At 59.9% G+C, this 57,671-nt stretch carries 51 protein-coding genes (2 of these 51 cut by a window edge); 14 read left to right on the forward strand and 37 right to left on the reverse strand.

What is annotated here, in order from left to right:
* Positions 1-1,110, forward strand: the 3' end of a protein-coding gene (locus ACR0LW_RS06185) for a GcvT family protein (protein ID WP_480881933.1). It extends 1,359 nt beyond the left edge of the window; the window shows 1,110 of its 2,469 coding nt (coding positions 1,360-2,469); the start codon falls outside the window, past its left edge; its stop codon occupies positions 1,108-1,110.
* A gap of 105 nt (positions 1,111-1,215) precedes the next feature.
* On the opposite strand, the gene ACR0LW_RS06190 is transcribed toward ACR0LW_RS06185, so the two are convergent.
* Positions 1,216-1,968 (reverse strand): sulfotransferase-like domain-containing protein, encoded by a 753-nt coding sequence (locus ACR0LW_RS06190; RefSeq protein ID WP_480881934.1) that lies wholly within the window; start codon positions 1,966-1,968, stop codon positions 1,216-1,218.
* 2 nt (positions 1,969-1,970) lie between these two features.
* On the reverse strand, positions 1,971-2,897 hold the full coding sequence (locus ACR0LW_RS06195) for a hypothetical protein (protein ID WP_480881935.1): 927 nt from the start codon (positions 2,895-2,897) through the stop codon (positions 1,971-1,973).
* Between the two features lie 17 nt (positions 2,898-2,914).
* Between ACR0LW_RS06195 and ACR0LW_RS06200 the strand changes: the two genes are divergently transcribed.
* The gene (locus ACR0LW_RS06200; RefSeq protein ID WP_480881936.1) at positions 2,915-3,814 is read left to right on the forward strand and encodes a LysR family transcriptional regulator; all 900 of its coding nucleotides are present in this window, start codon (positions 2,915-2,917) and stop codon (positions 3,812-3,814) included.
* 18 nt (positions 3,815-3,832) lie between these two features.
* On the opposite strand, the gene ACR0LW_RS06205 is transcribed toward ACR0LW_RS06200, so the two are convergent.
* The 3 genes from ACR0LW_RS06205 to ACR0LW_RS06215 all read right to left on the reverse strand — a co-directional run bounded on the left by ACR0LW_RS06205 (position 3,833) and on the right by ACR0LW_RS06215 (position 8,366).
* Positions 3,833-4,666: an HTD2 family dehydratase gene (locus ACR0LW_RS06205; RefSeq protein ID WP_480881937.1), complete on the reverse strand. Its 834-nt coding sequence runs from the start codon at positions 4,664-4,666 to the stop codon at positions 3,833-3,835.
* 108 nt (positions 4,667-4,774) lie between these two features.
* A complete protein-coding gene (locus ACR0LW_RS06210) occupies positions 4,775-5,878 on the reverse strand; it encodes a mandelate racemase/muconate lactonizing enzyme family protein (RefSeq protein WP_480881938.1) in 1,104 nt (367 codons plus the stop codon).
* Position 5,879: 1 nt separating this feature from the next.
* Positions 5,880-8,366: an FAD-dependent oxidoreductase gene (locus ACR0LW_RS06215; protein WP_480881939.1), complete on the reverse strand. Its 2,487-nt coding sequence runs from the start codon at positions 8,364-8,366 to the stop codon at positions 5,880-5,882.
* A 272-nt stretch (positions 8,367-8,638) separates the two neighbouring features.
* On the opposite strand from ACR0LW_RS06215, the gene ACR0LW_RS06220 reads away from it, so the two are divergent.
* The 4 genes from ACR0LW_RS06220 (at position 8,639) to ACR0LW_RS06235 (ending at position 12,859) form a co-directional block, all read left to right on the forward strand.
* On the forward strand, positions 8,639-9,727 hold the full coding sequence (locus tag ACR0LW_RS06220) for an aromatic ring-hydroxylating oxygenase subunit alpha (RefSeq protein ID WP_170622604.1): 1,089 nt from the start codon (positions 8,639-8,641) through the stop codon (positions 9,725-9,727).
* 73 nt (positions 9,728-9,800) lie between these two features.
* The gene (locus ACR0LW_RS06225) at positions 9,801-11,255 is read left to right on the forward strand and encodes an aldehyde dehydrogenase family protein (protein ID WP_480881940.1); all 1,455 of its coding nucleotides are present in this window, start codon (positions 9,801-9,803) and stop codon (positions 11,253-11,255) included.
* A gap of 3 nt (positions 11,256-11,258) precedes the next feature.
* A complete protein-coding gene (locus tag ACR0LW_RS06230) occupies positions 11,259-12,479 on the forward strand; it encodes a Coenzyme F420 hydrogenase/dehydrogenase, beta subunit C-terminal domain (protein ID WP_480881941.1) in 1,221 nt (406 codons plus the stop codon).
* The gene (locus ACR0LW_RS06235) at positions 12,479-12,859 is read left to right on the forward strand and encodes a carboxymuconolactone decarboxylase family protein (RefSeq protein WP_170622607.1); all 381 of its coding nucleotides are present in this window, start codon (positions 12,479-12,481) and stop codon (positions 12,857-12,859) included. Before ACR0LW_RS06230 ends, ACR0LW_RS06235 begins: the two co-directional genes overlap by 1 nt.
* A gap of 81 nt (positions 12,860-12,940) precedes the next feature.
* Here the strand turns inward: ACR0LW_RS06235 and ACR0LW_RS06240 are convergent, their stop codons facing one another.
* The 3 genes from ACR0LW_RS06240 to ACR0LW_RS06250 all read right to left on the reverse strand — a co-directional run bounded on the left by ACR0LW_RS06240 (position 12,941) and on the right by ACR0LW_RS06250 (position 17,217).
* Positions 12,941-13,993: a quaternary amine ABC transporter ATP-binding protein gene (locus ACR0LW_RS06240; protein WP_480881942.1), complete on the reverse strand. Its 1,053-nt coding sequence runs from the start codon at positions 13,991-13,993 to the stop codon at positions 12,941-12,943.
* An 11-nt stretch (positions 13,994-14,004) separates the two neighbouring features.
* A complete protein-coding gene (locus tag ACR0LW_RS06245) occupies positions 14,005-15,039 on the reverse strand; it encodes an ABC transporter permease subunit (protein WP_170630519.1) in 1,035 nt (344 codons plus the stop codon).
* 159 nt (positions 15,040-15,198) lie between these two features.
* Positions 15,199-17,217, reverse strand: coding sequence for a CocE/NonD family hydrolase (locus ACR0LW_RS06250; RefSeq protein WP_480881943.1), 2,019 nt, complete (start codon positions 17,215-17,217; stop codon positions 15,199-15,201).
* Between the two features lie 341 nt (positions 17,218-17,558).
* On the opposite strand from ACR0LW_RS06250, the gene ACR0LW_RS06255 reads away from it, so the two are divergent.
* Entirely contained in the window at positions 17,559-18,527 is a 969-nt protein-coding gene (locus ACR0LW_RS06255) for an ABC transporter substrate-binding protein (RefSeq protein WP_480881944.1), read from the forward strand.
* Positions 18,528-18,614: 87 nt separating this feature from the next.
* On the opposite strand, the gene ACR0LW_RS06260 is transcribed toward ACR0LW_RS06255, so the two are convergent.
* The 23 genes from ACR0LW_RS06260 to ACR0LW_RS06370 all read right to left on the reverse strand — a co-directional run bounded on the left by ACR0LW_RS06260 (position 18,615) and on the right by ACR0LW_RS06370 (position 44,208).
* The gene (locus ACR0LW_RS06260; RefSeq protein WP_170630517.1) at positions 18,615-19,550 is read right to left on the reverse strand and encodes a 3-hydroxyacyl-CoA dehydrogenase NAD-binding domain-containing protein; all 936 of its coding nucleotides are present in this window, start codon (positions 19,548-19,550) and stop codon (positions 18,615-18,617) included.
* Positions 19,550-20,290, reverse strand: a complete 741-nt coding sequence (locus ACR0LW_RS06265; RefSeq protein WP_170630516.1) for an SDR family oxidoreductase — start codon at positions 20,288-20,290, stop codon at positions 19,550-19,552. Before ACR0LW_RS06265 ends, ACR0LW_RS06260 begins: the two co-directional genes overlap by 1 nt.
* Positions 20,290-21,708 carry an aminobutyraldehyde dehydrogenase gene (locus tag ACR0LW_RS06270; protein ID WP_480881945.1) on the reverse strand — a complete coding sequence of 473 codons (1,419 nt, stop codon included), beginning with the start codon at positions 21,706-21,708 and terminating at the stop codon, positions 20,290-20,292. The genes ACR0LW_RS06265 and ACR0LW_RS06270 overlap by 1 nt, the downstream gene beginning before the upstream one ends.
* 12 nt (positions 21,709-21,720) lie before the next feature.
* Positions 21,721-22,656: a 3,5-dioxohexanoate:acetyl-CoA acetone transferase gene (gene kce / locus ACR0LW_RS06275; protein WP_480881946.1), complete on the reverse strand. Its 936-nt coding sequence runs from the start codon at positions 22,654-22,656 to the stop codon at positions 21,721-21,723.
* A 3-nt stretch (positions 22,657-22,659) separates the two neighbouring features.
* Entirely contained in the window at positions 22,660-23,454 is a 795-nt protein-coding gene (locus ACR0LW_RS06280; protein ID WP_170630514.1) for an SDR family oxidoreductase, read from the reverse strand.
* Positions 23,444-24,991, reverse strand: coding sequence for a choline-sulfatase (gene betC / locus ACR0LW_RS06285; RefSeq protein WP_480881947.1), 1,548 nt, complete (start codon positions 24,989-24,991; stop codon positions 23,444-23,446). The genes ACR0LW_RS06280 and betC overlap by 11 nt, the downstream gene beginning before the upstream one ends.
* 106 nt (positions 24,992-25,097) lie before the next feature.
* Positions 25,098-26,237, reverse strand: coding sequence for an aromatic ring-hydroxylating oxygenase subunit alpha (locus ACR0LW_RS06290; protein WP_480584043.1), 1,140 nt, complete (start codon positions 26,235-26,237; stop codon positions 25,098-25,100).
* Between the two features lie 109 nt (positions 26,238-26,346).
* Complete coding sequence (locus tag ACR0LW_RS06295) at positions 26,347-27,366, reverse strand: GlxA family transcriptional regulator (protein WP_480881948.1); 1,020 nt, start codon at positions 27,364-27,366, stop codon at positions 26,347-26,349.
* A gap of 80 nt (positions 27,367-27,446) precedes the next feature.
* Positions 27,447-28,457, reverse strand: a complete 1,011-nt coding sequence (locus ACR0LW_RS06300) for a LacI family DNA-binding transcriptional regulator (RefSeq protein WP_480584037.1) — start codon at positions 28,455-28,457, stop codon at positions 27,447-27,449.
* A 5-nt stretch (positions 28,458-28,462) separates the two neighbouring features.
* The gene (locus tag ACR0LW_RS06305) at positions 28,463-29,632 is read right to left on the reverse strand and encodes a dihydrodipicolinate synthase family protein (protein ID WP_480881949.1); all 1,170 of its coding nucleotides are present in this window, start codon (positions 29,630-29,632) and stop codon (positions 28,463-28,465) included.
* A 4-nt stretch (positions 29,633-29,636) separates the two neighbouring features.
* Positions 29,637-29,945, reverse strand: coding sequence for a Dabb family protein (locus ACR0LW_RS06310; RefSeq protein WP_170622621.1), 309 nt, complete (start codon positions 29,943-29,945; stop codon positions 29,637-29,639).
* A complete protein-coding gene (locus ACR0LW_RS06315; RefSeq protein ID WP_480881950.1) occupies positions 29,942-31,534 on the reverse strand; it encodes a GMC family oxidoreductase in 1,593 nt (530 codons plus the stop codon). The genes ACR0LW_RS06310 and ACR0LW_RS06315 overlap by 4 nt, the downstream gene beginning before the upstream one ends.
* A 17-nt stretch (positions 31,535-31,551) precedes the next feature.
* Positions 31,552-32,310 (reverse strand): 3-ketoacyl-ACP reductase, encoded by a 759-nt coding sequence (locus tag ACR0LW_RS06320; protein WP_480881951.1) that lies wholly within the window; start codon positions 32,308-32,310, stop codon positions 31,552-31,554.
* Positions 32,307-33,797, reverse strand: coding sequence for a GMC oxidoreductase (locus ACR0LW_RS06325; RefSeq protein ID WP_480881952.1), 1,491 nt, complete (start codon positions 33,795-33,797; stop codon positions 32,307-32,309). Before ACR0LW_RS06325 ends, ACR0LW_RS06320 begins: the two co-directional genes overlap by 4 nt.
* Complete coding sequence (locus ACR0LW_RS06330) at positions 33,794-34,906, reverse strand: ABC transporter ATP-binding protein (protein WP_480881953.1); 1,113 nt, start codon at positions 34,904-34,906, stop codon at positions 33,794-33,796. The genes ACR0LW_RS06325 and ACR0LW_RS06330 overlap by 4 nt, the downstream gene beginning before the upstream one ends.
* Positions 34,907-34,912: 6 nt before the next feature.
* Complete coding sequence (locus tag ACR0LW_RS06335) at positions 34,913-35,794, reverse strand: carbohydrate ABC transporter permease (protein ID WP_170622626.1); 882 nt, start codon at positions 35,792-35,794, stop codon at positions 34,913-34,915.
* Positions 35,794-36,687, reverse strand: a complete 894-nt coding sequence (locus tag ACR0LW_RS06340) for a carbohydrate ABC transporter permease (protein ID WP_170622627.1) — start codon at positions 36,685-36,687, stop codon at positions 35,794-35,796. Before ACR0LW_RS06340 ends, ACR0LW_RS06335 begins: the two co-directional genes overlap by 1 nt.
* Positions 36,688-36,784: 97 nt before the next feature.
* Positions 36,785-38,035, reverse strand: a complete 1,251-nt coding sequence (locus tag ACR0LW_RS06345; RefSeq protein WP_480881954.1) for an ABC transporter substrate-binding protein — start codon at positions 38,033-38,035, stop codon at positions 36,785-36,787.
* A 52-nt stretch (positions 38,036-38,087) separates the two neighbouring features.
* A complete protein-coding gene (locus ACR0LW_RS06350) occupies positions 38,088-39,611 on the reverse strand; it encodes an aldehyde dehydrogenase family protein (RefSeq protein ID WP_480881955.1) in 1,524 nt (507 codons plus the stop codon).
* 5 nt (positions 39,612-39,616) lie between these two features.
* Positions 39,617-40,384 carry an enoyl-CoA hydratase/isomerase family protein gene (locus ACR0LW_RS06355; protein ID WP_480881956.1) on the reverse strand — a complete coding sequence of 256 codons (768 nt, stop codon included), beginning with the start codon at positions 40,382-40,384 and terminating at the stop codon, positions 39,617-39,619.
* The gene (locus ACR0LW_RS06360; protein ID WP_480881957.1) at positions 40,381-41,952 is read right to left on the reverse strand and encodes an acyl CoA:acetate/3-ketoacid CoA transferase; all 1,572 of its coding nucleotides are present in this window, start codon (positions 41,950-41,952) and stop codon (positions 40,381-40,383) included. Before ACR0LW_RS06360 ends, ACR0LW_RS06355 begins: the two co-directional genes overlap by 4 nt.
* On the reverse strand, positions 41,952-42,953 hold the full coding sequence (locus ACR0LW_RS06365) for a Gfo/Idh/MocA family protein (protein ID WP_480584003.1): 1,002 nt from the start codon (positions 42,951-42,953) through the stop codon (positions 41,952-41,954). Before ACR0LW_RS06365 ends, ACR0LW_RS06360 begins: the two co-directional genes overlap by 1 nt.
* 139 nt (positions 42,954-43,092) lie before the next feature.
* Complete coding sequence (locus ACR0LW_RS06370; protein ID WP_480881985.1) at positions 43,093-44,208, reverse strand: ROK family transcriptional regulator; 1,116 nt, start codon at positions 44,206-44,208, stop codon at positions 43,093-43,095.
* Between the two features lie 256 nt (positions 44,209-44,464).
* On the opposite strand from ACR0LW_RS06370, the gene ACR0LW_RS06375 reads away from it, so the two are divergent.
* The 4 genes from ACR0LW_RS06375 (at position 44,465) to ACR0LW_RS06390 (ending at position 48,078) form a co-directional block, all read left to right on the forward strand.
* Positions 44,465-45,481 (forward strand): sugar ABC transporter substrate-binding protein, encoded by a 1,017-nt coding sequence (locus ACR0LW_RS06375; RefSeq protein WP_170622633.1) that lies wholly within the window; start codon positions 44,465-44,467, stop codon positions 45,479-45,481.
* 112 nt (positions 45,482-45,593) lie between these two features.
* Entirely contained in the window at positions 45,594-46,667 is a 1,074-nt protein-coding gene (locus tag ACR0LW_RS06380) for an ABC transporter permease (RefSeq protein WP_480881958.1), read from the forward strand.
* Positions 46,667-47,443 (forward strand): ATP-binding cassette domain-containing protein, encoded by a 777-nt coding sequence (locus ACR0LW_RS06385; protein WP_480881986.1) that lies wholly within the window; start codon positions 46,667-46,669, stop codon positions 47,441-47,443. Before ACR0LW_RS06380 ends, ACR0LW_RS06385 begins: the two co-directional genes overlap by 1 nt.
* Positions 47,440-48,078, forward strand: a complete 639-nt coding sequence (locus ACR0LW_RS06390; RefSeq protein WP_480881959.1) for a nucleoside/nucleotide kinase family protein — start codon at positions 47,440-47,442, stop codon at positions 48,076-48,078. The genes ACR0LW_RS06385 and ACR0LW_RS06390 overlap by 4 nt, the downstream gene beginning before the upstream one ends.
* Positions 48,079-48,090: 12 nt before the next feature.
* On the opposite strand, the gene ACR0LW_RS06395 is transcribed toward ACR0LW_RS06390, so the two are convergent.
* Positions 48,091-48,876: an ABC transporter permease subunit gene (locus ACR0LW_RS06395; protein WP_480881960.1), complete on the reverse strand. Its 786-nt coding sequence runs from the start codon at positions 48,874-48,876 to the stop codon at positions 48,091-48,093.
* Between the two features lie 156 nt (positions 48,877-49,032).
* Here ACR0LW_RS06395 and ACR0LW_RS06400 point away from each other — a divergent pair, with 156 nt between their 5' ends.
* The 3 genes from ACR0LW_RS06400 to ACR0LW_RS06410 all read left to right on the forward strand — a co-directional run bounded on the left by ACR0LW_RS06400 (position 49,033) and on the right by ACR0LW_RS06410 (position 50,796).
* Positions 49,033-49,542 carry an MbcA/ParS/Xre antitoxin family protein gene (locus ACR0LW_RS06400; protein WP_170630501.1) on the forward strand — a complete coding sequence of 170 codons (510 nt, stop codon included), beginning with the start codon at positions 49,033-49,035 and terminating at the stop codon, positions 49,540-49,542.
* Positions 49,539-50,228 (forward strand): RES family NAD+ phosphorylase, encoded by a 690-nt coding sequence (locus tag ACR0LW_RS06405; protein ID WP_480881961.1) that lies wholly within the window; start codon positions 49,539-49,541, stop codon positions 50,226-50,228. The genes ACR0LW_RS06400 and ACR0LW_RS06405 overlap by 4 nt, the downstream gene beginning before the upstream one ends.
* A gap of 130 nt (positions 50,229-50,358) precedes the next feature.
* Positions 50,359-50,796: a hypothetical protein gene (locus ACR0LW_RS06410; protein WP_480881962.1), complete on the forward strand. Its 438-nt coding sequence runs from the start codon at positions 50,359-50,361 to the stop codon at positions 50,794-50,796.
* On the opposite strand, the gene ACR0LW_RS06415 is transcribed toward ACR0LW_RS06410, so the two are convergent.
* The 5 genes in view from ACR0LW_RS06415 to ACR0LW_RS06435 are tightly spaced (at most 25 nt apart) and all read right to left on the reverse strand, a layout consistent with a single transcriptional unit that may run on beyond the window.
* The gene (locus ACR0LW_RS06415; RefSeq protein ID WP_480881963.1) at positions 50,787-51,857 is read right to left on the reverse strand and encodes a polyprenyl synthetase family protein; all 1,071 of its coding nucleotides are present in this window, start codon (positions 51,855-51,857) and stop codon (positions 50,787-50,789) included. The two genes, ACR0LW_RS06410 and ACR0LW_RS06415, sit on opposite strands and share 10 nt — an antisense overlap.
* 4 nt (positions 51,858-51,861) lie before the next feature.
* On the reverse strand, positions 51,862-53,976 hold the full coding sequence (locus tag ACR0LW_RS06420) for a hydroxysqualene dehydroxylase (protein ID WP_480881964.1): 2,115 nt from the start codon (positions 53,974-53,976) through the stop codon (positions 51,862-51,864).
* Positions 53,969-54,796, reverse strand: a complete 828-nt coding sequence (locus tag ACR0LW_RS06425; RefSeq protein WP_480881965.1) for a DUF3237 domain-containing protein — start codon at positions 54,794-54,796, stop codon at positions 53,969-53,971. The genes ACR0LW_RS06420 and ACR0LW_RS06425 overlap by 8 nt, the downstream gene beginning before the upstream one ends.
* Positions 54,797-54,810: 14 nt before the next feature.
* Positions 54,811-55,689 carry an encapsulin gene (locus ACR0LW_RS06430; RefSeq protein ID WP_480881966.1) on the reverse strand — a complete coding sequence of 293 codons (879 nt, stop codon included), beginning with the start codon at positions 55,687-55,689 and terminating at the stop codon, positions 54,811-54,813.
* A 25-nt stretch (positions 55,690-55,714) separates the two neighbouring features.
* Positions 55,715-57,671, reverse strand: the 3' portion of a protein-coding gene (locus ACR0LW_RS06435; RefSeq protein ID WP_480881967.1) for an adenylate/guanylate cyclase domain-containing protein. It continues 1,274 nt past the right edge of the window; 1,957 of the gene's 3,231 nt are visible here — the last part of the coding sequence; its start codon lies off the right edge, out of view — the gene reads right to left on this strand; its stop codon occupies positions 55,715-55,717.

Here is a 57,671-nt window from a genome sequence, read left to right on the forward strand (position 1 = left end):
ATGGGGCAGGGGTTCGGTCTGGAAAACGCGCTTTGGTTCGCAGATGGCCCCGACGACGCACACGAAGACCCGACATTCGAGCGCAATCGCAGCCACGACTATGTCGCGCGCGAGGTCAAGGCGGTGCAAGAGGCCGTGGGCGGGATTGAGATTGCCAACTTTGCCAAGCATGAATTCAAGGGTGAAGGCGCGCGTGCATATCTGGATCACGTACTGGCCGGATATGTGCCCAAACCGGGTCGCCTGACACTGACGCCGATGCTGACACCCAAGGGCAAACTGTACGGAGATCTGACTGTCGCCTGTCTGGCCGAAGACCACTTTGTCCTGTTCGGCTCGGGTGCGATGCAAGAGGCGCACCGCCGCTGGTTCGAAAAGGACCTGCCCGAGGGTGTGACCTATGCCAATGTCTCGGACGACTGGCATGGCATCGCGCTGTCTGGTCCAAAATCCCGCGACTTGCTGGCGCGGCTGACGCGTGAGGATGTCTCGGCCGACGCGTTCAAATTCCGTGACCTGCGTCAGACCTTTGTGGCCGGGGTTCCGGTAATTCTGAACCGCATCTCGTTCAGCGGCGAGTTGGGCTATGAAATCTACTGCAAACCGCAATATCTGCTGCGTCTGGCTGAGGCCATAGAAGAGGCCGGGGCCGATCTGGGTTATCGCTGGTACGGCGCGCGGGCGCTGATGTCGATGCGGTTGGAAAAGGGCTGGGGCGTCTGGACCCTGGAATTCCGTCCCGATTTCAATGCGGTCGAAAGCGGAATGGACGCGTTTATCAACTGGAAGAAAGATTTCGTCGGTAAAGATGCGACTGAGGCGTCGCGTGCACAGGGCGTGAAGCAGAAACTGGTGACAATGACGATCGACGTGGACGGGATTGACGTTTCAAATGACGAGGCGATCCTGAAAGACGGCGCCGCTGTTGGATATGTCTCATCCGGCGGCTTTGCCCACCGGGTCGGGCGATCCATGGCGATGGGATATGTCGCGACCGAGCATGCCGCTCCAGGCACGGCGCTTCAGGTGGAAATTCTGGGTGAATTCTATGATGCCGAAGTTCTGGGCGGACCCATCTATGATGCAAACGGGGCCAACATGCGGGCGTAAAAACCGATGTGCATAAAAACCCTATAAGCAAGGTTATGTTAAGTGTGTACTCGACCTTCTTCAAGGTCGAAAACCCACCTTCAGCCTAACCGGTTGCTTCATCCCTCAGACAGTTTCCGACACCCGGATCCGGTTGCGGAACAGATGGTCGTAATGCGGCTTCATGCGGCGGTGAACGCGGCGGACGCGGTCCGGGGTGTTGGACAGATCGACGTATTTGCGTTCCTGCCGCACAAGGCCGGTCGATTTGGCGAGGTTTGCGTGGAAGGATCCTCCGTCCCACCAGCTATGCGCTGAAGGATCGCCGCCCGCCTCCCAGCTCAGCGCCTCTTCGATGAACGGGATTCCGACGGCGTCGCAGAAGGCCTGGGTCATTTCATACGGGTTCTCCAGCACATCATCGCTGTCGATCACCGGCGGTGGTGTGCCGTGCAAGGCAGTCAGAAGATCGTAAAGCGCGCGCTGTTCGGGAAAGCCGACCTCTAACTCGTCGAAATCGGGCCATTTGTTATACATCGATGTGATCGTCTTGGCCGGATCGCGGATCAGGAAAGCGTGGGTGAAATGAGACAGGAACTCGGCATCCCACATGTGATTGATATAATGTGGGAAATCCTTGATGAAGACGGGGCCTTTCTCGGCGCGGGCCCTGACGTCCTTCCAAACGCTTTCAAGGGTCAGGCCGGGTGTTGTTTTCTCACCCTCCTTGAACCGGGGCCACATGGGATCCTCGCCCTGATACCAGGCTTCGCCGAAAGGTTCATGGAGACAGTCCAGATCGCCACGCTGACGCATCATCCATTCAAACGCTGTCGAGGTTGAGCGTGGGATGGCCCAAAGGGCGACGATCTTGTGCATGTTCAGCCTTTCAGTGATGAGAGCAATCGGCCCTGCTGCGTTTCCGGGGCAATGCCGAGTGTCTTGAAAATCCGCCAGTAAAGCGCCGTGTCATGGCCGATGATCGGTTTGCCCAAACGGCCTTCCAGCGCGACCTCATAATGCACGGGGCGTTGTGCGATCCCGTCTGATTGGCGGCGATAGTTGCTCATCCCGTTGATCAGATAGGCGTCCACATTCGGGGCCTGCTCTGCTGTGTAGTCGAAGGACTTCCACAACAGGTCTTCGTCAAAGCACCAGATGCAGTCGTCAACCGCCTCCTGACTTTCAAACCAACCCTGATCGAAGAAATTGCCCGCCCAGACCACATCAAACCCAGCTTCGCGCAGGAAGCCAACCGTGCCGGTGTACCAGCTGTCGGGGTGGTAGCAAGCGTTCAGCGCGACTTTTTCAACATTCAACTCGCGCAGCGCTTCGACCATGGCATAACCCGCCATGTGAAAGGGGGTCTGGTATGTGTCGCTGAGTTGCTCGCAATGTTGCCGGATGCCCTCGACACCCAGACCGCTGGCATGGACCCAGTTCGATCCGACCTGACCGCAGACATCCGCTCCGTTATTGGCCATGCATTCGACGAATTCTTCCAGAAGGCCAAAGTTCTTTTGCCGCTGATCCAGACGGTGCGCGTAATCCGGCACGTGCAGCATCCGGCCATGCACGCCCACGCTGCGCGGGGCCATGCGCAGAAAGTCCGAAGGTGCTGCGTCAAAGTCATGCGGCGGGGCGGTAAACCCCACCTGATGCGGGAACAGCTTGACCTTGGGGTTCTGCCATTTTGGGGGTTTTACATAGCTTTCCATGCGCCAGCCTTGTGCCGTTCCGAACCTGTGGTGGGTTTTCGGACCTTGCTGCCGCGCAGCCCGAAATGCCATTGCTTTGACGTGCAGCATTTAATATCAAAACTGATATGGGTCAGCGCAAATATAACCTGCCGTCGATCAACGCGATGATTGCGTTTGAGGCGGTGGCACGATTACAGGGTTTTGCGCGGGCCGCAGAAGAGCTAAGGACATCGCAGCCCGCGATCAGCCGACATATCCGAAATCTGGAAATCCGGTTCGGAACCACCTTGTTCGAGCGGCAAGGCGCGCGCGTTTCACTGACCAGAAAAGGCAGGGATTTCTATCATTCTGTCGCGCAGACGCTGGATAACATGCAATCCGCCGTGAACAGCCTGGCGCGTCCGCAAAGCGAGGTGACAGTTGTGTGTTCCCATTCGGTATCGCATCTTTTGCTGATGCCCCGCTATGGCGCGTTGCGCAGGGCGTTGGGAAGCGGGTCCGAGCTGCGATTGCTGACAGCGGAATACAACCTATTAACCGCCGCTATTGATACCGGGGCCGATATCGTCTTTGAATACGCTTCGGCCACTCCGGACGCGCCGCATGTGGTTTTATGCAAGGAAGAGATCAAGCCGGTCGGCTCGCCCGCCATCGTTGAACAGGCCGTTGCCGCCCTTGCGGGCAAGGCCAAGCCCCCTCCTCTGCTCAGGCTGCAGAAAGAGAATTTCGGATGGATGGACTGGCCCGACTGGGTGAATGTGCATCCCGCCTATGCCGGGTGGCCGATTACCGAAGAGTTTGACAGCTATGTCTACCTGCTGGAAGCCGCTGCCGCAGGGCAAGGTTTGGGCCTTGGCTGGCGCAGCTTTGTGGATTCGTACCTGACCCGGGGCGCCTTGGTCGAGATGCCGGTCGACTGGCATTCAAACAAAACCAAGTTCTTCGCGCGCCTGACCCGGTTCGGCCAACAGAACCCGGTTGCGCATAAGTGCCTGTCCTTGCTGGAGCATCTGGATCAGCGCTGACAGGGTTTGGGCAACGGATCAGAATGTCGCCTTGGCGTCCATCGCTTTGACACCGTCCTGACGCCGCGCCCAAAGCTGGATATCTTCGCCGGATCTGTTGCCCTCGATATGAAACGGGCCCATGCCCGCAATCGGCGACAGCCCACGAAACGCGAAGGTTTCTGGCGACTTGCCTGTTGTCCGGCAGGCCAGATCGACAAGAAGCGTGGCGGTCAGTGGGCCGTGGAAAACCAACCCGTCGTAGCCTTCGACCGACCTTGCATAATCAACGTCATAGTGAATGCGGTGGCCGTTGAAGGTTAACGCCGAGTAGCGAAATAGTGTGACTTGCGACGGTTTCACCTGCTCAGAGATTTGCGCATCCGTGGGCGCAACTGGCGGGATCGGCTGTGGCGCATCGGGATGTGGGTCTTCGCGATAGACGATATCATGTTCTTCGGTCAGGGCGAGGCTTCCATCCTCAAGCATCAGTTCGTGCAGAATGGTTACAAAGCAAAGCGGGCCGCTGCGACCGGTCTTTTCCACGACGCTTTTGATGGTCGAGCGTTTTTTGACACGCGCGCCCAGAGGCAACGGCGCATGAAAGACAAATCGCCCTCCGGCCCACATGCGTCGGGGCAGCGACACGGGGGGCAGAAAACCACCCTTCTTCGGGTGGCCATCGCGTCCCAGGCCATCCATCGGCTGCGCCTCAAGGAAATAAAGCCAGTGCCACAGCGGCGGCAGCGGGTCGCCGTTCTGAAGGCTGGGGGCCCGCCCCAGAGTCGCCTGCATGAAGCGCGCAGGCTCGGGCCGCAGAACGTCCCTGTGGGTCTCGGTCCGTCCGATCCAATTGTCGAGGGGCTTGGACATGGTGAGTTCGCCTGCAATTGCCAGGGCACTTGTGCCGCTGGCGCAGCGTAGGATCGACCGGTGCCAGGGGCAAGGCGGCAGCCCGGTGAATTGGGGCTGCCACTGAGGTCAGTCTATGATCGTGACCGGCTGGCCAAGCGCGTCCGCATCAGGTGTGACGCCAAGCCCCGGCCCTTCGGGCGGGGCGATGCGGCCGTTTTCACGCACCGGGCCATCCGGTGCCAGACGCGGGCCGACATAGTGGCTCAGGTCGCAGGTGTTCATGATGCCGCGCGCCGGTGTCGATGCTGCCAGATGCAGCAGCGCCGCCGTGGTGATGTCACTGCCCCATGTATCCTCGATGCACATCCGGGTGCCCAGGGTCAGGCACAGATCGCGGATTTGCCGCATCGCCGACAGGCCCCCCATCTTGGACAGTTTCAACGCTGCGGCCTGCATACACCCGGCCTGATGCGCCTCGATCACCGAGGCGATGTCATGGGCGTTCTCGTCAATCTTCATCGGCAGACCGGTGGTGCGCTGGACATGGGCGCATTCCTGCAAGGTGGTACAGGGCTGTTCCAGCATCACGTCCAGATGCGCAGCGGCGCGTCCCACGCGGATCGCCGACAGCGCATCGCTGCCGCAGTTCCAGTCGCCATAGACCAGGGGCCCTGCCCCAACGGCCTCGCGCACCTTGGCCAGACGTTCGACATCCATCTGCCAGTCATTGTCGGCACCCAGCTTGACCTGAAACTGACGCATACCCTTGTCATAGGCATCCCGCGCCATGCGGGCCATTTCGTCCGGCGCGACGCAGGTGATCGAGTGATAAAGGGGCATGTCCTTGACCTGCCGCCCACCCAACAGGCGATGCAGCGGCAAGCCCGCCGCCTGCGCCGTCAAATCCCAAAGGGCCGTATCAAGAGCGGATTTGGCATAACCGTGGCCCTGAAGATACGCGTTCAGTTTCTCCATCAGTGTTTCAGGGCCAACCGGGTCGGCCCCGATCAGAACCGGGGCCAGTTCCATTACCGCAGGCACCACGCCCTTGGCGTAGGCAGGCAGGTAATGGGGAATGGGGCAGACCTCACCCCATCCTTGCAGCCCGGTATCGGTGTCGATCCGCACCACCACCGAGGTGGTGGTGTCGCAGGTTTTTCCGTCTGCCATGTAGTAGGTCTCATGGCTGGTCAGGGGGACTTCCCACAGCGCGATGCGCGTGATCTTCACGTCAGGCTTCCTCTACTTGCTCAAGCTGTGGGGCGTCGGTGCGCGGCAGCAGGCTGGCCGGGTCATAGGCTGGCTCACTCAGAATACGCCCTTTGCGCGGCTTGCCCGCTATGATGACTTCGATCTCGGTGCCGGGCACATGCGCGTGCGGTTTGATATAGGCAAAGGCCAGAATTTTACCGACTGTATGGCCATAAGCGACCGAGGCCGTTGCGCCGACGATTTCGCCATTTACAATAACGGCTTCGCCGCCATGACCATCCTCGACCCCGTCCGGTTCGATCTCCAGATAGGCGCAGATCCACGGCATTTCGCCTGTCTCGGCCTGCTGCGCGCTGACACGGGTGGCCTCAACGCCCAGATAGTCTTTGTCCAGCTTCATGAAACGGCCCACATTGGCCTCGGGCAGCGTGACCTCATTGGTCAATTCGCCCGCACCGGGGAAGGCTTTCTCCATCCGCATCGCGTTCATCGCGAAGGACCCGTAATTGACGATGCCAAAGGGCGCACCTGCGGCCCAGAGCGCGGAATAGACGTCAACGCAGGCCGCGTCCGGCATGTGCAGTTCCCAACCCAGTTCGCCCGCATAGGACATCCGGAACGCCCAGACCTTGTGGCCTGCAACGGTGATTTCCTGCGCCGACAGCCAGCGGAAACCGGCATTCGACAGATCCGCATCGGTGCATTGCGCCAGAACATCCCGCGATTTCGGGCCGTTCAGCGACAGGGCCGACCATCCGGCGGACAGCGCCGTGATGGTTACATCCTCATCGGCGCGGTTGTGGTTTAGGTGGTCCAGCAGACGCTGTTCGAAGAAGGCGGCGCAGACCAGATAGAACCGATCATCCGCCATGCGCACCAGCGTGGTCTCCAACTCGACCCGGCCCCGGCGGTTCAGCATATGGGTCAGCGTGATCGAGCCGGTTTTCTGCGGCATCTTGTTGGCGGTCAGACGGTCCAACAATGCGTAAGCGTCCGGGCCCGAAACCTCGACCTTGGTAAAGGCGGTGACATCCATGATGCCGACGCCTTGGCGCACGGCTTTGACCTCGGCGCCTACCACATCATGCACCACATTGCGGCGGAAGCTGTAGTGGTCGCGCTGCTCGACGCCGTCCGTCGCAAACCAGCGGGGGCGCTCGAACCCGTAAACCTCTTCATACACCGCGCCTTTGTCTTTGAGGATCTCATAGAGCGGTGACGGCTTGATCGGGCGACCTTCCAGTCGGTTGAAATGCGGGAAGGGAATCTCGTGGCGCAGTTTGTAATCCTCATGCGCTTTGATGACCTGCCAGTCCTTTTTGGCATAGCTGCCAAAGCGGCGGGGGTCGTAATCGCGCATCGAGATATCGGCGGCACCCCGCACCATCCACTTGGCCAGTTCGCGTGTCAGGCCGGGACCCCAGCCGATCCCGATCTGAGTGCCGCAACAACACCAATAGTTCTTGACGCCCGGAGCAGGCCCAACCATCGGGTTGCCATCCGGCGGGTGGCTGATGGCGCCGTGAACCTCACGGGTGATGCCCAGTTCCGCAAAGATCGGCATGCGTTCCAGAGAATTCTCCAGCCATGGCATGACACGGTCATAATCGGCCTCGAACAGCCAGTTCTCGTATTCCCATGGGCATTCGTCATGCCAGACCGAGTTTGAGTTCTCTTTCTCGTAAATCCCGATCAGGCCCTTTTTCTGCTCCATCCGGATATAGCCCGAGACCATCTTGTCGTCGCGGATCACGGGCAGCTCGGTGTCCAGATCCCGAAACTCGGGCACATTCTCGGTCACGAAGTAATGGTGCGTCATCGAGGTCATCGGCAGTTGCAGGCCCGACCATTCGCCCATCTGGCGCGCGTAGGTGCCACCGGCATTGACCACATGCTCGCAAATGATTGTGCCCTTTTCGGTTTCAACCACCCATTCGCCCGCGTCGTCTTGGGTGATGTTGGTGGCGCGGCAATGGCGAAAGATCTTCACTCCTTTCTGACGCGCGCCGGTGGCCATTGCCATGGTCACGTTCGACGGGTCCACATGGCCATCATCCGGGGTGTAAAGCGCGCCCAGAACGCCATTCAGATTATAGAACGGGTGCTTTTCTGCGATGAAGTCCGGCCCGACCAGTTCAATATTGAAGCCCAGCGAACGGCCGACGGACAGGGTGTGGCGCAGCCAGTCCATCTCATCCTCGGTATAGGCCAGCCGGAACGAGCCGCAACCGTGCCAGGTAACCGCCTGCCCTGTCTCTTCCTCAAGCGTCTTGGAATAAAGGCCGATGTTGTAATCGACCATCCGCCCCAGCCCGTAAGAGCTGGTGGAATGGGTGATCTGCCCGGCTGCGTGCCATGTCGACCCGCTGGTCAGTTCGGCCTTTTCCAGCAGGACGGTGTCGTCCCCCCAGCCTTCATGCCCCAGATGATAGGCCAGGCCGCAACCCATGACGCCGCCGCCAACAATGACGACCTTTGCACGCTGCGGCAGTTCTTTTTTGGACATCGCAAAATTCCTGTTCGAGAGTCGCAGATTTCTGTGGATTTGATATTCAAACAAATGTACCACGGTCAATGATAAATGATACAAATGATCGAGAAACGGATCGGAATGGAACAAATGCGTGAAACGGCCCGCGACGAGAACGGTTTGTCGCTGGTATTGGATTCGCTGTCGCCCAAGGCACGCAAGGCCGTTGTGTTTTGTGCTGACACTGGGATTGTTCGGACCTTTTGCGAACACCCCCAGCACCCTGGCTTCTAGGATGAGGAACCCAAATGAATAAGCCGCTCACCCATTCGCTGGACGCCAGCTACTATACGGATTCCGCCGTCTTCGAGAATGAGATGAACGGCCTTCTGGCGCGGACCTGGCAATTTGCGGGGCATTCGGCGGATATCCCGAATGTCGGCGACTATTTTGCGTTTCAGATCGCCGGGCAGAACCTGTTTGCCATTCGCGGGCGGGATGAGGTGATCCGCACCTTCTATAACGTGTGCCAGCATCGCGCCCATGAGATGGTGACCGGCACCGGGAACACGCGCGTTGTTGTGTGCCCCTACCACCAATGGACCTATGAGCTGACCGGCGGCCTGCGCGCCGGGCCGAATATCAAGAAAGTGCCCGGATTTGATCGCGAAAAGATTTGCCTGACCGAGGTTCGGACCGAGATCTTTCTGGGCTTCATCTTCGTCAATCTCGACAGGGACGCCGCGCCTATGGACGAATGGTATCCCGGCGTGCGGGAAGAGATCGCCGAATTTGTCCCACAGATCAATGACCTTGCGCCGTTGGAATGGGTGGAAATCCCCGAAAGCTGCAACTGGAAGGTTTCGGTCGAGAATTACTCGGAATGCTATCACTGCCCGACCAACCACCCGACCTTCGCGGAAGGCGTGGTTAAACCTGAAACCTATGACATTCAGCCGGATTCAGATGGCGGCTATGTTCTGCGCCACACGACCGAGTGTCAGGCCCTTGAAAAGATGACTTACCCCATCGACATGACGGTGCCGCATGCGGGTGATTACCAATCGTGGTTTCTGTGGCCGATGTTCTCGTTCCAGTGCTATCCGGGCAATGTGCTGAACACCTATCACTGGCGTGCTGAAACCGTCGATAGCTGCACGGTCTGGCGTGGCTGGTATACCGAAGGCGGCCATGAAAGCGATGTGATCCGCGGGCTTGCCGTGCAGGACCGGGAAACTACTGTGGCCGAGGATATTCGTCTGGTCGAATCCGTCTATCGTGGTTTGAAATCAAAAGGCTACGTGCCTGGCCCACTGGTGCTGGACCCCGAGGGCGGCGTGATGAGCGAGCATTCGATTGCCAAGTTGCAGCAATGGATGCGCGACGCGGTCGACTGAAACTCGGAATAGCGAAAGACAAGTTGTTCTAGGAATGCCAAGCGCGTTCCCTGAATACTCGGAGGCGCGAGATATGCATGACGTGAAACCCTATTGGCAGAACTATATCGACGGGCAATGGGTCGATGGCGGCGCGGGCCGCATTGATGTTGTCGATCCGGCCACGGGTGAGAAACTGGCCGAACACGCTTTGGCCGATGCCGCCGACGTGGACCGCGCCGTTCAGGCCGCGCGCCGGGTGCATCTGTCAGGCGCGCTCAGCGCGCTGCGCCCGGTCGAACGTGGGCGGATGGTTCAGGCCATTGGTCGCTATCTGCTGGATCATATCGATGAGATCGCGCCCGTTCTGACGCTGGAACAGGGCAAACCCCTTTGGGAAGCGCGGATCGAGGTCGAGGGCGCAGCGCGGTATTTTGAATATTACGGCAATCAGGCCGAAACGGTCGAGGGGCGCTCGATCCCGCTGGGGGCGAACTACTTCGACTTCACCACCTACGAACCTTACGGCGTTTCGGCGCAGATTATCCCGTGGAATTACCCTGTCGAGATGACGGCGCGGTCTTTGTCCGCCGCGCTGGCCACGGGCAACACCTGCGTGATCAAGACACCTGAACTGACCCCGCTGACCAACGCCTGGTTCGCCCACGCGGCCGAAGCGGTTGGCCTGCCCGCAGGCGCGGTGAATATCCTGTGCGGCTTGGGGCACGAGGCCGGGGCAGCCCTGTCCGCTCACCCGCAGGTCAACCAGATCGTCTTCACCGGTTCGGTTCCGACAGGCGTCGCTATCGCCACCGCAGCTGCGCAAAACGTTGTACCATGTGTGTTGGAGCTGGGCGGAAAATCGGCAGCCATCGTTCATAGCGACGCCGATATCGACGCCTTCACCAATGATGTCCGCTGGGGCATTTTCTTCAACGCCGGTCAGGTATGTTCCGCCATGAGCCGCGTGATCGTGCATGAGGATGTGCATGACACGCTTGTCGGCAAACTGGTGGACATGGCCGAAGGGCTGTCGGTCGGTGCAGGGATCGAGCGTGCCGAATTCGGTGCCAACATGGGTGCCATGGTCAGTCAGGCCCAACGGGACCGCGCCTTTGGCATGGTATCGCAAGCCGTGTCGGACGGGGCCAAGGCGGCAACCGGCGGGCGCAAGCTGAACCGGCCCGGCGCGTTTCTGGAACCGACCATCCTGTGCGATGTTTCACCCGATATGACCATCGCCAATGAAGAGGCCTTTGCCCCGGTTCTGTCGGTCCTGAAATTCAAATCCGACGCCGAGGCGATCGAGATTGCCAACGGCACCCCTTATGGTCTGGTCGGGGGCGTCTTTACCCGCGATATTGACCGCGCCACGCAGGCGGCCCGGCAAATCCGCGCCGGTCAGGTCTTTGTGAATGAATGGTTTGCAGGCGGCGTCGAAACCCCGTTTGGTGGCTATGGAAAATCCGGATATGGGCGCGAAAAGGGCCGCGAGGCGCTTTGGAATTATGTGCAAACCAAGAATGTCGCGATCCGGTTGAGGGCATAAGGTATGCGACACCCGCATTCCGTGAAAGATGTGGTCAATGCCGGTCTGTGCATCGGGTGCGGGTTGTGCGAGGCTTTGGCCCCCGCGCGTTGGAAAATGGCCTATACGGCCGAAGGTCGGCTGCGCCCTGCGAAAATCGGGCCCGGCTCGGATGCTGAAATTCTGCGCGCCTGTCCCGGCGCGGTTGCGCGCCCGAATGCCGAACTTTCGGCACATACGGATCAGATCTGGGGCGGCTATCACAGCATGCAGGAAGCCTGGGCCGCGGACCCGGACATTCGCTATCGCGCGGCAACTGGCGGAGTTTTGACGGCGCTTGGTGTTCACCTGCTGCGATCCGGGCAGGCCAAATTCATCCTGCATTGCGCCGCCTTGCCGGATGACCCGATGCGCACCGGTTGGTGCATCAGCGAAACGCCAGAGCAGGTCGTGGCGCGGGCGGGGTCACGATATGGGCCCAGCGACACTCTGGCCGGTCTGAGCGCTGCGCTGGACCGGGACGCGCCCTTTGCCATCATAGCCAAACCCTGCGACGCAGGGGCCGTGCGGGCGCGGGCAGAGGAAGATGATCGGTTGCGCCGAAATCTGGTTGCCCTGCTGGTGATGGTGTGTGGCGGGGCGTCGGACCTTGGCAAATCGCAGGCGGTTCTGGATGAATATGACCTGTCGGAACGGGACGTGACCCTGTTTCGCTATCGTGGGTACGGAAACCCCGGTGCCACGCGGATCGAAACCGGCGACGGGCAGGTGTTTGAAAAGACCTATCTGGATATGTGGGCGGACGAATCCGGCTGGCGCATCCAAAGTCGCTGCAAGCTCTGCCCGGATGCCTTGGGTGAGGCTGCCGATATTGCAGCCGCTGATATCTGGCCCGGTGGCGCACCGGTGGGTGAGGATGAGGGGTTCAACGGTGTGATCACCCGCACGACCGCCGGAGAGGATCTGTATCGCGCGGCCTGCGCCGCAGGCGATCTGCACTTTGGCCAGACCATCACCCCGCGCATGTTCGACGATTTCCAACCCCATCAGGTCCGCAAGAAACACGCTTTGGCAGCCCGGTTGAGGGGTATGACAGACGCTGGCGCCCCGGTCTACGCCCATGACGGTTTGCGACTGGATGCTCTGGACGCCCATGACCCCGACGAAGAGGCCGGAACCGCCAGACGCGTGCGCGAGGGCCGCTTTTATGAAAGCCTTCCGAATATTGAAACAGGAGACACGTAATGGACAATGATCTGTTCGAAAAAGGGCTGGAACAGCGCAAGGCGACGCTGGGGGCCGAGTATGTTGAAAAAAACCTGGCCGCAGCCGATGATTTCACGCGTCCCTTTCAAGAGGCGATGACCGCCTGGTGCTGGGGCTTTGGCTGGGGCGATGACACGATTGACGCCAAGACACGGTCGATGATGAACCTGTCCATGATCGGCGCGCTTGGGAAGATGCATGAATGGGAAATTCACTGCAAAGGCGCGCTGAACAATGGGGTATCCAAAGAAGAGATTCAGGCGATCATTCACGTGATCGGCATCTATTGCGGCGTGCCGCAGTCACTGGAATGCTTCCGCGTCGCGCGCAAGGTTCTGGAGGAGCGCGGGCTGCTCTGACGTCTGTCTGCAATGCAAACATGCCATCTGAGTGATCATCCGTGGCCGGGGAAACGGCCACGGATTTCGGGGATTGTGCCTCTAAATGCGGCGTGATGCGCTTTCGGATGCGGCGGAAGGCACCAGTGCCCGCACCAGATCCTTCATGTCCAAAACGCCCACATCCTGTCCGTTGGATTGTACCTTGTAGGTCTTGTAGGTGTCGCCGCCGGACAGGCCGATCAGGTGCTCAAGGTTGTCGTCCACATCGACCACCCCGGCGAAATCGGTCTCGCCATTCATCGGGTGCATGACGGACCGGACGCGCAGAACGCGGGCACGGTTAATGTCGCTGACGAAATCCTCGATATACGGATCGTTCGGGTTCAGCAGAATATGCTGCGGTTCACCCTGTTGGACCACGTAGCCGTCTTTCAGGATCACCAGGTGATCGGCCAGTTTCAGCGCTTCGTCCAGATCATGAGTGATGAACACGATGGTCTTGTGCAGGTCCTTTTGCAGCTCCAGCAACAGGTCCTGCATGTCGGTCCGGATCAACGGATCGAGCGCCGAGAACGCCTCGTCCATCAACATGATCGGGCTGTCCGAGGCCAGGGCGCGGGCGATCCCCACCCGCTGCTGCATACCGCCCGACAATTGGTGCGGATAGCGCTTTTCGAACCCGGCCAGACCGACGCGGGCCAGCCACTTTCGGGCCTCTGCCAGACGTTCGTCATGGCTTTCGCCGCGCACTTCGCGGGCCATGGCGGCGTTTTCCTCGACCGTGCGATGCGGCAACAGGGCGAATTTCTGGAACACCATCGACATCACGTTGCGCCGCAGATTGCGCAGGCGCTGTTCGCCATAGCTCAGCACATCTTCGCCGCGCACATCGATACTGCCTGCCGTGGGTTCGATCAGGCGGTTCAGGTGCCGGATCAGGGTCGATTTCCCCGACCCGGACAGGCCCATGATCACGGTGATCTCACCTTCCTGCATGTCGACATTGATGTCACGCAGGCCCAGCACGTGCTGGTGTTTCTCAAGCAGTTCGGCCTTGTCCATGCCTTGCAGAACCTGAGGCATCACCGATTTCGGGTTTGCGCCGAAGATCTTGTACAGTCCTTTGATGGAGACAATCGGGGTCTTGGTCATATCATGCCTCCTTAGTGATGCGTGGATTCGTCGACGCGCGACAGGGCGGCCTTGGACACACGGTCCAGCAGGATCGCCAGCAAAACGATGCAGAAGCCCGATACCAGACCAACCCCAAGTTCGAGGTTACGAATGCCGCGCAGGACCAGAACACCCAGACCGGGGGCCGAGACCAGCGAGGCAATCACGACCATCGCCAGGCTCATCATGATCGTCTGGTTCAGGCCGGCCATGATGTTGGGCAGGGCCAGCGGGATTTCGACCTTGAACAGCTTCTGGCGCGCGGTCATGCCAAATGCATCTGCCGCCTCGATCACGTCCTTGTTGACCAGACGGATACCCAGATCGGTCAGGCGGATGATCGGCACAATTGCATAAAGGATGATGGCAATACCGTAGAGTTTGGATTCCGTGACGCTGAACAGGAAGATAAGCGGGATCAGATAGACAAAGCTGGGCAGGGTTTGCAGCATATCCAGGATCGGGATGACCGATTTCTGTGTCTTGTCCGATTTAGACATAAGGATTCCGATCGGAACGCCAAAAAGGACGCACAGGAAGGTGCAGACAAAGATGATCGACAAGGTCTGGACGGCGAATGTGTAGTGGTCGATGAAGGCCATGAACAGGAAGGTCACGGCAACCAGTATGGTGACCGAAGCCTTGCGCACCGCCAGATGCGTGCCGATCAGGATCAGCGGGATCAGGATGAACCACGGGATTGCCAGAAACAGCCACAGCGACCCGTCCAGCATCCAGCTGAGCGGTTGCGTGAGCGGATCGAGAATGAATTTCAGACCATCCTTGATTGCCAGAAAACCATTCTCGACCCCCGATGTCATGTCCCGTGTCTGGGCGATGGCCGGGCAGGCATCGTGCAGCGCATCAAGCGACGGAAACGGCGTTTCATACCAGGGGGTCTTGGCTTCGCTGCCTTTGACCTGCGCCATGAGATCTGTGAGTGAAAGCTGTTCGCCGCCGGTCTTCCCGGCATTGCACCATTCCGTAAGGCCAAGCGTGCTGAATAGCCAATCGTAAGTTGCCATTGTACCCCTCTGCGTTCCGGGTCAGGCCAGCGAGGACGCCGCCCGGTGTTGGACTAGTTTTATTGTTGTATTTGTGCGCAAACCTTAGCCCGAGCAGCAGCGTTTCACCAGCGATGCGAGGCGTCTTTGCAAATCAATCTCAAATGTGCTGCATCTGCGTCAGTTCAGGTGTCTGGGCACGGTTTCGTCCCAATGGTCTTCGTGCACAAGCTCGTCACCTTCAAAGGCGCGCAGGTTTGCCTTAATCTGCCAGTCCGTCAGGCGGGCAGTCATACTGACCTCGGTTTCCGTGCGAATGAACCAGTCGCCGCGCGACATCTCATAGACCCACGTCGTTTGGCCCACAGCGCCTTCGGGGTCATGGTCCGATGCGCTGAAGGATTCCCGGCCCTGTACGCTCAGTTCAAGGTTGTTTTCGACGATCCGGTACCGGCCTGTTGCGTGTTGTAAAACCACGGTTGTGACGCCGTTGACCACATCATGGGTCACCCAACGCCCGCCTTCGGCCGCTTCCAGCATTTCGGTTTTCAGAGCCGGGGCCTGCGCGGCTGGCGGATACTCATGCAGCGTTTCGTCGATTGGGTTTGGCTGCCTGTCCGGCAGCGTCAGGCGGCAGTTTTCAAGCTTCAATTCCAGTGTCGCGGCTTCCGGCGCGGGCCAGATCAGGGGGAAATACTGTGTCGAAAGCGCGATCCTGATGCGGCTGCCTGCCCCGAACCGATGCGCGATGGCGCGCAAAGGGATTTCGATCTCATAGTCCTGCCCCGGTACCAGAGGTTCAGGGCTTTTGTGACTATTGCGATGGGTCAGGTTCAAAACGGCATAGGTCACACGAGAGGATGTTCCATCCGGCAACACCTCATTCAGACGCGCTGCGATCTGGGCCACGGGCTTGTCCGAAGTGAAAGCCAGACGCAGAACCGGTTGGCCGACGATTTCAAACGGTTCGGTCAGGCGATTGCTGTCGAAACAGACCGACACGGCGTCGTCGCGCCGTTGATCGCCGGGTAAATCGCCGTCGCTGGCAAAGGCGCACCAGAAACCGGCATTGCCGCCAACCATGACCGGCGAATTGACAGGCACCCTGCCCGCGCTGCGCGGGGTCGCTGAAAGCCCCCCATTTTCATCGAAATACCAATTGCTCGCCCCGATTGATGGCGATGGCCAAGTTTCCTCGGCCACCCAATGGCCTTCACGACGTTCCATTGCCGCTGCCGGGTCCGCGCTGTGCTGCAGAAATAGCCGCAGCATCGGTTCCGCCATGATGCCGGTGTCGCGGCCTTTCAGCCAATGATCCCACCAGCGCAGAACCTCTTGCAGGAACCCGATTTGCGGCCCCGGATTGCCAGCGTTTGGCATCACATGCGCCCATGGTCCGATCAGCCCTTTGCGCGGCACTTGCAGATGTTCCATCATCCGAAAGACCGCCGGATAATAGCCGTCGGCCCAGCCCGAGACTGCAAAGACCGGAATGCGGATGCGCGAGAAATCCTCGCACACCGAGCCATGTTTCCAATAGTCATCGCGGGTTTGGTGCTGCATCCATGTCTTCAGCCAAAGGCCCGAGCCGCGCAGCCGGTCCAGCCACATGTCGCGCCAGCGATCACCGACATTTGCCGGGTCCGGCGGCATGGTGTTCTTGCCGAACATCGTCGAGGACCAGGTCAGTTGCTCACCCAGCACGCAGCCGCCGGAATAGTGGATGTCGTCGGCATAGCGGTCATCGGTCGAACACAGCGTCATCACCGCCTTCAAGGCCGGGGGTTGCAACGCAGCGATTTGCAGACCGTTGAACCCGGACCAAGACTTGCCGGTGATGCCGACCTTGCCGTCGCACCAGGACTGCGCAGCGATCCATGCAATCACCTCGCACCCGTCCTGAAGTTCCTGCGGTGTGTATTCATCGGTCAACACGCCCTCGGAATCCCCGCTGCCGCGCAGGTCAACCCGCACCACGGCGTATCCGTGACCCGCGAGGTACGGGTACAGCGTCACGTCCCTTTCGGCCATGATGTCGTTCTTGCGATAGGGTTGAAATTCAAAGATCGCAGGGACCGGTTGCGCCTCGGCGTTTTCGGGCATCCAGATTCGTGCACCCAATCTGCATCCATCGGACATGGCGATTTCAGTGTGATAGATTTCGCGGACGGGATTGGGAAAATCAGAAACGATGTTCATGCGGGCACCGGCCTTCCTGCTGCGGGTTGAGACTCCAGTGGCTTCCAGCCCACGGACAGGTTTCGGTGCACCATCATGATTCCTCCTGTCGGTCAGCATTTTTGGCTTGGGCACTTATGTCAATTTTGAATTCCTCCGCCCTCGTGCAGGACCCGCCACGGGGAAACCAACCGGGTCGGCGGTTTGATCAGCGACCAGCGATATGACTGACTATGTTAATTCGACGACTGTCTGAGAAAAATGACAGAACGGCAATTGATGCAATCTAGCGGTTCAATTGCCAGAAGCGCTCGATAATAATGGCGCATGATAAAAACGAATCTTGCTACAGGGAGAAAGCAATGAAACTCAAGACACTACTGGCTGCATCGGCTTTTGCGACCGGGTTCAGCGCAACCACGGCACTGGCCGATTGCGGTGAGGTTTCGATCACTGAAATGGACTGGGCCTCGTCCGCGGTTGTGACTGCGGTGGCCAAGTTCCTGCTTGAGAACGGATATGGCTGTACGGTTGCCGCTGTTCCGTCCTCGACCACACCTGCGATGGCGTCGATTGCGGAAACCGGCGAGCCTGACATCCTGACCGAATTGTGGACCAACTCGTCACCGGTTTATGAAGAGCTGCGCGCCGACGGCAAACTTGTCGAACTGGCGAATGTTCTGGCTGATGGCGGGGTCGAGGCATGGTGGATTCCGGCCTATCTGGCCGAAGAGCACCCCGAACTGACTACGGTCGAAGGCATTCTGGCCAATCCTGAACTGGTCGGTGGCCGGTTCCATGACTGCCCGTCGGGTTGGGCCTGTGATGTGGTGAACAACAACAACCTCAAAGCGCTCAACATGACCGAGAACGGGATTGAGCGGTTCCAGCACGGGTCTGGCGAAACGCTGGCTACCGCAATCGCGGCGGCCTATGCGGCGAAAGAGCCCTGGTTTGGTTACTACTGGGCGCCCACTTCGGTTCTTGGCAAGTATCCGATGGTTCAGGTCGAAACCGCACCCTTCGATCAGGATGCGCATACTTGCAACGGTGACCCGGAATGCGCAAACCCGGTGCTGTCCGCCTATCCGACCGCCAAGGTTGTGACCGCCGTGGCCCCGTCCCTGCTCGAGCGTGAGCCGGACGTGGTTGAATTCCTCAAGAAGATGTCTTTCTCGAACGATCAGATGGGCACGGTTTTGGCCTGGCAGGATGACAATGGCGCATCTTATGACGAGGCTGCCGTTTACTTCCTGACCAACTATCAGGACACATGGTCGGAATGGCTGAATGACGATGCGCGCGGCAACCTGTCGGCGCTGCTTCAGTAAGTCTGAATGTTAGGTTCCTTCGGCCTTTAGAAGGGCCAGAAGGCCAGGAGAGTAAAGAAAGCGCCGCGTATAGAGCGGCGCTTTTTCTTAGCTTGTATCACGCAATCCCGTTGTGGCTTTTTGCATCGCAAGGATCAAGGCGTCCCGCTTGGCGGACAACTCCGCCGGGCTTTGGCCTTTCGCGGCCTCGCCGACGCCCGCGATCAGGTGTTGGGCGACGGTTTCGTCCAGATGGATCTGGCCCAGATCGTCCCACCAGCCATTGAACGTGTCTGAGAAATGATCGCAAAACGCGCGCAGACCGCCCTCGCCCGCGCCGAGGTTGAACAGCATGGTTGGTCCCATCGCCGCCCATCGCAGCCCCGGCCCGGCCCAAACGGCCTTATCCACATCCTCGACCGAGGCGACCCCGTCCATCACAAGGCTGATCGCTTCGCGCCAGATCGCTGCCTGCAGGCGATTGGCCACATGGCCCGGTCGTTCCTTGTTCACCCGGATTGTGACCTTGCCGACAGCTTCATAGAACCGCTCGGCCCCGTCCACGGCGCTGGCTTCGGTTCTGTCATTGCCCATCACCTCGACCAGCGGGATCAGATGCGGGGGGTTGAACGGGTGGCCCAGCACAAAACGGGCGGGATTGCCCCAGCCGCCCTGCATCTGGCCCAGCGTCAGGCCCGAGGCTGAACTGGCCACGATGGCGTTCGGGTTCAGCACCGGTTCGATCTCGGCAAAGGTTGCGTGCTTGATGTTGATACGCTCGGGCACGTTCTCCTGCACGAAGCCCGCGCCTTCAACTGCGGCGGCGGCGCTTGGGTGAAACCGGATCGCATCCGGGTTGCCGTTTTTGGTCAGGCCCAGCTCGGTAAGGGTGGGCCAGGCCATCTCGATGTACCCGCGCACGGATGTCTCGACCGTCGGGGCCGGGTCAAACAGCGCTACCGAACGCCCCGAGGCCAGAAACAGCGCGGCCCAACTGGCACCGATGACGCCGCCACCCAGACAGGCAGTGTGTTGAAATTCCATCAGAACAATCCCGGATTGAGGGGTGAGGCAGCCGTCATGCCGCCATCCACTGTGAACATTTGACCGGTTGCGAAAGCAGCCTCATCTGAGGCCAGCCAAACAGCCATAGCTGCTATATCAGCAGGTTGCCCAAAGCGGTTGACAGGATGCCTAGCAATGGCATCGGCGCGAGCAGCTTCGGAATCCGATGCCAGATCGAACCCGGCGTCCAACATGCCCGTGTTGATCCAGCCCGGGCAAATCGCATTACACCGGATGTCAGGCCCATGATCCACAGCAATCGACCGCGTCAGTCCATGCACAAACGCTTTCGAGGCGTTATAAAGGGCCATCGAAGGATCAGCGTGGCGACCTGAAATCGATCCGATATTGATGATCGACCCGCCCTTTGTCATCACCGGGATATACGCACGGCACATGTTGAACACACCTCGGCAATTGGTGCCAATCACAGCCTCCCAATCAGAGTCGGTGCTTTCAGTTACGGTCTTTTCAACCTGAATCCCGGCGTTATTGACAAGAATATCTGTTCCATCCGTTACAAACGCCATATCCGCAACGGCCTCCGGATCGGTCACATCCAGTTCGTACCAAATGACGTTGTCATCCAGCCCGCTTGGACGTTCTCCTCTGCCACAGGTCGTGACCGCAGCTCCTTCGGCTTGAAATGCCTCGACAATTCCGCGTCCGATGCCCTGCCGACCCCCGGTGACAAATGCGCGTTTCCCAGCCAACCGCATCAGTGCGCCACCATCACATGTCTGACGGCGGTATAGGCGTCCAGCGCAAAGACACTCATATCGCAGCCTGTGCCCGAGGATTTCATTGCGGCCCACGGCATCTCGGGCGTCGCGACGCCGTGGGTGTTTACCCAAGTGAACCCATAGCGCAGCTTCGCACTCATCCGCATCGCTCGGCCCGTATTGTTGGTCCAGACCGACGAGGCCAGCCCAAACGGGCCGGTATTGGCGACCTTCAGGGCCTCTTCTTCGGTACTGAACCGCGAGATGGTCACGACCGGGCCGAAGATTTCGGTACAAAACACCTCGGCATCATGCGGAACGTTGGCCAAAACGGTTGGTTCGTAGAAGAAACCCGGACCGTCAATCATGTTGCCGCCCGTCACAACCTCACAGGTGCCACGGGCGCGGTCTACGAAGCCAGCCACAGTGTTGCGTTGCGCGGCTGAGATGATCGGGCCCATCTCGGTCCCTTCGGCCTTTTGCGCGCCGACCTTGACCTGTCCGACCTGATCGACCACGGCAGCGACCACCTTGTCATAGACCTCATCCGCGACCAGCAACCGGCAGGGCTGTGCGCAATCCTGCCCGGCGTTGAAGAACGAACCATAGCGCACCGTTTCGGCCACCGCATCGATATCGGCATCCTCGAACACGATGACCGGGGCTTTGCCGCCCAGTTCCAGATGCACATGGCGGATCTTGCGCGACGCGGCTTTCATCGCCTCGTACCCGGTTGCGGTTGAGCCGGTGATCGAGATCGCCTCGGTCCGTGGATCATTGATCATCCGATCGCCGATTTCGCGGCCTGATCCGTGCAGTACGTTCACCACGCCTTTGGGCGCAACATCGGCAATCAACTGCGCTGCGCGCAGGGTCGAAAGCGGTGTCAATTGCGAGGGTTTCAGGGTCACAGGACACCCCGCCGCCAAAGGCGCAGCGAGTTTCCACGAGGCCATCATCAGCGGATAGTTCCATGGCGCGATTGCTGCGACCGGACCTACCGGGTCCTTGCGGATCATACTGGTATGGCCCGCCACATATTCGCCCGCCGTCACGCCGGTCATGGTGCGCGCGGCCCCGGCGAAGAACCTGAACGTGTCCAAGGTCAGCGGCATTTCATCGTCTAAGGCCGAGGGCCACGGTTTGCCTGCGTCTAGGCTTTCCAACTCGGCCAGTTCTTCGGCGTGATCCTGTAGCACAGTCGCTATATTGGTCAGCAATTCCGACCGTTCCGCCGGGCTGGTCTGACCGTAAGTGTCGAACGCTTCATGCGCGGCAGCGGCGGCTGCATCTGCCTGCTCGGGCGTGGCGGCGTTGATGGCACAAATCTCTTCGCCGGTTGCCGGGTTCAGAACCGGGATCGCAGCGCCCTGCCCTTCGACCAGTTCGCCGTTGATCAGCATTTTAGTCTGCATTGTAACCTCTCCTCAGAACGCCACCTGATCGCCGCCCTTCAGGCCCAGTCGCGAACGCGCCTCAGCCGGGGTAGCGACCGAAAGGCCGAGATTTTCTATGATGCTGCGGATTTTGTTGACCTGCTGCGCGCTGGACACTGCCTTTTCGCCGGGGCCGATATAAAGGCTGTCCTCCATCCCGACCCTTACATTGCCGCCCAGCAAAGCGCTTTGCGTGGTGAAGGGTATCTGGTGCCGTCCGGCGGCCAGAACCGACCATTCATAGTCATCCCCGAACAGCTTGTTGGCGATGGTGTGCATATGCATCAGGTTGTCCAGATCAGCACCGACGCCGCCCAGAATGCCAAACACCATCTGCACAAAGATCGGCCCGTCGATCCAGCCCTGATCCCGGATCCAGGCCAGGTTGTAGAGGTGGCCCAGATCGTAGCATTCGAACTCGAACCGTGTGCCGTGGCCCTGCCCCAGCACTTTCAGGCAGTATTCGATATCTGCGAAGGTGTTGCGAAAGATGAAATCGCGGGTCATGTCCAGAAACTCGGGCTCCCACGCGTGTTTCCAGTTCGAGTATTTGTCTTTCATCGGGAAGATGCCGAAATTCATCGAGCCGATATTCATGCTGGCCATCTCGGGCGAGGCGCGGGTGGCGGCGCGCAGACGTTCCTCGCGCGTCATGCCCAGGCCGCCGCCGGTCGAGATGTTCATCACCGCGTCCGTGGCCTGTTTGATGCGGGGCAGAAACTCCATGAACAGATCGGGGTTCGGGTCGGGCTTGCCGGTGTCGGGGTCACGCGCATGCAGGTGGATGATCGAGGCTCCGGCCTCAGCCGCTTCGATACTGGCCGTTGCAATCTGGGTCGGGGTGATCGGCAGGTGTTCCGACATGGTGGGCGTGTGGATGCCACCGGTCGGGGCGCAGGTGATGATGACGGATTTCTGCTTTGCCATGGATTACAACCTCATCTGCTGCACTTGCGCGGACAGACCGCCATCCAAAACCCATAGCTGCCCCGAGGCATAGCGTGCCTCATCACTGGCCAGCCAGTTCACCAGATTGGCGATGTCTTCGGGGGTGCCATAGGTGCGCATCGGGTGCACATCGCGCACCGCCTGTTGCAACTGGTCGATGGTCTTGCCACCGCCGCCCGAGCCGTCACCGGTGAAGAAACTCTGCAACATCGGCGTGTCGATATAGCCGGGGCAGATCGCGTTTACGCGGATGCCTTCGGGGCCGTGATCGCAGGCCATGGCGCGGGTCAGGGCGTGCACCGCGCCCTTGGTGGCGCAATAGGCGGCGAGGCCGGGATCGGCGATGAACCCGTCATAGGAGCCGAAATTGATGATCGAGGCGCTGGTCCCGGATCTGGCCGCCGCCCGCAGCAACGGCAGAGCGTGTTTTGAGGTCAGGAACGTGCCGGTGCAATTGACCGCGAAGGATTGGTTCCACTCTTCCAGCGTGGTGTCTTCGATGGTCTTTTCGATCTCGATCCCGGCAGCGTTGACCAGAATGTCCAGCTTTCCGCATTCGGCCTGAACCTGCGCCATTGCGGCCTTTACGGCATCTTCATCGGCCACGTTCATTGGCACGAACCGGCTGCCGTCATCGTCATGGGCGTCCAGCGATCCCTGCGCCGTCAGATCAGCGGCATAGACCGTGGCCCCTTCGCGCAGGAACCGCGCGACAATGGCGCGCCCGATGCCGCCGCGCCCGCCTGTGACAAGTGCGACCTTACTGTCAAGTTTCATCCATCTTGCCCTTTTTTAGCGGAGGAAAGCGGTAGCGGTCGGCGGCCACCGTCCAATCCATGTGATTGCGTACATATTGCTGGCTGGCATCCGAGGGCGGGTTGTAATCCCAGTGCTCACCGGCCCCGGCCTCCATCGCGGCATGCAGCGCGCGGCGGGACTTTTGCGTCGCGATCACGTCAGCCCGCAATTGCGCGCTATCCCATCGCGCGGCAACCTCGGCGGCGAAGGCCTGAGCCTGCGCCTGATAGGCCGGGTCGGCCGCAAGGTTGGTCTTTTCCAACGGGTCTTTCGCCAGATCATACAGCTGCGGCGGATCGGGGTCGCAATGAATGTATTTCAAAGGCCCCCGTCGGATCATGAAGACCGGAGAGGGCGTCATCTCGGCGCAGTATTCGCCAATGGCCTCGTCCACCGGATCGGCCTCGCCCCGCGCCAAAGGCATCAGGCTGCGGCCATCGACCGGTTCGCCAAACATGGTGTCATCTCCACCGGCGATCTCGACCAATGTGGGTAGCATATCGACCAGCGAGCAGGCATTGGCCGCAACCCCCTGTGCCACGCCGGGGCCTGCCATGATCAGCGGCACTCGCGCCGAGGGTTCAAAGAAGTTCATCTTGTACCACAGCCCGCGTTCGCCCAGCATATCGCCGTGATCCGCGGTCACGATGATGATCGTGTTGTCGAGCTCACCCATGTCCTCCAGCGTTTTGACCATCTCGCCGATCTTGCTGTCAAAATAGCTGACATTGGCCAGATAGGCGCGGCGGGCGCGGCGGATTTCTTCCTCGGTCAGGGGGACATAGCTGGCCTCGATCCCGTCCATAACCCGGCGCGAGAACGGGTCCTGTTCCTCGGGCGACAGCACGAAGTCAGGCATGTCGATCTGATCGTCGGAATAGAGGTCCCAGAATTCGGGCTTGGCGACGTAAGGGTCATGCGGATGGATGAAGCTGGCCACCATGGCAAAGGGCGCATCATCGCCGGCCGCGCGATCCCGGCCCCGGTCGATCAGCCAACGGCGGGCGGCAAAGCCAACCTCATCATCATAGTCGGTCTGAAAGGTTGCGACGGCGAAGCCGCTTTCCTTGACCGTCTGCATGTTGTGATACCATTTGTCGATCCGCTCATCCGGCGCTTCCCAATCGGGCGTCCATGCGAAATCCGAGGGGTAGATATCTGTGGTCACGCGATCCTCGAACCCATGTTTCTGGTCCGGTCCGACAAAGTGCATCTTGCCCGACAGACAGGTGCGATAGCCCAGCGATTTCAGGTAATGCGCAAAGGTCGGCACTGTCGCCTTGAACTCGGATGCGTTGTCATAGGCGGCGATCCGGCTGATCAACTGCCCCGACATGAACGCAAAGCGCGAAGGCGCGCAAAGCGGCGAGTTGCAATAGGCCGCATCAAACCGCATACCCCGTGCCGCAAGTGCGTCCATATGCGGAGTTTTTGCAATCTTGTGACCGTAGGCACCACAGTAATGCGGTGCCAGCTGGTCTGCCATGATGATCACGATGTTTGGCTGATTTGGCACGATGCCCCTCCCGTAAAAGCCGCTGATCCCTTGTGTCAGGCGGGGGTTGGGGGCGGTTCGTATCGCATCGGCTTAGCGCCCGGTCGGGTTGAAGACGGAATACCTGTCATCGGGCCGCCGCTTTGTACGCATCCAGAACCAGACCGTGGAAATGATGCACGGCATGTTCCGATTGCCCCGAGCCATTGGCGTCATCCACGATACGGCCCTGCGTGAAAGCGGGCGTATTCATCCCACGCTGAACGCTTTCGACAAGGTTGATATCCTCGACCTGCAGAACCTCATCCAGATAGCGGATGGTGTCGAGTTCCGCCTCGTTCGGCGTCGTCTCTTCGAGGAAAAAGTCATAGGTTTCCAGCGTGCGATTCGGTCCGGCGGGGATGACGTTCATGATGATCATCGACGACCGCCCCGGATAGCGCATGATGCAGGTGTTGGGCCACAGCCACCAAACCGCGTGCGTTCTAACCGTCGCATTCGAGACATCATAGGCACTGTTGGCCGTATTCCCCGCATCCGCCATATGACTGGAATAAATGCCATGGGTGGTCACCTTGTAGGTATCCATATCCACCAAATCGCAAAAGTCCTTATGCGCAGTCGGGCAGTGATAGCATTCAAGGAAATTATCGACCACGTTCTTCCAGTTCGACTTGATGTCATAGGTCAGACGGTGCGCGAAGGTCAGATCTTCGATATCCGGGGCCCAGTGCTTGATCTCGGTCGCCAGATCGCCGGTTGTTTCGGCCAGAGACTGCGCTGTCGGGTCCAGATTCACATAGACAAAACCGCAGAACTCTTCGACCTGAACCTGATCCAGGCAGATGTCCTTTGGGTTGAAGTCCTGCAATTGCTCGGTATGCGGTGCGCGTACCAGATTGCCGTCCAGCTTGTAGACCCAGGCGTGATATGGGCACATGATGCGCGTGGTGTTGCCATCGCCTGAAAGCAGCTCATGCGCGCGGTGTTTGCAGACATTGTAAAACGCGCGCAGCACGCCGTCCTTGTCGCGCACGACGGCGATGGGCTTGCCCGCGACCTCGACGGTCGTATACGCGCCCGGTTTCCTGACCTTTTCGACATGGCACACCCATTGCCACGTCTTCGCAATGATCGCTTCCAGATCGGCATTGTGCCAAATCTGCTCGACATAGGCTTCCTTGCGCAATGACAGCGAGCGGGACGGGCTTTGATCATAGCCTCTGCCGATTTCCGCAAACTCTTTGGCCGATGGCAATTCAGTCATGGTGATCCTCATCCAAAGCGCACGCAGGCGCGCGTGCAATTCCGCTGGGTAGAGTGATTTAGCCGAGAAAAATCGACCGGTACTTTACATGGTTCGCCAACATTTGGCCTTAACTGGACGCGTCGTGTTTACGATGCATGGGCCAGGCGCGGAATTCGAAGGGGATACGGCCTTCGATTCTGTCCCGCATCGGGGGCAGACTAAACCGGTCCTTATAGGCGCGGCTGAAATGGACCTGACTGGAAAAACCGCAGGCGAACGCGATCTCGGACATGGCAAGGGTTGTTTGTGTCACCAGCCCACGGGCCCGGTCCAGCCGAATGTCACGATAATACAGCACCGGCGTTTTCTTCAGATGCTGGGCAAAAAGGCGGTTGAGCTGCCGCTGCGAAATTTGCGCCGCCTTGCAAATCTCGCCAATAGTCAGCGGCTCTTCCAGGTTGTCTTCCATTGCCCGGATGGCGTTGCGCACGGTATCGGGGATCTTGGCCCCCAATGGTTCCATGAATTGCGGGTTCTGCGGGGTGCCGCGTTCGCGCAGGCTGGGGTGAAACACATATCGCGCGGCAGCGTTTGCCAGCGCGTTGCCATGTATGCCCTGCAGTATTTGCAACGCGAAATCGAACGAGGCGGATCCGCCGCAACAGGTGATGCGGTCGCCATCGAATTCGAACAGCGCCTCGGTGCAATCGACATCCGGATAAAGCTCGCGAAAGGCGTCGATATGTTCGTAGTGCACGGTCGCCCGGCGATGGCGCAAAAGCCCGGCCTCGGCCATGATGAATGCACCTGTATCAATCCCGCCGAGTGTCGCCTGCTGCCGGGCGGCGCGGCGCAGGGCGGCCTGAATTTGGTCCGAGCCATGCTCCTCCGGGGTCCAGCTTGAAGAGACGATCAGAAAATCCACCGGCTGGGCAGAGGCGGTTTTCAGGCTTTGAGTCTCGATGCTGATGCCGTTGCTGGCCACGCATGGACCGCCGGTTTCCGACACAAGTTCCCAGCTGTAATGGGCCGCGCCCTCCAGATAATTCGCAGCCCGAAACGGATCGATGAACCCCATGGTCGCAGCCATATTGAAGCTGGGGGTCACGATGACCCGAATTCGAATCTGATCGGATGGCTGTGACATTCAGATGGCCAATTTCGCGAAAATAACGGCGATAAAGCGTAAAACACATCCGCCATTCCCGCAAGTTTTGGCGAAATTGGTTACTTGCTCAGATCCTTTGTGGTCTGACGGTAAACCAAACGCACCGGGGTTTGGGTCAGCGCCGCTGGTACGTCATCGTCCTGAAGCCAACGCAAGATTGTGTCCGCCACCTGTTTCCCAAAATCACCAACCCCGCACTGCACCGTCGACAAGGCGGGCCAGCATTCCGAGGCTTCCTGAATGTCGTCAAAGCCGATGATCTGAAAAGTTGCACCAATCGCGACCCTCGCCTCGTGGCAGGCGTTGATCATGCCAAACGCGACCAGATCGTTGAAACACAAGGCGGCGTCGCAATCCGGGTGATCCCTGAACAGGTCCGCCGCCGCCGCGTGACCAAAAGCGCGGGTGGATTTTCCTGTTACGACAACCGGTTGCAGCCCATTCTCCTGCACGATCTCAAGATAGCCCGAGATCCGTTCCTGCGTGACTTGCCTGCCTTCCAGCCCGCCAACAAAGGCAATCTTGCGCGCGCCGGTCTCCAGCAAATGACGGGTCGCAACCCGTCCACCGGCGCGGTAATCGGGTGCGATGAATGGGTATTTGCCGTTATCGCCTTCCACCTGACGCAGAACTTGCATCATCGGGATGCCGGCACGCTCAACCGCCTCAAGCGTTTTCGAGACATCCCCGTAAGCAGGCGACAGGATCAGGGCCGAGACCCCGTGTTCCAACATGGCCGTGACCACCTGATCCTGAATCGCGGGGTCTTCATTGGTGTTTGCGACCACCACCGCATAGCCGCGCGACCCCAATGCCATTTGCAGCGAGGTGGCGAATTCGGTGAAAAACGGGTTGGTCAGGTCGTTGATCACCAACCCGATCAGGGCGTTCCCGGTTGACCTCAGATTGGCTGCGGATCGGTTATATACATAACCGATCTCTTTCATCGCTGCGTGAACCAGCGTTCGGGTTTCCTCTTTGACCTGCGCGCTGCCCTGCAACACAAGACTGACCGTGGATTTCGACACCCCCGCCTTGTTGGCGACATCTATGATCGTCGGTCTGCGCATTCAGTCTATTGGTCTACCCCGTGCATGCTCAGCAATGTTGTCATCCGCGCTGTAGCCCGATCCGGGTCCGAGAGCAAACCCGCCTGATCCGCAAGCCGGAACACTTCGGCGTAATGACAGATGTCGCGGCTGGATTGGAACCCGCCGGGCATGATGAAATGGGACTGCGCGCCGTTCAGCCAGGCCAGATAGGCGATCCCGGCCTTGTAGAACCGCGTCGGCGCGCGAAAGATCTCGCGACTGAGCGGCACGGTTGGCGCAAATAGCGCGTGGTAGCGATCCATATCGTTCTGCGCCAGCGCCTCAAGCGCCTGAGAGGCCGCCGGAGCGATCGCCGCAAAGATGCCCAGCAAGGCGTGAGAATAGTGGTCTCCGTCCCCAGCAATCAGATCGGCATAGTTGAAATCATCCCCGGTATAGAGGCGCACGCCGTCCGGCAGGCGCCTGCGAAACGTCTCTTCATGCGCCTGATCGAGCAGTGAGATTTTGATGCCGTCGACCTTGGATGGGTTCTCAGCGATCAAAGACAGCACAAACTCGCTGGCCTGATCCACATCCGTGCTGCCCCAATAGCCGGTCAGGGCCGGGTCGAACATATCGCCCAGCCAATGCAGGATCACCGGTTTCGCCGCCCCGTCGATCAGCGCGCGATAGACGTCGTGATAGGTGTCCGGCCCAGCATTGATGGCCGGAAAGGCGCGCGAGGCCATCAGGATCAGTTGACCACCGGCGGCCTCGATCGCCTCGGCTTGATGTTCATAAGCGGACAGGATTTCCCCGGCCGTATTTAGCGCGCCCATGGGCACATGATCCGTCCCGGCCCCGCAGGCAACGCGTGGCGACAGGGGGTGCGCTTTGGCGGCCACCATCGTGCGCTGGATCAGTTCCAGCGCGGTCTCCCAATCCACGCCCATGCCGCGTTGGGCGGTGTCCATCGCCTCGGCCAGCCCAAGGCCCTGATCCCACAGACCCTGTCGGAAGTTCAGGGTCGCGTCCCAGTCTACCGCCGGTCGACCATCCCACGGGTTTCGCTCGGCCAGCGGGTCCGAGACCACATGTGCGGCCGCGAATGCGGTGCGCGTCAACGGTACCTGCGGCGCGCGGGGGATCAAGGGCGTTCCGGTCAGAGCATAAGGTTCCAACTGGCCGTCGCGGTTTGGCAATATCAATGTCATTTTCTCAGACCTCCAGATCCAGAACTAGAATGCCGTCGATTCCACCCACGGCGTTTGCGACCAGTTGCGCCCCGCACGCCTTGTGATCCTCGTTCGCCTGATAGGTCGCCAAAGCGTCCCAATCGTCGAAATCGATCACAAACCCATGCATATAGCCGCGTTCGATCTGTTCCGGGCTTTGGCTGCGGCCCCCGGTGAAGCCTTTGGCACCAGGCAGAGCTTCGGCCACCTTGGCCAGTCCATTGTAGATTTGGGCGACCGTCTCTTCGGTCACATCCGGGCGGAATTTCGTCAGAACGATATGACGGATCATTGCGTAAATCCTTGATCTTGCTTGATCATGTCGGCGGCTTTCTCGCCGATCATGATCGTGGGCGCGTTGGTGTTCGAAGAATTGACCGTTGGCATGATCGATGCGTCGGCCACGCGCAGACCCTCGATCCCGTTGAAGCGCAGGCGCGGGTCCAGAACAGCCTCGGCATCATTGCCCATGCGGCAGGTGCCCGCGCAGTGGTGCGAGGTTTTGGAATGCACGCAGATAAAGTCGAAATACTCCTGCTCGGTCTTTACAGTCGGACCGGGCAGACGTTCCGCCAGAACATATGGCTTCAACGCATCCTGCGCGAGGATGTTCTGCGCCAGTTTCAGACCCCGGATCGACATCTCTCGGTCATAGGGATCGGCCAGATAGTTCGGGTCGATTAGCGGCATTGCCGTCGGATCGGCGCTTTGCAACCGCACCGTCCCCCGAGATCGGGGCCGCAGGAAACAGGCGTTCAGGGTGACGCCGCCATTGGGCATCGCTTCGACCCCGGCCTCGATCCCCGTACCCAGCCCCAGATGCATCTGAATGTCGGGTGAACGCGCATCGGGGTCGGCGTACCAGAAGCCGCCGGTTTCAAACAGGCTGGAGGCCACCGGCCCCTTGCGGGTGAACAGATATTGCAGCCCGGCCCAGGCCGACAGGTGCAGCTTGGCGAAGCGGTCATAAGTGTGCGGGCCGGTGACCTCGCAAATCGAATAGAGATCGAGGTGGTCCTGCAGATTCTCCCCAACCTGTGGCTGGTCATAGACCGGCTTGATCCCGAGGCTTTCCAGATGATCCGCCGGTCCGATCCCGGACAGTTGCAGCAGCCGGGGTGAGCCGATGGCGCCGGAGGACAAAATCACCTCGCGCGCGGCAGTGATCTTTTCGCCGCTCATCATCTCGATACCGGTCGCACGACCCTTATCGACCGTGATCCGACGGACCTGGGCACCCATACGCACAGTCAGGTTCGGACGGTTCCGATTGGGTGCCAGAAACGCCATCGCTGCCGAGGACCGTCGTGCATTGCGTTGGGTCAGCTGGTAATACCCGGCCCCGTCCTGTTTCGCGCCATTCACATCCCGCGTTTCGGGAATACCAACCTGCCCGGCGGCCTTGATATAGGCGTCGCAGATCGGCAAAGGCGCGGCGGGCATCGACACGCCTAGCGGGCCGCCTTTGCCGTGGAACTCATTGTCGTAGCTGTCGTTATCCTCGGACTTCTTGAAATAGGGCAGGACATCGTCATAACCCCAGCCCTCGCACCCCATCTGACGCCAGTCGTCATAGTCCTGCGCAGCACCACGTGTGTAGATCTGGGCATTGATTGCCGACCCGCCGCCGATCACCTTGGCCTGGGTGTAGTTGAACACCTTGTTCTGCATGTGCTTCTGCGGCACCGTCGACCAGCCCCAGCTGCCAATACCTTTGGTCATCTTGGCAAAGCCCGCAGGCAGGTGGAAAAACGGATGGCGATCCGAAGACCCGGCCTCAAGCAGCAATACCTTGGCCGCAGGTTCCTCGGACAGGCGCGCCGCAATGACCGAACCTGCCGAGCCGCCGCCGATCACGATGAAATCATATCCTTCAGACATCTTGTCCTCTGAGTTCCTTACAGGCGCGAGATCGAAAGCCCGCCATCCACGGGGATTGCGGCCCCGGTGGCGAATTGCATCTGGCCGTCCACGATGGGAACGATGACCGAGCCGATATCCTGCGGCTCACCCCACCGCGCGGCGGGGACCAACCCGCCTTCGATCCGGTCGGTGTATTTGTCGCGCACACCGGCCGTCATTTCTGTGGCGATGATGCCGGGGCGCAGTTCGAACACGCCGATCCCATGCGGGGCCATGCGCACCGCAAACAGCTGCGCCATCATCGCGGCGGCGGCCTTGGACACGCAATATTCGGCGCGCTCGACAGACACCATCGTGGCGCTGACCGAGGTGACAAAGGTGATCGAGCGATAGCTGTCCTGAGGCTGCGCCAACATCCGCCGCGCGACCTCTTGCGCCAGAAAGAAGGCACCGCGCAGATTGATGTTTTGCACGAAATCCCAGTTCTCGGGCTTCAGGTCCAGCATATCTCCCCGCACCGGCGCGCCGACGCCTGCGTTGTTGATCAGGGCGGTGATCGGTCCCAGCTGGGCCTCGACCTGATCCAGCAAGGCGGGCACGTGATCGATCTGGGACACATCATGCTGCACATAGATCGCGCCCGGTCCCAATTCGGACAAAGCGTTCCGGACCACCGGTTTGTCCGGGGCAGACCGTGACGCCAGCGCCACCTTGTACCCAGCCGCGATCAAGGCGCGCGAGATTCCAAGGCCGATGCCTTGCTGGCCACCTGTGACCAAAGCAACTCCGGTCATGCTGCAAACTCCGTCTCTAAGATGTGGCGTCCGGCGCGCAAGGCCAGTGCCGCGATAGTCAGGGCCGGATTGACCGCAGCCGAGGTCGGCAGAACCGAGGCGTCAACGATGAACAGGTTCCGGTGGTCATGGCTGCGGCAGAACGGGTCCACCACGCTGCTGGCCGGGTCCTGCCCCATCCGGGCCGTTCCGCATTGATGCGAGGGCGTGCGCCGGTCGAAGGGCCGCGACAGGACAATCGGAAACCCGGCTCGGCGCAGGTGCTGTTTCAGCTTGGCCACCAGTGCCTCATGCGCCTGCCAGTTCGAGCGTTTCCAGTCCAGCCGGATCTGGTCACCTTCGACCGTTACCCGGCTGTCCGGATTGGGCAGGTCCTCGGACATCGCATAGAAATCAAAGCTGCGGTTTGCGATCATTGTCGCAATCGGACCGGGTATACCGGGCTGGGATGCCAGAATCGGCCCGGTGATCTTGCCCAGCATCTGTATATTGCCCAAGGGCGCACCGCCCTTCCCGTCATCATTGTAGTAGTCGTTGAACATCAACGTCTTTTGATAGACCGCGCGGTTGCGGCGCAGCGGATGCAAAGCCAGAACCGCCGAGCAATTGTGGTTCATGAAGTTGCGCCCAACCTGATCGGATCGGTTCGCCAATCCGGCGGGGCAATTGTCATTGGCGGATTTCAACAACAGCGCGGCGGACTGAACCGCCCCAGCAGATAACACGATCACCGGCGCGTGCAGGGTACCGTGCCCCTTGACCTCAACACCTGTGATATGCCCGTCCTTGTCGCTCAGCAGTTTTTTGGCGGGTGCGTTGGTCAACAGTTCGACATTCTCGTGCTTCAGGGCGTCTGCCAGAGCGCAGGTTTCGGCGTCCATTTTGCCACCGCAGGTGTTCGGAAACGCATCCCACGTGGTTTGCCCGGCCGAAAGCCAGCGGTCGATATCCACCCCCAAAGGGACCGATGCAGGCGACAGCCCCGCCCCGCGCAAACGCGCGCGCAGATCCGCGATGTCAGGCTCATCGGCCACAGGAGGATGCGGGTAAGCGCCGCTATGCGGCGGCTCGGTCGGGTCCTCATCGGCTGTTCCGCGCACTGCATAAAGCTGTTCAGCCGCTGTGTAGTCCGGTTCCAGATCTCCGTAGCGAAGAGGCCAGCCAAGAGAGCGACCGCCCATATGCTGGCGCGGTTCGAAATCCTCGGCCCGGTAGCGGATCAGGGCCGCGCCGTAGAATTTCGAGTTGCCGCCGACGCAGTAATAGTTGCCCGGACTGAAAGGCTGCCCTTCGCCGTCCAGCCAGGTTTCATCGGGGCGGAAATGCCCATCCTCAAAGATCGCCTTGGGGTCCCGATCCACGGGCGAAGGGCGCAGATAGTCGCCGCGTTCAAGGATCAGAATGCGGCGGCCAGAGGGGGCCAGCGCTGCGGCCAGCGTCGCCCCTCCGACCCCCGATCCGATGATTATGACGTCCGGGTTTGTCACGGAGTGATCCGCATCTCGCTTTCAGGGTCAAAGGCCACGGCCTTCTCCATGTTGACGGCAAAGTCGAAATCCTGCCCCGGCGCGACCTCGGCGTCCGAGCGCATCCGGGCGATCACATCCCGGCCCCCCAGTTGCATCGACACAAACGTGTCCGAGCCTGCGGGTTCGGTGACCACAATCCGGTTGGTCATCTGCGCAATGTTCGAGGATTTGCGATCCGCGCCATCCATATCGGTGATGGTTTCGGGACGGATGCCCAACAGAATCTCACACCCGTCCCATTCGGCCAGATTATCCTGACTGAACGGCAACTGCGCCATCGATCCGTCATGGGTGGCAACCTCGGCATGAGGACGACCGTTCAGCAAGGTCACTTTCGCAGGCACCACGTTCATCGCGGGCGAGCCCATGAACGTTGCCACAAAGATATTGGCCGGGGTGTCGTAGATTTCCTGTGGGGTTCCCAGTTGCTGCACATAGCCACCGTTCATCACCGCGATGCGGCTGGACAGGGTCATCGCCTCGATCTGGTCGTGGGTCACGTAAACGATGGTCGTGCCAAGGTTCTGGTGCAGCTTCTTGATCTCGGTCCGCATATCGACACGCAGTTTGGCGTCGAGGTTGGACAGAGGTTCGTCAAACAGGAATACATCCGGTTCCCGCACCAATGCGCGGCCCATGGCGACCCGCTGACGCTGACCGCCGGACAATTGACCGGGCTTGCGGTCCAACAACTGTTCGATCTGCAACAGCGTGGCGACCTCGTGCATCGCCTTGTCGCGTTCGGGCTTGGGGACGCCGTGCATCTCAAGCCCGAAGGTGATGTTCTGGCCCACGGTCATGTTGGGATAAAGCGCGTAGCTTTGGAACACCATGGCGATATTGCGGTTCGACGGATGCACCCCGTTCATCACAGTGTCCTTGATACGAATTTCGCCGCTGGTAATGTCCTCAAGCCCCGCGATCATGTTCAGCAGGGTCGACTTGCCGCAGCCCGAGGGGCCCACCAGCACCAGAAATTCCCCCTCCTGCACCGAGATATCAACCTTGTGCAGCACCTCGACCGATCCGTAGGATTTGGTCGCGTTGTCTATGTCCAGAAAACCCATCAGGCCTTATCCTTTCACGGAACCCGCCATCAGGCCGCGGACAAAGTACCGTCCGGCCACGATATAGACGAGCAGAGTTGGCAGGGCCGCCAGAATGGCCCCTGCGAAATGAACGTTGTATTCCTTCACGCCGGTTGACGACTGCACCAGATTGTTCAGTGCCACCGTCATCGGCTGGCTGTTGGCATCGGCAAACGACGCACCAAACAGGAAGTCGTTCCAGATGTTGGTAAACTGCCAGATGATCGACACCACCGCGATCGGCCCGGAACTGGGCAACAGGATGCGCCAGAAGATCTGGAAGAACCCCGCCCCGTCGATCTGCGCCGCCCGGATCAGCTCGGTCGGGAAGACCGCGTAGTAATTGCGGAAATACAGCGTGGTGAAACCGATCCCGTAGACCACGTGCACCAAGGCCAGACCCCAGGTGGTGCCCGCCAGACCCATCAGGCCCAGCATCCGCGCCATCGGGATCAGAACGATCTGGAACGGGATGAAGCAGGCAAACAGCATCAGACCGAACAGGATGGTGTCGTACTTAAAACGCCATTTGGTCAACACATAGCCGTTCAGCGCGCCAAGGATGGTCGAGACGATCACGGCCGGAACCACCATTTTGATCGAGTTCCAGAAGTAGGGCTTCAACCCGGTGGGATCGACACCGATCTGGGCCGAGGACCACGCTTTCAGCCAAGGCTCCAAGGTGAAGACCTGCGGCAGGTTCATCATGCCGCCGCCGGTGATCTCTTCCAATGGTTTTACCGAGTTCACCAGCATCACATAGAGCGGTAGAAGGTAGAACAGCGAGAAGAGGATCAGCACCACATAGATCAGTGTGCGCGTGACCCGACCGGTGCGAATTGCGGTATCCTGAGTTGCTTGGGACATCAGCGTTTCTCCCGCAATTCAGCATAAAGATAAGGGATCATGATTGCCGCGATGGTCATCAGCATGATCGTGGCCGAGGCCGCGCCGATCCCCATCTGGTTTCGGGTGAACGTGTAGGAATACATGAAGGTCGCGGGCAACTCGGTCGCGCGTCCCGGTCCGCCGCCGGTCAATGCAATCACAAGGTCAAACGTCTTGATAGCAAGGTGGCTGAGGATCACGAAGGCCGACAGGAATGCCGGGCGCAGTTGCGGGATAATGATCCGGCGGTAGAGGTTCCAGTTCGAGGCCCCATCCATCTGTGCCGCGCGCAGGATTTCGTTGTCGATGCCGCGCAGGCCGGCCAGAAACATGGCCATCACAAAGCCGCTGGTCTGCCAGACGGCGGCCAGAACAACCGTATAGATCGCGTAGTCTCGGTTTTTGATCCAGTCGAACTCGAAACTGGTCCAACCCCATGTGTGCATGACGTTTTCCAGCCCGATACCGGGGTCCAGAAACCATTTCCAGGCGGTGCCCGTGACGATGAAACTTAACGCCATAGGGTACAGGTAGATGGGCCGCAATAGCCCTTCGCCGCGGATTTTCTGGTCGAGGAAGATCGCCAGACCCAGGCCGATACAGGTGCAGATCACGATGTAGAGGCTCGCGAAGATCCCCATGTTGATCAGCGAGGTTTCCCAATGGCTCAGGCGCCAAAGCTTGTCGTAGTTTTCCCATCCGACCCATCCAAAGGTCGGCAGGATGCGGCTGTCGGTAAAGGACAGGTAGACCGAGAACAGAATGAACCCGTAAACAAAGACCAGCATCATCGCCAGCGACGGTGACAGGACCAGTTTCGGGATCCAGTTCTGAAGGCGTGTCTTGAAATCCGCGTCGGCTGAAGTTGCCATGGCGCGCCCTCCTTCAAGTCGGGGGTGTCTAAGGCGCGGGATGTGCCCGCTGGTGACAGGGCGGCGCGTTTGCCGCCCCGTCGGGAGGATCAGGTGATCACTTGGCGATGGAAACGGCGTCGACCAGTTCAACGACAGCGGTTTCGCTGTCGTACTCACCGTTGAAATGCGCCGTCACGACGTCATAGACCGCGTTCTTGACCGAGGCAGGGGCTGCGTGACCATGGGCCATCGATCCGAACAGGTTGCCCGAGGATGCAGCCGCCGCCAGATCCTTCATGCCCTGCTTGCCGCAGTCATCGAAATCGGCGTCGCTGACATCGGTCCGCGCGGGAACCGAGCCCTTCACCACGTTGAACGCCGACTGGAACGACGGTGACAGGATCGCGCTGGCCAGCGCCGCCTGTTCTGCCGAAACAGAACCGCCCTGATCGAACATCATGAACTGGTCCGCGTTGAAGGCGACCTGATCTGCCGTTCCGGGGAAGCGGAAGCACAGGAAGTCCTGACCGGGCACTTTTCCTGCGTTCAGAAACTCACCCTTGGCCCAGTCGCCCATCATCTGGAAACCGGCCTCGCCGTTGATGACCATTGCAGTCGCCAGGTTCCAGTCACGGCCCGAGAAGTTCTCGTCCACATTCTCGCGGATAAAGGCCATGCGGTCGAACGCCTCTTTCATGGCGTCACCACCCAGGGTTTCTTCGTCCAGATCGATGAACGCGGCTTTGTAGCCATCCGGACCCAATGTCGACATGGCCACAGCGTCGAAAATAGTGGCGTCCTGCCAGGCCTGACCACCATGGGCAATCGGGGTCACTCCGGCGGCTTTCAGCGCCTCAACAGCGGCGACAAATTCTTCCCAGTTGGTGGGCTGAGCGATCCCGTTTGCATCCAGAACCGCCTTGTTGGCCCAGACCCAGTTGGTTGAATGCACGTTTACCGGGGCCGAGACCCACTTGCCGTCATGCTTGGCAAAGGCCTTCAGCGCGTCCGGTACAACATCGTCCCAACCTTCCTGCGCGGCCACTTCGTTCAGATCGGCCAAAGCACCTTGCGCGGCCCAGTCCTGAATGTCGAAGCCCAGACCCTGAACCGCCGTTGGCGCGTTGCCTGCTGTCACGCGGGCGCGCAGAACGGTCATCGCCTGCTCACCGCCGCCACCGGCAACCGGCATGTCGGTCCAGCCGACGCCCTGACCAGACAGGTCATCTTTCAGAACGTTCAGCGCGGCAGCTTCGCCACCCGAGGTCCACCAGTGCAGCACCTCGACCTCTTCCGCCTGCGCCAAGCTGGTCGTGCACAGCAACCCGGCCACAATCAGAGATTTCGTCTTCAACAGATTACGCATTTTGTTTCCTCCCTTAATGCGATCTTGGTTCCGGCGGTTCGCTTCCCGCCGGTCAGTCTTGCGGCACCCAGGGCGCACGGCTGTTGCCGATGCGCATGACCACCGATTTAACCTCGAAAAATTCCTCGAACCCGTAGCGTCCGATTTCCCGCCCCTGCCCGGATTGCTTGACGCCCCCAAAGGCCACTTCGGGGAACCCGTCCATCCAGGTGTTGGTCCAGACCGTTCCCGCTTCGGCGCGTCGGGCGAATTCCAGGCAGGTGTGAACGTCGTCACTCCAGACCCCGGCGGACAGACCGTAAGCGCTATCATTGGTCAGGGCGATGGCCTCGTCCAGTGTTTTGAAGGTCAGAACCGACAAAACCGGTCCGAATACTTCATCCCGTGCAATGGGCATGTCGGGCTGAACATCTGTCACAATGGTTGGCTGGTAGAACTGATCGCCCAACCCATCGACGGTCAGGCGGTCCCCGCCAAGGGCAATGGTCGCGCCTGCATCCTGCGCCTGTTTCACATAGGCATCGATCTTGGCATTGTGCTCGGCTGTAACGATGGCCCCGACCTGAGTGCTGGGGTCCAGCGGATCGCCGAACTTCACCTTTCGGGACAGCTCGACGACCTTGGTCGAAAACGCCTGGGCAATGTCTTCGTGCACGATGATGCGGCTGCTGGAGTTGCAGCACTGGCCGACGTTGAAATAGACGCCAAACACCACCGCATCTGCGGCCGCATTCAGATTGGCGTCGGGGAAGATCACCTGTGGGTTCTTGCCGCCCAGTTCGAGCGCAACCTTCTTGAGCGTATCCGATGCCGTCTTGCTGATGGTTTTGCCCACGGCAGTCGAGCCCGTGAAGCTGACCATATCCACGTCTTCATGGGCAGAGAGCGTGCTTCCAACCGGCACGCCATAGCCCAGTACCATGTTACACACCCCTGCGGGCAGTCCGGCTTCGATCAACAACTCGCCCAGCATGATGGTGGTCGAGGGCGTCATTTCAGAGGGTTTCACAACCACCGTGCAGCCTGCGGCCAGCGCAAAGGGCAGTTTCTGGCTGAGGATCCAGAACGGGAAATTCCACGGGGTGATGATCGAGACAACGCCAATGGGCTCTTTCAGAACCACACCCATCATGTCAGCGCCCAGCGTGTTGTGGCTGTCGCCATGGGTGCTGCGCGCCAGCGACGCTGCATAGCGCCACAGATCGGCGGCGCCCCCAACCTCACCCTTGGACTGGCTGATCGGCTTGCCGCTTTCTAGTGTTTCGATCAGGGCAATGCGGTCGACATTCTGCTCGATCAGATCCGCCACTTTCAGCAGTACTGTCGCGCGGTCTTTGCCCGACGCGCGGCTCCAGACGCCGCTGTCAAATGCGGTTCGGGCTGCCACGATGGCCGCTTCGGCCTCGGCCTCGCCGCCAAGTGCCGACCGGCTGACGACATGCCCGTGCGAGGGCGAGCGACGCTCGAACGTCTCAGCTGACGCGCTGCTTTGCCATGCGCCATTGATCAGATGGCGGCCTTCGAACATCTCGGGCAACGCGAAAGGGATCGCAGGGTTGATCGTAAGGTCTTTCATATGCGTCAAAGCCCTGAAAACTGAGGGTTACGTTTTTCCATGAAGGCCGCGACGCCTTCGTCCCGATCGGCTGAGGCCGCTGCAGCAGCGCTGCCAAGCGCCTCGATCGCGGCTGCTGAATCTTCTCCGACCGCCGCGTGAATCATGTTCTTGGCAATCTCGGTGGCGCGCGGGGACAGAGCCTGCGCCTCGGTGGCGATCTCGAGCGCGCGGGTCAGGACATCGTCGGCCACTTCGGCGGCATAGCCCATGGCAACCGCGCGGTCCGCGCCAATACGGCGACCGAACAAGGCCATTTCCTTGACCGCCCCTTCAGGGATCAGCCGCGCCACGCGCTGCGTGCCAGACCAACCGGGAACAATCCCGATCCGCGCCTCGGGCAAGGCCAGAGTTGCACGAGGGGCCATCAGGCGCAGGTCGCAACAACTGGCCAATTCCAGCCCGCCGCCAAAGGCATGGCCGTTGATCGCGGCAATTGTTGGTTTGCCCAGCCTTACCAGGCGGTCGAAAATCCGGTGCCCGTCCCGCACCCAATGGCGTGCGAATTCGGCCGGGCTAAGCCCCCCCCAGGCACCAATATCCGCGCCGCAGCAAAACGCTTTTTCCCCCGCCCCGGTCAGAACCAGAGACCGGATCGCGCTGTCCCGCTCGACCTGCCGCACATGCGCTTCAAGCGCATCCAGCATGTCGATGGTCAGCGCATTTAGCTTGGACGGGTTGTTCAGCGTCAGGACAGCCGTCGCCCCGTCGATATGAAAGCCAATCCCGCTCAAACCCTGATCCCCATTGGGCCTTCGACGAACAGCGACTTCGGCATCAACGCCGCGTTCTCGGCGACTGTCACACGACCCTCAGACGCTGCCACGATATCCTGCTGCGCGTTGATGCCCGGCATAATCTCGGTCGCGACCAGCCCCTGTTCGGTCAGGCGGATGACACAGCGCTCGGTCACGTAGATCACATCCTGCCCAAGCTCGCGCGCCCGGCGACCCGAGAAGGTGACGTGTTCCACCTGATCCACCATCTTGGTGAACTTGCCGGGGGCCGCGACACTGATCCCGTCCGAACCCAGATCGATCTTGGCGCCAGCCTCGAACCAGCCCGAAAACACGATCTTTTTCGCGCCTGCGGTGATATCGACAAACCCACCGCACCCTGCGGTCAGATAAGGCTTCTTGCCCAGTTTCGAGACATTCACGTTGCCGTCCACGTCAACCTCAAGGAAGGACAGGAAGGACATATCGAACCCGCCGCCCTGAAAGTAGATGAACTGCTGCGGCGAAGGCACATAGGCATGCGCGTTAGAGGCACAACCAAAGGCGAAACCGGTCAGCGGAACACCCCCGACGGCCCCTTGTTCGATGGCCCATGTGACGGCCTTGGGATGCCCTTCCTCCAGCAGAATGCGGGGCACCATGGCGCTGATCCCAAAGCCCAGATTTGCGCTCATCCCCGCGCGCAACTCCATCGCAGACCGGCGCGCGATTACCTTCTCAACCCCGTGTCCGGCCAATGAGAAACTGTTCCATGGGCGCATGATCTGGCCCGAGATGGCGGGGTCATAGGGCGTTTCAGTGGTCTGTTTCTGATCCGGGTCCTCGACGATCAGATCCACCAGATGGCCTGGTACGCGTACATCATGCGGACGCAGGCTGCCCTCGGCAGTCACCCGCTGAACCTGAGCGATCACCAGACCGCCATGGTTGCGCACGCAGATGGCCTGTTCCAGCCCGCCCAGATAGGCCCCTTCATGCTCATATGTCAGGTTGCCGAATTCATCCGCCGTGGTTGCGCGCAGGATGCAGACAGTAGGGATGATGTTGGGGAAATGCAGCCAGGTCTGGCCGCCAAACTCGGCGCGCGCGACGATGGGTGCCGCGGCCCCGCGTGCATTCATCGCGCAACCCTCGCGGATCGGGTCCACGAACGTATCCAGCCCGACCTGAGTCAGAACGCCCGGACGCCGGGCCGCAGCCTCGCGGTGCATGTCGAACATGATCCCCGAGGGTACGTTGTAGGCGGCCACGCGATCTTCGACGATCATCTTCCAGATCTCGGGCATCTCAAGGCTGGACGGCCCCGAGGGGTATGATCCGGCCAGCACACGGGTCAGCAACCCGTCCTGCGCCAGATATTCCATGCCCTTGACCCCATACATATCCCCCGCCGCAATCGGGTGCATCGTAGTGATATCGCGCGGATGCCCCTCGGCCCGGAACCTCTCACCCATGGCTTTCAGAACCAGATCGGGGCACCCCAAAGCTGACGAGGATGAGACGGTGACAATCGCCTCATCCGGGATGCGGGATACGGCGTCGGATGCAGAAACAAGCTTGGTCATCAGAAGCCACCATAGTTGACGTCAACGCGCTGACCGGTTGCTGCCGCTTCGCGCACGCTAAGCGCGACGGACAGGGATTTGACCCCGTCCGGACCATCGGCTGCGGGGCGTCCTTGCCCGGCAGCGGCGGCGACGAAGTCCGAGACGCCCTGCACGTAAAGGTCATGGTTGGAATAGGGGATCGCTTCGCTACCCGTTTCAGTGACGAGGGTAATGTCACCCACCGGCTGCTGGGTCATGATACCCTTGGCAAAGATCGACCCTTGGGTGCCGTGCACCTCAAGACCCGAGCCCGCATAGGGATGGGTGAAGCTTTCATGGGTCATCACCATCGCGCCCGAGGGCATGGTCCAGACCGACATGCAGGAATCCTCGACCCCCTGCCCCATGCCGGAACTTGTCATCTGCGCCACAACGCTTGCGGGATCTTCCTGTAGCAGGAACCGGGTGACGTCCGCGTCATGCACGACGATGTCGGGGATCACGCCGCCACCGGCGCCCGCGTCATTGATCCGCCAGCCCTGTAAGTGGCCCGGCAGGTGAACCGCGTGATGAATGCGCAGCGACAGCACCTTGCCGACGCGCCCGGCTGCGATGAGGTCCCGGATCGCGCGATGGGTGCCCGAGCAGCGCAGGTGATGGTTCGTGCCAAAGGTGACGCCTGCGGCTTCGGCGGCCCGAACCATCTTAACCGCTTCGTCCTGCGTCATGCCCAAGGGCTTTTCACACAGAACATGCTTGCCCGCTGCGATCGCCGCCAAAGCCTGCGCGTGATGCTTTTCATTGGTCGAGGAAATGTAGACCGCCTGAACATCCGAACCCGCCAGCGCCGTGGCTAGATCGGTGGTGGCGTTTGCAATGCCGTGGTCATCCGCCCAGATTTGCACCCGGTCAGGTGAGGTGCTGACAATCCAGGTCACCTCGTTGCCCGGCTGCTTGCGCACCGCGTTCAGCATATGTTGCGCGGCAATTGTGCTGGCCCCGACGAATACCCAGTTCATAGTAGATTCCCAAATTGGAACGTTCCAGAGATGTGTAGTGGAACGTTCCAATAACTTCAAGAGGAATCATTTGCCCCTGTCCGAACCCGCGCGCTGGCACTCATGATGCTGACGATAAAATGTAGAAAACCCGAGGGGTTTACGCTTCGACCAGATACCGTTCGGACAATGGCAGGCTGGCCGCGCCCAGCGATCTGGCGCTTGGGCCAACAGACCCGGCCGCGATCAGAGGTCTCTCAAGCCCAGTCAGGTTGAGCTGTGACATCTGTGATTCGACCTCGGCAATCAGCCGTGCCTTGATGCCCTCGGGCAGCCAGCCGTCGATCTTGACGCATTCAAAATCGATCAGACTGCAGGATGAGACAATCGCACAGGCCAGTCCGAACCCGGCCTGTTGCAGCCAATTGTCCAACTCGACTTGTGGGATGTGCCACTGATCGGTTTCCTCCCACATCAAGCTGTCGGTTGCGGTGACGGCACGTTCCAGGGTGTAGAGGCTGGCCACGTCGATCAACGGCTTCACAACGCCTGTTTCTATAGGAACAGGCATGGGCCCAAGCGCCCCTGCATTTCCCCGACCCGCATAGATCGAGCCATTCAGGACGACGCCGCCGCCGATGAAATAGCCAACATAGAAATACAGGAAATCGCGCGGCCCGTCGGCGGGGCCAAAAACCAGTTCCGCGCCGCAGGCCGCTGTTGCGTCATTCTGTAAAAATACAGGGAAGTCATAGGCTTCGGCCAAATCCGCCTGAATGTCTGCCGTGCGCCAGGGGTCCATCTTTTCCTGCGCCACCTGAAGGGTTTGTGCCCAGTCCCACAAATAGAACGGCATGGCGATTCCAAGGCCCGCGACGCGGGGTCGGGCCTCGGGCGACAGGTCAGAGATCATCCGATCCAGCGCCTGTTTGGCAAATTTCAGTGTCGCGTCCGGGCGCGGGTAGTCGTACGTCTGACTTTCGTGCTTTCGCACACGCCCCAGAAAGTCGGTCAGAACCAATTCGGCGCTGCGACGACCGATTTTCAATCCGAAAAATAGCGCCCCATCCGGGTTAAGCCGCATCGGGATCGAGGGTTGCCCGACCTTGCCCCGAACAGGCTCGCCCCGCAGCAGCAGACCATCCTTTTCCAGCTGCCGCATGATGACCGACACGGTCTGCGCAGACAGACCCGTCATCCGCGCGATTTCGGACTTGGCCAGCGCCTCATGTCTGCGGACCAGTGACAGGACCAGACGCTCATTCCGAGCGCGCATTCCGCTTTGGTTGGTCCCTTTGACCTCGGAAACCCGTTCTGACGGCGTGTTTTCCTGTGGCACTTCAACAGACACGTCTGACCCTCCCCTGTTCAAAACATGAGAAACCGGCGTCTTTCTGTCAATAATAAATAAGAGTGATTTATTTATTGACTCATTTTGAGATTCTTGTGATGGTTTTGCCGTGGGGTCGGGCCATTGCTGCCCGATCACCCATATGCCGGCACCGGCATGGGAGAAATTGGGAGGAGAACTTATGAAACTTGCGACTTTCGCAGGCGCGACAGCTTTGGCCCTGACGGTCACAGCAGGCAGCGCGTTTGCCGACACCACTGTTTGTTTGATCACCAAGACCGACACCAACCCCTTCTTCGTCAAGATGAAGGAAGGTGCGACCGCCAAGGCGGAAGAGCTGGGCATGACCCTGAAGGCCTTCGCGGGCAAGGTCGATGGCGACCACGAAACCCAGGTTCAGGCGATTGAGACCTGCATTCTGGACGGCGCGAAAGGCATTCTGCTGACCGCCTCTGACACCTCATCCATCGTCCCTGCCGTGCAGCAGGCGCGGGATGCGGGCGTGTTGGTGATTGCGCTTGATACCCCGCTGGAGCCGATTGAGTCGGCGGATGCGACCTTTGCCACCGACAACTTCCTGGCCGGGCTGCTGATTGGCCAATGGGCCAAGGCGACGCTGGGCGATGCGGCCAATGACGCAAAGATTGCCACGCTGGATCTGGCTGTCAGCCAGCCCACCGTGGACGTTCTGCGCAATCAGGGCTTCCTGCAGGGCTTTGGCGTCGATCTGGCGGACCCCAACGTGATCGGAGACGAGGATGACCCCCGCCTTGTCGGCAGTGACGTCACCGCCGGGAACGAAGAAGGCGGTCGCCGCGCGATGGAGAATCTACTGGCCAAGGACCCGACGATCAACGTTGTGCACACCATCAACGAACCGGCTGCTGCGGGTGCGTACGAAGCGCTCAAGGCGATTGGACGCGAAAATGACGTGCTGATCGTGTCGGTAGATGGCGGCTGCCCCGGCGTGCAGAACGTGGCCGATGGCGTGATCGGCGCGACCTCGCAGCAATACCCGCTGCTGATGGCCTCGCTGGGTGTCGAAGCGGTCAAGAAATGGGCCGATGAGGGTGTGAAGCCAGAAAACACGCCCGGCAAGGACTTCTTTGACACAGGCGTTGCGCTTGTCACCGACAAAGCCGCCGATGGGGTCGAGTCGATCTCGGTCGATGAAGGCATGAACCTCTGCTGGGGTTAATCTGACGACGCAGGAGGCGGCGCCGCGGCCTCCTGCCATGCAATCACACCTTTACCCGAAAACTTGCTAAAGTGGTCCGCAGACGGGCTCTTGACGCTTGGGGGAACCTTTTATGTCCGATACGTCACGACATCCTGATGATTTCGAGGCCGCCGCGCAGGGCAGCCCTGAACAGGTCGCAGAGTTTGAAGATCATCACCGGGGATTTGTGGGAACGGTTCAGCATTTCCTGCATGTGAACCCCTCGCTTGTTCCGCTGATCGTTCTTGTTGCCGCCATTGTCATCTTTGGCGTTCTGCTGGGGTCGAAGTTTTTCTCGCCCTTTGCGCTGACACTGATCCTGCAACAGGTGCAGATCGTCGGCATCGTCGCAGCTGCGCAGAGCCTTGTGATCCTGACCGCAGGCATCGACCTGAGCGTGGGTGCGATCATGGTGATGTCGTCAGTGGTGATGGGGCAATTCACCTTTCGCTACGGCCTGCCGCCAACGGTCGCGATCATCTGCGGGCTGGCTGTCGGGACGGCCATTGGCGCGATCAACGGATATTTGGTCAGCCGGGTCAAATTGCCCCCGTTCATTGTAACGCTGGGCATGTGGCAGATCGTTCTGGCCGCCAACTTCCTGTACTCGCAAAACGAAACGATCCGCTCGCAAGACATCGAAACAAACGCCCCGATCCTGCAAGTGTTTGGCGCGAAATTTAACGTGGGCGGAGCCGTTTTCACGGTTGGCGTCATCTTCATGTTGGTGCTGATATTGGTGCTGGCTTACGCGTTGCGGCACACGGCCTGGGGGCGGCATGTCTATGCTGTGGGCGACGATCCCGAAGCTGCCGAACTGTCGGGCGTGAACGTGCACCGCACCCTGATGTCGGTCTATATGCTGTCCGGTCTGATCTGCGCCTTTGCGGGCTGGGCCCTGATCGGTCGCATCGGATCGGTGTCACCAACTTCGGGGCAACTGGCCAATATCGAAAGCATTACGGCGGTTGTGATTGGCGGGATTTCATTGTTCGGCGGGCGCGGCTCGATTCTGGGTTCGCTGTTCGGAGCGCTTATTGTCGGGGTGTTCACGCTGGGTCTGCGCCTGCTTGGGGCGGATGCACAGTGGACCTTCCTGCTGATCGGTATCCTCATCATTGCAGCGGTCGCGGTCGACCAATGGATCAGAAAGGTATCAGCCTGATGGAACCCATCCTCAAAGGACGCAACCTTGTCAAACGCTACGGCAAGGTCACCGCACTGGACCATTGTGACTTTGACCTGATGCCGGGCGAAATTCTGGCGGTGATCGGGGACAATGGCGCAGGCAAATCCACGCTGATCAAGGCGGTTTCAGGCGCGGTCACGCCGGATGAAGGCGACGTCTGGCTGGATGGGCAGAAGGTGCAGTTCCATTCGCCCATCGACGCGCGGGAAGCCGGGATCGAGACCGTTTACCAGACCCTGGCCATGTCCCCTGCCCTGTCGATTGCCGATAACATGTTCATGGGGCGCGAGATCCGCCGGAGCGGCCCGTTGGGGTCATGGTTCCGAATGCTCGACCGTCCCGCGATGGAGAAATTCGCGCGCGACAAGCTGAGCGAATTGGGCCTGATGACCATCCAGAACATCAATCAGGCGGTCGAAACACTGTCCGGTGGTCAAAGGCAGGGCGTCGCCGTGGCGCGGGCGGCGGCCTTCGGGTCGAAGGTCATCATCCTTGACGAGCCCACAGCGGCGCTTGGCGTCAAGGAAAGCCGTCGGGTGCTGGAGCTTATCCAGGACGTGAAATCGCGTGACATTCCGATCATCCTGATCAGCCACAACATGCCCCATGTGTTCGAGGTCGCCGACCGTATTCACGTGCATCGTCTGGGCAAGCGGCTCTGTGTGATTGACCCCAAGGACCACTCGATGTCGGATGCGGTGGCCTTCATGACCGGTGCGATGGAACCCCCGGGTGAAGGCAAGGCGGCGTGACGGCGGAAGGATCGACAGCCCCTGACCTCGCCCAGCAGATTGCCGAGGCGGTCCGGGCGCTGCCTGACCAGAAAACGCGGAACCTTGTGGCGATTGCAGGCCCTCCGGGCGCCGGGAAGACGACCATCGCGGCGTTGGCGCGGGACATGTTGCAGCGGCAGGGGATCGCCACCGGTCTGGTCTCGATGGACGGGTTTCACTATGACAACGCCATCCTGATCAAGCGTGGTTTGCTGGAGCGCAAAGGCGCGCCCGAAACCTTCGACATCGCCGGGTTTCAGGCAATTCTGCACCGCCTGTTGACCGAAGATGAGGTCGCCGTTCCCGAATTTGACCGCGAGATTGACAAGGCCATCGCCGCGCGTGGACTGGTCGCGCCCGAGCAAAACCTTGTTCTGGTCGAGGGCAATTACCTGCTGTTGAAAGAAGCTGGCTGGGCAAACCTTACCCAGATATGGGCGCTCAGCGTTTTTCTGGATGTTGATCTGCCCACGCTAGAGGACAGGTTGACCGCGCGTTGGCTGGATCACGGCCTGCCCCCTGACGCGGCCCATGCCCGTGCATTGGCGAATGATATTCCGAACGCGAAACGGATTCTCTCCAACTCACGTCCTGCGGATATAGTGCTGCGTTAGAACCGGCTGACGTCAGTGAATCCCAGCCGTCAGTGTCCGCACCAACTGGCGTTGCACCAGCAACAAAATAACGGCGGGTGGCAACAGGGCCATCAACGCCAGCGCCATCCCCGCCGAATCCCCGATCCCGGCATAGACCATCCCGCTGACCAACGTGCTATGGGTCAGGCTGGTTGTGGTGATGATGACCGGCCAGGCATATTGGTTCCAGCCGAACACGAACAGGATCGCAAACAGCGCGGCCATCATTGGCAGGGACAGGGGCAGGATCGTATCGAAGAAAAACCGCATCGGTCCGGCACCGTCCATTCTGGCGGCCTCCATCAGCTCAACCGGGATTTGCCGCAGGAACTGGTTCAGCACCAGAACGCCCAACCCGCTGGCAGAAACAGGCAGGATCATCCCGGTGTAAGAGTTCAGAAGGCCCAGATCGCTGGTCACGGCGAATGTGGGCAGCATCCGGCTTTCGATGGGAAAGAACATGGCCAGCAGGATCGCTGCAAAGATCAGGTTACTGTAACGCAGGCGAAAATAGACCAGCGCATAGGCGGCCAGCATTGATACAGAACATTTCAGGGCCGCCACGCCAACAGCCAGAACCAGCGAGTTCCACATCATCGCCCCGGCACTGATGCTGTTGCTGCTGACCCCGTTTTCCCACAGGTTCTGGAACAGTGGCCACAGATTGCCGACGCCGACACCGGCCACAAGTTGCCAGCCCAACGCGGCAACCGGCCCGGTCATGACAACCGCTCCGACAATCAGGATCACATGGTCCAGTATGTTGGTTTTGCGCAATTTTTGTCCAACGCGCCGTTTTGGGTTCCTTCAGCCTGACCGGGATAGGCAAACTGCGCGGTTCGGTCAACGCGCGGAATTGCCCGGGCAGAGTTGAATCACCGGCGCTTTGTCTATATATAGACATTAAATCTGTTTTCGGACAATGAGGACGCCATGGAAATCGCAGCCCTGCCGCAAGAGGCCAACGCCGCCCCGCTGCTTGTCCCGGTTGAAGCCGCAGATCGCGCGCGCCTCAGCGGGCCGGGGTTGCGCACGTTTCGCAATATCGCGCAAGGCTGGGGGCTGAGCGAGGCGCAGCGCATTGCAACATTGGGGCATCCCGGTCGATCAACCTATCACGCCTGGATCAGGAAGGCGGTTGATCGCAAGCCGATCTCGTTGCCCTTTGACACATTGGTGCGCATCTCGGCCATTCTGGGTATCCACAAGGCTCTGTCGATCCTGTTTCTGGATCAGGATCAGGCGGTGAAATGGCTGACCAGCCCGCATAAGGGCACGGTCTTTGCAGGGTCGTCCCCGTTGCATCTGATCGTGACCGGTGGGCAGGACGGCATGATGACCGTGCGCCGCTATCTGGATGCCTGGCGCGGCGGTGACATGGGTCAGGGCGCGCCCGAGGGCAGTTTCGAGCCGGTAACCGAAGACGACGTGGTCTTTTTGTGAGCTGGGATCTGACCGGGTACACCCGTGCCCGAGCCACATCTTCAACCTGCCGTATCATCCCGTCACGCTTCCCGCCTGTGTCCGTATTCGAAGATGTGGCCAGCGCCGACGATCTGGCAGACGTCTTTGAACTGGAAGGCTGGACCAATGACCGGCTGGTGGCCACGCGCTTGTCCCGGCTGGATCGGGCGCAATGGGTCTATGGCCGACCCAATGCCAGCATTGTCATGTCTTCGTTTCTGCACGGGTCGGTCACGGGGATGCGTTTCACCTCATCCCTGTTGGGCGCGTGGTACGCGGCCAGCGATCTCATGACCTCGGTGCTTGAAGTCGCCAATGGGCTGCGCAAGGAAATTTCACTCTCGGGTCTGACCCACAAACGCGAGGCCTATCGCGAATACGAGGCGCGGCTGGTCGGCGATTATGTCGATGTCTTTGGCAAACACCCCGAGTTTCATGACCCTGACGATACAAACTATTCCGTTCCCCAACGCTTTGGCGAACATGTGCGACACGCGGGTCTTGGTTTGGGTCTGGTTGGCATAAGCTATGAAAGCGTTCGCAGGCCGGGACATGAAAACTGGGTCTGCTTTGACCCGCCATCGGTGCAAGATGTTGTTCAGGCCCGCCATTTTGAGATCGACATACGCCCGACGGGCAAAGTGACGGTCGAGGAATTGACGTAACCGCTGGGACATCAAAACCCTGCATTTCCCTGAAAAAGCCGATAACCCCGACGAAAATTCTGTTTACTGACCGCCACGTCCCGTGCACATTCGAGGCATGCCTTATTTCGAGCGAAAACCCTACGCCAGCATGCTTCGTGCAGTAGATCCGACCGCGCCGATGTTGGATCAAAACCCGATATCGGATTTGGCGCGCAGTGTTTTGGACGCTGAAACCGGTCAGAAACTGCCACTGGACGGGCCATTTCAATGCCGGGAAACCTGCAGACCGGGCGGAACGGGAACAATTGTGCTGTCCGTTGCCGCACCGGCAGGGTTCGGTGCGGTCGACATGCGGTTCGAGGCTGGTGATCTGACCAACGAAGAAGGTGCTGTGATCCCCGCCGACCGCCTGCGGGTCGAGCCTGCCACCCTAAAGCTGGGCGCGGGGGAAGTGGCCGATGTCAGCGTTATTCTGACGGTGCACGATCTGGTGGACCCCGGCCAGTATCATGGGCGGATTCACTGCTTTGGCTCGGAACGCTCGGCCATCGTGGTGAAATTCGATATCGCCGCCCGTCAAACCTGACGCGCGACCAGATAATCCATGAACTGACCCAGAAAAGCCCGTGGACCGCCCTGAGCCCCGGCAAACACGTTGTCAAATTCAGTGCGGGCTGACTGAAGCAGATCATCCGCCGCGCGTTGCGCGTATTCGACACATCCGTAATGGTGCATCCGCGACAAAACCCAGTCGACATCATGGGTCGAGCGGTCTTGTCTGGGGTCGGACAGAAAGCGGGACAGGCGGTCTTTTTCGCGCTGCTCACCGTGCAGGCTGAGCTGGCTCAGCATCAGGGTCCGTTTGCCCTCGTATATATCGCCGCCGATTTCCTTGCCGTATTTGTCCTGACTGCCGACAAGGTTCAGAACGTCATCCTGAATCTGAAACGCTGCCCCCAGAAAGAAGCCAAAGGCGTTGAAATCGTCCAGATTCAACCGGCCCGAGGCCACATCATCCGGTCGCGCGATCAACGCTCCAATCCGCAGGGGGTGAATGAAGCTATACCAACAGGTCTTTTTCAGACACATGGTCAGGTAATCTGCCGGGGTGACGTCCATCCGGTTGTCGCGAATCCACCCAAGCTCGATCGCCTGCCCTTCGATGGATTGCAGCAGAAGGTGATCGAACTCATCCAGCACGCGCGCCGATGTCTCGGGGCCCAGCGGGTCCAGATTGTCGCGCAACAGACGTAAGGCCAGCGCCTGCATGCCGTCGCCTGTATTGATCGCCAGCGGCACGCCGAGGCGTTTGTGCATACATTCCCGGCCGCGACGGAAATCGCTGACATCTTCGATGTCGTCATGGATCAGAAACGCGTTGTGCAACAGTTCGATCACTGCTGCCGACACGATAGCATCTTCGGTTTTGCCGCCGAACGCCTCGCAGGTCGCCAGCAAAAGCGCCGGGCGCAGCCCCTTGCCGGACGTTTCGATATAGTCGCGGATTGGGCCGTACAGATAATCTTGGGGCTCATGCGTCGGCAGCCGGTCCAACAACGCCTGCCGCGCCTGATCCCCGTAAGAGGTCAGTTGTTCCAGAAATCCCTGCGTTGCCGCCGGATCCAGATGCGCGGTGGATGCGCTCACAGGCTCAGCCCTTCTGCGTGATGATGACTTTGCGGCGCGAACCGCCCGCCGCGCCGGGGTTCGGCTTTGAATTCAGCGATGTGCCCATGATCCGGTCCACGCCGGGCACGGATGAGGGCTCGGCCCCGGTTCCGACAACGTCCAGCGCGACCTCTTCGGCCTGCTCTGCACCCGGGATCGGGATGTCCACACCCGGCACGTAAGACGCCATCATGTCATACAATGCGGGCGGAGGGCACACCATCCGCAGTGCATCCGCAATCGCAGGTTCTTCGACAAACCCGCCGGGCTTGGAATACTCGCTGGCAATTGGGCCGACAGCGGCCAACGGCCCTTCACCTCCGCCCGTTGTTCCAGTGGTGTCCTGCGCGGTGCGCAGCGACGCCTGAACCGCCTCGGAAAACCGATCATCCCAGGGCAGACCGGCCTGATACCGCGCGTAATCATAGGCGCGCAGGGGGCGCAGAATATCCGGTTCGTGCAGATCCCAGATTTTGCAAAGCTCAGCGTCGGAGTTGCTGCGCCTTAGGATGCCATTGACGGCGCGCCGCGCGGCTTCGTTCGCGCCTTCCATGGTGGCAAGGTCGGTAAAGGTGCGCACATAGTCCGACGCCAGAAAGAAATTCGGGATCAGAGTCGCCGCGTTGGGCCGCAGGCGCCACGTGTTGATGCGGTTGACCAGCAGCGGCTCGACATTGCTCATCCGCGAGGGGTGCTCGGGGTCGGCGACAATATCGGGATCGAGGAACCAATAGTGCATATCCTCGTCGCGCAGAACGGTTTGGCCGTCCACGTTGAGGCTGCGTTTCATCTGCGCCCAGACCTCATCCGCGATCTCTTCGCGGGTGCAGTTGCGCGCGGTCTTGCCGTTGAGGCCCGGCTTGTCCCATTCGGAAATATCGATGGACAGCAGGCCCTTGGTCTTGCCCTCGGCCCAGTTCTCGAAATTGATTTCTGGCCAGAATTGTTTCTGCGACACGGCGGTCAGGGCCCATGGGCTGTCGATGAAGATCACGTGGCCATGGGTCAGCTCGACCTCTTTCGTCAGGTAATACTGGATGCCGTTCATCCACTGGACGTTCTCAGCCAACAGCTTCAACTTGGCCAGCGCCGGATCCAGAGCGGTCATCGACCGGGTTACAAGCGGCGCGATCCGTTCAATTGGCAGCGCGCTGATGAACCAGTCACCGGTGACCGTTTCCTCTTTCCCCGCCCGCTCGACGGTGGCGCTGACGATCCGTCCGTCGTGGCATTCGATGCCCGTGACTTTTGAATCGAAGTGGTATTTCACACCCTTGCTCTCAAGATAGTTGAGCCAGGGCTGGATCCAGACCAGATTTGTCGGCCCGTTCAGCAATCGGTTGCAATGCGGTTCCGGTGTGGCAATGCCCAACTGCAACTGAATGGCGATATCGCCCACGGTCTTGGTGCTGGCCGTTGTGGCCTTGGCCGCCACCAGCGAGCGCGTAAGGCCAATCGCCAGAAACTTCTGATAGGCTTCCGTCCGTTCTTCGGCCCCGATGAAATCCCACCAGCCGGTGCGTTCATACTCATCCTCGCGCCGTTCCTTGCACGAGGTTGCAATGCGCCACATGCAACTGATGAAATGCTCGACATCCTCGAACCCGATCTCATCCCGGGGCGAGATCGTGAAGGCGAAGGTCTTGAGCGCATCCGCGACCTCTTTCAACGACCGGGGAGAGCGTTCGGGAACGATAATGCCCGGCTTGTCGAACTGGCTGACCAGAACCTGCGTCGTTGGCATCAGGTTATCGAAACAGGTGCCCTTGTCGTAATAGGGCGTGCGGGCCATCGTGTCGGTGATATGGCGATAGAAGTTCGGGAAAAAGCGGAACCCGTGTTCGCCCGGCAACCAGGGACGTTTCACACCAGGCGGGAAGTCCGCGCCGTCCATATCGACCCATTGCTGAAGCGCCTCGATATGCTTGGCTTTCGATCCCCGGTCATCTTCGCTTTTCATCACCGGGATGCTGCGTGCCTTGCCCCCGGCGATCAGTTGTCGTTCGAAAACCTCAACTTCGAACCCGCGCTCGATCAGCTCATGCGCGGCACTCATCCCGGCCACGCCGCCGCCCAGTATGACCACCTTCTCAGGCATCGGATGTTCCTTTCGCGGAATAGACGTCAAAGCGCAGGGTGACGTCGGACAGGCTCGCCTGCCCGATCCCGATCCCCTGCACCCGGTTCAGCCACTTATAGTTGGGGTTCGACGTCAGATAACGTGAGGCAATATGTACCGGGGCCGTGGCGGGCAACTGCCCCTTGCACAATGCGGCAAAGGCCGTCTGACCAAAGTCGCAAATGCCTGAGTCCTCGAACATGACCGGCGCGCCACCATCGTCCGGTTTGATCATCGCCCGCGCATTCAGACTGCCCACCCCGTCCGGTCGCACCTGCATCCAGTCGCCGCCCACCGGCTCAATCGTACCATTCAGCTTCGGGCCGCAAACCGTGCCGCCTTCGCGGATGGCGAAATGCAGCCAAAGCCCATCCGGGGTCTCTCCGGTGGTGCGAAAATTTGCGTCAAACGGAACCACAAAACGCGCGATATGGTCCAGAGCCGGCGATACCGGGGCCGCATCTGCTGCCGGTTTTTGCGCAGGCTTGACCTGCTGATAGCCCGGATCAACTTCGCGACCCCGGCTTGTCAGAACGGGACGCCACGACATCGGCTTGCCCGCCAAAGCAAGGGGCAAAGTGGCGGCGAATTGCTGCATTCCGGTCTTCGGATCACACCCAACAGGCCACCCCCGCACGGCGCGTTCCGGCCCGCCCGCTTGGGAAAACAGCAATCGCAATGTGTCGTGCGACGATACAGCCGGTCCGGCCTCGACCAGAACCCGCTGAACCCCGCTGACGGTCTGGGTGACCGCCTCGGACCACCGCAGGGTAATCCCTTTGTCGGTGAACTCGCGCACGACCCCGTCCCCGATCAGAAGTGGATTTTGGTAACGGCCTTTTCTTCCTTGATCCTCAGACGGAATTTCTGCTGCACGCGGAAGACATGCTCACCCTCGGACGAGGTTTGCAGGTATTTGACCGCGATATCCGAAGGCACAACGATTTCAATCGGCGCCCCTTGCAGCGAGACCAGAACCGCTTCTTTTGCCGGAATGGCGCCAGAGCGCAGCAAAGGCCCGCCCAGGAAGGGCAGAATGCTGTCGCGCGGCAGAACCATCGAGTTTGCCAGCGGAGTTGTCACCGCCTCAAACAGATCGTTACCCATGACACAGGCAAATGGACCCAGATGGCCTTCGGTTTCCAGTTTGTTGATACCTTTCACGACCGCCTGGAACACTTCGGTTCCTGTGGCGTTAGTCCCCGCTTTGGTTCCTTTGGTCGGGTTGTTTGCTCCGGCTTGCAAAAGCCCGTCATATGCGCCGCCGCCGCTGACGGTGAAAATGTTTGGAAGCTTCCCGGTCCCAGTTGAGGGTGGAGCCTGGTTTGCTGCAGGTTGCCCCTTGAACACAATCAAGTCTTCGACCCGGGCAACAACAGTGGCTGCACGCCGGAACATGAGCTGCGCTGCGGCAAGTTCCGGATCGGCAATCTGGGCACCCTTTAGAAACACATTTACTGATACGGTTGTAAGGCGCGAGGTGTCATAATCATTCACCACAAGGCGATCTACCGCACCGCCCCCTGTGGAATCCACCTCCAGCGTGTTCAGCGGAACCGACTGCGTATCGGCTGGCAATGGCCCGTATAGGGGTAGAAAACTGGCAGCGACCCGAGATCGAAGCGCCTCATCATGAACAACCTGATTGACGGTGCTCCACTGCTCTTGACTCCATTCAAGTGCCTCGGTCATCAAAAATCCCTCCAGTTGGTACTGCTCAACTGATCTTGGCAGCTTTTTCAATATTCGTCGTATCGCTCAGCGTTTCCAACAAACGCCGGGCGCGATCTTCCAAAACAACGGCACCGGTTTCCTGGGCAAGCTGCAGCGCCGTTTTGGCCTCGGCTATCGCAGCGTCCCATTCACCACGGGCGGCAAAGGCCTTGGCCCGGACCCGATGATATTCGGGCTTGTTCAGCGTCTCACCCCGATCCCAACCGGGCTGGCACACATGCTCAAGCCGCTCCAGAGCCGGATCAATATTGCCCTGATCAATCTGTAATTCTGAAAGAACAATCTGATTCTGCGGAAAAGTAAAGTTCCCACCCGCATTCGAGACAAGATCCATGTACGTTTCCACCCGCTCGGCCCCGCCTGCGACGTCGCCCATACCGGCCTGCGCCAGACCCATATAGATGTCTTGCATCGCATGCAGATACAGGAACCCTTCCTCATCCGCGATCTTGCGCGCTTCTTTCATTGTCTTGTCCATCCGCTCCCATTCCCCGGCATAGGGAAGGAACATCGAACAGGCCCCCATGATGTAAACAAGGTTGGGCGCGTGTTTCAGCGATCTGCTGATTTCGATGGATTCCAGACGGGCGGCCTCGGCCTCTTCAAACTTGCCAAGTTGCCATAGCAGACAGCCCTTGATGGCCTGGAAAGACGCCGCCGTAGACGATTGAGTGATGGGCAACATCGCCAGATCCATTTCCGGTGTCAGCAGGTCAAGCCCATAGTCGACGTGGTGCTGACATTCGGCAAACTCGCCCCGGAAATAATGCGTGAAGCTCAAGGCCCGCGACGCCAGAACCAGTGTGACCGGATCCTGCACCGCACCGGCCATTCCGGCCAGGGCCTGCCCCATCTCCATGGCGCGGTTCATCTGACCACCGACGAAGAAATTGGTCCATCGGCAGAAAGTAGCCGCAAACAGCGTTTCGCCATCGCCAAGCGCCTGCGCAAGCTCCATCGCGCGGGCGGCGGTCTGGCCGACCTGATCCGATGACCAACCATAGATTGCCATATAGGCCGGAAGCACGTTCATCTGCACGCGCAGTTCCAGACCATCGCGATCCGGTGCAACGGGCAGCGTGTCGATGTTGCGAAGCGCCGCACGGAATGCCGAAATGGCTGGCAGATTGGCCAAACGCGACAACGCCTGCTCACCAGCTGTAATCCAGTGGGTGACCGCCACGTCATTCAGCCCGCCCAGATCGCAATGATGCGCCACCGTGTCGGGGGCCGGAGTTCCAAAAGCCTCATGCCCGGCCAAAAGCGCCTCGGCGATCTGCAGGTGCAGCTTTTCGCGATCATCCAGCAGCAGCGAGTTATAGGCGGTATCCTGAACAAGCGCGTGGTTGAACGTGTAGGTCGGCGAACCGGCATCGCTGGTGGCCAGAACCAGCCCTGCGGCCATCAGCTGAATCAACGCCCCGTCCACATCCGTGCCATCCGGTGCAACCGCGCGGATCATCGGAGCGGTAAAGCTGCGCCCGATGACCGACCCAAGCTGCGCAATCGGTTTGGCCTTTTCCATCCGGTCAAGACGCGACATGAGTGAGTCCTGCAAGGTCGCCGGAATGCTCAGCGTATCCAGAACCGCGGCGTCGATCGGCACGTCATGAGGCAGCTGATCCAGAACCGCCTTGGTCATTTCCTCGATATAAAGCGGCACGCCATCCGCCTTCTGGATGATCTGATGCACCAGAATAACCGGCAGGCTGCGCGGTTCTGCAACGCGTCGTACCAGTTCCGAAGCTTCCGATCTGCCCAACGGTGTCAAATCGATGATCTCGGCCCGGCCTTCGAAATGCTCGGGCGGTTCATATTCCGGGCGATGCGACATCACGATCAGGATCGGCATTTGATCCAGTGCGCCAACCAGCGCGTCCAGCGCATCCAGTGTCGTCGCGTCTGCCCAGTGCACATCCTCCAGCACCAGCAACATCGCG

Source organism: Ruegeria sp. N4, from assembly GCF_056531425.1.

Bases quoted from the DNA above. Each gene is read 5' to 3' on its own strand.
- ACR0LW_RS06360 (WP_480881957.1), bottom strand. From the start codon at position 41,952: ATGACCAAGCTTGTTTCTGCATCCGACGCCGTATCCCGCATCCCGGAT.
- ACR0LW_RS06235 (WP_170622607.1), top strand. From the start codon at position 12,479: ATGGACAATGATCTGTTCGAAAAAGGGCTGGAACAGCGCAAGGCGACG.
- ACR0LW_RS06200 (WP_480881936.1), top strand. From the start codon at position 2,915: ATGGGTCAGCGCAAATATAACCTGCCGTCGATCAACGCGATGATTGCG.
- ACR0LW_RS06205 (WP_480881937.1), bottom strand. From the start codon at position 4,666: ATGTCCAAGCCCCTCGACAATTGGATCGGACGGACCGAGACCCACAGG.
- ACR0LW_RS06365 (WP_480584003.1), bottom strand. From the start codon at position 42,953: ATGAACTGGGTATTCGTCGGGGCCAGCACAATTGCCGCGCAACATATG.
- ACR0LW_RS06240 (WP_480881942.1), bottom strand. From the start codon at position 13,993: ATGACCAAGACCCCGATTGTCTCCATCAAAGGACTGTACAAGATCTTC.
- ACR0LW_RS06265 (WP_170630516.1), bottom strand. From the start codon at position 20,290: ATGCGGTTGGCTGGGAAACGCGCATTTGTCACCGGGGGTCGGCAGGGC.
- ACR0LW_RS06255 (WP_480881944.1), top strand. From the start codon at position 17,559: ATGAAACTCAAGACACTACTGGCTGCATCGGCTTTTGCGACCGGGTTC.
- ACR0LW_RS06225 (WP_480881940.1), top strand. From the start codon at position 9,801: ATGCATGACGTGAAACCCTATTGGCAGAACTATATCGACGGGCAATGG.
- ACR0LW_RS06190 (WP_480881934.1), bottom strand. From the start codon at position 1,968: ATGCACAAGATCGTCGCCCTTTGGGCCATCCCACGCTCAACCTCGACA.
- ACR0LW_RS06195 (WP_480881935.1), bottom strand. From the start codon at position 2,897: ATGCTGCACGTCAAAGCAATGGCATTTCGGGCTGCGCGGCAGCAAGGT.
- ACR0LW_RS06430 (WP_480881966.1), bottom strand. From the start codon at position 55,689: ATGACCGAGGCACTTGAATGGAGTCAAGAGCAGTGGAGCACCGTCAAT.
- ACR0LW_RS06300 (WP_480584037.1), bottom strand. From the start codon at position 28,457: ATGCGCAGACCGACGATCATAGATGTCGCCAACAAGGCGGGGGTGTCG.
- ACR0LW_RS06320 (WP_480881951.1), bottom strand. From the start codon at position 32,310: ATGACCGGAGTTGCTTTGGTCACAGGTGGCCAGCAAGGCATCGGCCTT.
- ACR0LW_RS06410 (WP_480881962.1), top strand. From the start codon at position 50,359: ATGCTTCGTGCAGTAGATCCGACCGCGCCGATGTTGGATCAAAACCCG.
- ACR0LW_RS06280 (WP_170630514.1), bottom strand. From the start codon at position 23,454: ATGAAACTTGACAGTAAGGTCGCACTTGTCACAGGCGGGCGCGGCGGC.
- ACR0LW_RS06385 (WP_480881986.1), top strand. From the start codon at position 46,667: ATGGAACCCATCCTCAAAGGACGCAACCTTGTCAAACGCTACGGCAAG.
- ACR0LW_RS06370 (WP_480881985.1), bottom strand. From the start codon at position 44,208: ATGCGCGCTCGGAATGAGCGTCTGGTCCTGTCACTGGTCCGCAGACAT.
- ACR0LW_RS06350 (WP_480881955.1), bottom strand. From the start codon at position 39,611: ATGAAAGACCTTACGATCAACCCTGCGATCCCTTTCGCGTTGCCCGAG.
- ACR0LW_RS06230 (WP_480881941.1), top strand. From the start codon at position 11,259: ATGCGACACCCGCATTCCGTGAAAGATGTGGTCAATGCCGGTCTGTGC.
- ACR0LW_RS06400 (WP_170630501.1), top strand. From the start codon at position 49,033: ATGGAAATCGCAGCCCTGCCGCAAGAGGCCAACGCCGCCCCGCTGCTT.
- ACR0LW_RS06315 (WP_480881950.1), bottom strand. From the start codon at position 31,534: ATGTCTGAAGGATATGATTTCATCGTGATCGGCGGCGGCTCGGCAGGT.
- ACR0LW_RS06335 (WP_170622626.1), bottom strand. From the start codon at position 35,794: ATGTCCCAAGCAACTCAGGATACCGCAATTCGCACCGGTCGGGTCACG.
- ACR0LW_RS06420 (WP_480881964.1), bottom strand. From the start codon at position 53,976: ATGCCTGAGAAGGTGGTCATACTGGGCGGCGGCGTGGCCGGGATGAGT.
- ACR0LW_RS06290 (WP_480584043.1), bottom strand. From the start codon at position 26,237: ATGACTGAATTGCCATCGGCCAAAGAGTTTGCGGAAATCGGCAGAGGC.
- ACR0LW_RS06220 (WP_170622604.1), top strand. From the start codon at position 8,639: ATGAATAAGCCGCTCACCCATTCGCTGGACGCCAGCTACTATACGGAT.
- ACR0LW_RS06310 (WP_170622621.1), bottom strand. From the start codon at position 29,945: ATGATCCGTCATATCGTTCTGACGAAATTCCGCCCGGATGTGACCGAA.
- ACR0LW_RS06380 (WP_480881958.1), top strand. From the start codon at position 45,594: ATGTCCGATACGTCACGACATCCTGATGATTTCGAGGCCGCCGCGCAG.
- ACR0LW_RS06260 (WP_170630517.1), bottom strand. From the start codon at position 19,550: ATGGAATTTCAACACACTGCCTGTCTGGGTGGCGGCGTCATCGGTGCC.
- ACR0LW_RS06375 (WP_170622633.1), top strand. From the start codon at position 44,465: ATGAAACTTGCGACTTTCGCAGGCGCGACAGCTTTGGCCCTGACGGTC.
- ACR0LW_RS06215 (WP_480881939.1), bottom strand. From the start codon at position 8,366: ATGTCCAAAAAAGAACTGCCGCAGCGTGCAAAGGTCGTCATTGTTGGC.
- ACR0LW_RS06245 (WP_170630519.1), bottom strand. From the start codon at position 15,039: ATGGCAACTTACGATTGGCTATTCAGCACGCTTGGCCTTACGGAATGG.
- kce (WP_480881946.1), bottom strand. From the start codon at position 22,656: ATGGCAAAGCAGAAATCCGTCATCATCACCTGCGCCCCGACCGGTGGC.
- ACR0LW_RS06295 (WP_480881948.1), bottom strand. From the start codon at position 27,366: ATGTCACAGCCATCCGATCAGATTCGAATTCGGGTCATCGTGACCCCC.
- ACR0LW_RS06250 (WP_480881943.1), bottom strand. From the start codon at position 17,217: ATGAACATCGTTTCTGATTTTCCCAATCCCGTCCGCGAAATCTATCAC.
- ACR0LW_RS06270 (WP_480881945.1), bottom strand. From the start codon at position 21,708: ATGCAGACTAAAATGCTGATCAACGGCGAACTGGTCGAAGGGCAGGGC.
- ACR0LW_RS06340 (WP_170622627.1), bottom strand. From the start codon at position 36,687: ATGGCAACTTCAGCCGACGCGGATTTCAAGACACGCCTTCAGAACTGG.
- ACR0LW_RS06305 (WP_480881949.1), bottom strand. From the start codon at position 29,632: ATGACATTGATATTGCCAAACCGCGACGGCCAGTTGGAACCTTATGCT.
- ACR0LW_RS06345 (WP_480881954.1), bottom strand. From the start codon at position 38,035: ATGCGTAATCTGTTGAAGACGAAATCTCTGATTGTGGCCGGGTTGCTG.
- ACR0LW_RS06330 (WP_480881953.1), bottom strand. From the start codon at position 34,906: ATGGGTTTTCTGGACATAGACAACGCGACCAAATCCTACGGATCGGTC.